Annotated in this window: 54 protein-coding genes (1 of these 54 cut by a window edge); 25 read left to right on the plus strand and 29 right to left on the minus strand. The window is 67.6% G+C overall.

Annotated features, from left to right (window positions below; translation table 11 throughout):
* Nucleotides 1–314: 314 nt before the first annotated feature.
* Nucleotides 315–3,827: an ATP-binding protein gene (locus tag AAG801_RS05820; RefSeq protein WP_341887566.1), complete on the minus strand. Its 3,513-nt coding sequence runs from the start codon at nt 3,825–3,827 to the stop codon at nt 315–317.
* Between the two features lie 79 nt (nt 3,828–3,906).
* Here AAG801_RS05820 and ureA point away from each other — a divergent pair, with 79 nt between their 5' ends.
* The 11 genes from ureA to AAG801_RS05875 all read left to right on the plus strand — a co-directional run bounded on the left by ureA (nt 3,907) and on the right by AAG801_RS05875 (nt 13,301).
* A complete protein-coding gene (gene ureA, locus AAG801_RS05825) occupies nt 3,907–4,209 on the plus strand; it encodes an urease subunit gamma (RefSeq protein ID WP_341887567.1) in 303 nt (100 codons plus the stop codon).
* Nucleotides 4,210–4,246: 37 nt separating this feature from the next.
* Entirely contained in the window at nt 4,247–4,417 is a 171-nt protein-coding gene (locus tag AAG801_RS05830; protein ID WP_341887568.1) for a hypothetical protein, read from the plus strand.
* Nucleotides 4,417–4,728 (plus strand): urease subunit beta, encoded by a 312-nt coding sequence (locus tag AAG801_RS05835; RefSeq protein WP_341887569.1) that lies wholly within the window; start codon nt 4,417–4,419, stop codon nt 4,726–4,728. Before AAG801_RS05830 ends, AAG801_RS05835 begins: the two co-directional genes overlap by 1 nt.
* Nucleotide 4,729: 1 nt before the next feature.
* A complete protein-coding gene (ureC, locus tag AAG801_RS05840; protein ID WP_341887570.1) occupies nt 4,730–6,457 on the plus strand; it encodes an urease subunit alpha in 1,728 nt (575 codons plus the stop codon).
* Between the two features lie 94 nt (nt 6,458–6,551).
* Nucleotides 6,552–7,658 (plus strand): hypothetical protein, encoded by a 1,107-nt coding sequence (locus tag AAG801_RS05845; RefSeq protein WP_341887571.1) that lies wholly within the window; start codon nt 6,552–6,554, stop codon nt 7,656–7,658.
* 17 nt (nt 7,659–7,675) lie between these two features.
* The gene (gene ureE / locus AAG801_RS05850; RefSeq protein WP_341887572.1) at nt 7,676–8,296 is read left to right on the plus strand and encodes an urease accessory protein UreE; all 621 of its coding nucleotides are present in this window, start codon (nt 7,676–7,678) and stop codon (nt 8,294–8,296) included.
* Nucleotides 8,265–8,981 (plus strand): urease accessory protein UreF, encoded by a 717-nt coding sequence (locus AAG801_RS05855; protein ID WP_341887625.1) that lies wholly within the window; start codon nt 8,265–8,267, stop codon nt 8,979–8,981. Before ureE ends, AAG801_RS05855 begins: the two co-directional genes overlap by 32 nt.
* Nucleotides 8,982–9,077: 96 nt before the next feature.
* Nucleotides 9,078–9,926 (plus strand): intradiol ring-cleavage dioxygenase, encoded by an 849-nt coding sequence (locus AAG801_RS05860; protein ID WP_341887573.1) that lies wholly within the window; start codon nt 9,078–9,080, stop codon nt 9,924–9,926.
* A 32-nt stretch (nt 9,927–9,958) separates the two neighbouring features.
* Nucleotides 9,959–10,615, plus strand: a complete 657-nt coding sequence (ureG, locus tag AAG801_RS05865) for an urease accessory protein UreG (protein WP_341887574.1) — start codon at nt 9,959–9,961, stop codon at nt 10,613–10,615.
* Nucleotides 10,612–12,816 (plus strand): prolyl oligopeptidase family serine peptidase, encoded by a 2,205-nt coding sequence (locus AAG801_RS05870; RefSeq protein ID WP_341887575.1) that lies wholly within the window; start codon nt 10,612–10,614, stop codon nt 12,814–12,816. The genes ureG and AAG801_RS05870 overlap by 4 nt, the downstream gene beginning before the upstream one ends.
* Entirely contained in the window at nt 12,813–13,301 is a 489-nt protein-coding gene (locus tag AAG801_RS05875; RefSeq protein WP_341887576.1) for a cupin domain-containing protein, read from the plus strand. The genes AAG801_RS05870 and AAG801_RS05875 overlap by 4 nt, the downstream gene beginning before the upstream one ends.
* Before the next feature lie 3 nt (nt 13,302–13,304).
* Here the strand turns inward: AAG801_RS05875 and AAG801_RS05880 are convergent, their stop codons facing one another.
* The 4 genes from AAG801_RS05880 to AAG801_RS05895 are packed head-to-tail and all read right to left on the minus strand — an operon-like array spanning nt 13,305 to nt 16,326.
* On the minus strand, nt 13,305–14,330 hold the full coding sequence (locus tag AAG801_RS05880; RefSeq protein WP_341887577.1) for a S49 family peptidase: 1,026 nt from the start codon (nt 14,328–14,330) through the stop codon (nt 13,305–13,307).
* Nucleotides 14,331–14,358: 28 nt separating this feature from the next.
* Nucleotides 14,359–14,748 (minus strand): Rieske (2Fe-2S) protein, encoded by a 390-nt coding sequence (locus AAG801_RS05885; RefSeq protein WP_341887578.1) that lies wholly within the window; start codon nt 14,746–14,748, stop codon nt 14,359–14,361.
* A complete protein-coding gene (locus tag AAG801_RS05890) occupies nt 14,741–15,403 on the minus strand; it encodes an HAD-IA family hydrolase (RefSeq protein WP_341887579.1) in 663 nt (220 codons plus the stop codon). Before AAG801_RS05890 ends, AAG801_RS05885 begins: the two co-directional genes overlap by 8 nt.
* Nucleotides 15,400–16,326, minus strand: a complete 927-nt coding sequence (locus AAG801_RS05895; protein ID WP_341887580.1) for an RluA family pseudouridine synthase — start codon at nt 16,324–16,326, stop codon at nt 15,400–15,402. Before AAG801_RS05895 ends, AAG801_RS05890 begins: the two co-directional genes overlap by 4 nt.
* A 688-nt stretch (nt 16,327–17,014) precedes the next feature.
* Here AAG801_RS05895 and AAG801_RS05900 point away from each other — a divergent pair.
* Nucleotides 17,015–20,023 carry an Rne/Rng family ribonuclease gene (locus AAG801_RS05900; RefSeq protein WP_341887581.1) on the plus strand — a complete coding sequence of 1,003 codons (3,009 nt, stop codon included), beginning with the start codon at nt 17,015–17,017 and terminating at the stop codon, nt 20,021–20,023.
* Between the two features lie 65 nt (nt 20,024–20,088).
* Here the strand turns inward: AAG801_RS05900 and nagZ are convergent, their stop codons facing one another.
* From nagZ to AAG801_RS06010, 22 genes are all read right to left on the minus strand, one after another.
* Nucleotides 20,089–21,144 carry a beta-N-acetylhexosaminidase gene (gene nagZ, locus AAG801_RS05905; protein WP_341887582.1) on the minus strand — a complete coding sequence of 352 codons (1,056 nt, stop codon included), beginning with the start codon at nt 21,142–21,144 and terminating at the stop codon, nt 20,089–20,091.
* Nucleotides 21,141–21,542, minus strand: a complete 402-nt coding sequence (acpS, locus tag AAG801_RS05910; protein WP_341887583.1) for a holo-ACP synthase — start codon at nt 21,540–21,542, stop codon at nt 21,141–21,143. Before acpS ends, nagZ begins: the two co-directional genes overlap by 4 nt.
* Nucleotides 21,543–21,642: 100 nt before the next feature.
* On the minus strand, nt 21,643–22,440 hold the full coding sequence (locus AAG801_RS05915) for a pyridoxine 5'-phosphate synthase (RefSeq protein ID WP_341887584.1): 798 nt from the start codon (nt 22,438–22,440) through the stop codon (nt 21,643–21,645).
* On the minus strand, nt 22,440–23,204 hold the full coding sequence (gene recO, locus AAG801_RS05920) for a DNA repair protein RecO (RefSeq protein ID WP_341887585.1): 765 nt from the start codon (nt 23,202–23,204) through the stop codon (nt 22,440–22,442). The genes AAG801_RS05915 and recO overlap by 1 nt, the downstream gene beginning before the upstream one ends.
* A 4-nt stretch (nt 23,205–23,208) precedes the next feature.
* Nucleotides 23,209–24,135 carry a GTPase Era gene (gene era / locus AAG801_RS05925; protein WP_341887586.1) on the minus strand — a complete coding sequence of 309 codons (927 nt, stop codon included), beginning with the start codon at nt 24,133–24,135 and terminating at the stop codon, nt 23,209–23,211.
* Nucleotides 24,132–24,836: a ribonuclease III gene (gene rnc, locus AAG801_RS05930; RefSeq protein WP_341887587.1), complete on the minus strand. Its 705-nt coding sequence runs from the start codon at nt 24,834–24,836 to the stop codon at nt 24,132–24,134. Before rnc ends, era begins: the two co-directional genes overlap by 4 nt.
* A 48-nt stretch (nt 24,837–24,884) precedes the next feature.
* Entirely contained in the window at nt 24,885–25,256 is a 372-nt protein-coding gene (locus AAG801_RS05935) for a DUF4845 domain-containing protein (protein ID WP_341887588.1), read from the minus strand.
* Nucleotides 25,257–25,295: 39 nt separating this feature from the next.
* Complete coding sequence (gene lepB, locus AAG801_RS05940; RefSeq protein ID WP_341887589.1) at nt 25,296–26,273, minus strand: signal peptidase I; 978 nt, start codon at nt 26,271–26,273, stop codon at nt 25,296–25,298.
* A complete protein-coding gene (gene lepA, locus AAG801_RS05945) occupies nt 26,273–28,081 on the minus strand; it encodes a translation elongation factor 4 (protein WP_341887590.1) in 1,809 nt (602 codons plus the stop codon). Before lepA ends, lepB begins: the two co-directional genes overlap by 1 nt.
* A gap of 565 nt (nt 28,082–28,646) precedes the next feature.
* Nucleotides 28,647–30,110 carry a DegQ family serine endoprotease gene (locus AAG801_RS05950; protein ID WP_341887591.1) on the minus strand — a complete coding sequence of 488 codons (1,464 nt, stop codon included), beginning with the start codon at nt 30,108–30,110 and terminating at the stop codon, nt 28,647–28,649.
* Between the two features lie 41 nt (nt 30,111–30,151).
* Nucleotides 30,152–31,168 carry a MucB/RseB C-terminal domain-containing protein gene (locus AAG801_RS05955; RefSeq protein WP_341887592.1) on the minus strand — a complete coding sequence of 339 codons (1,017 nt, stop codon included), beginning with the start codon at nt 31,166–31,168 and terminating at the stop codon, nt 30,152–30,154.
* A gap of 28 nt (nt 31,169–31,196) precedes the next feature.
* Nucleotides 31,197–31,817 carry a sigma-E factor negative regulatory protein gene (locus tag AAG801_RS05960; RefSeq protein WP_341887593.1) on the minus strand — a complete coding sequence of 207 codons (621 nt, stop codon included), beginning with the start codon at nt 31,815–31,817 and terminating at the stop codon, nt 31,197–31,199.
* A gap of 27 nt (nt 31,818–31,844) precedes the next feature.
* Nucleotides 31,845–32,453 carry an RNA polymerase sigma factor RpoE gene (gene rpoE, locus AAG801_RS05965; RefSeq protein ID WP_341887594.1) on the minus strand — a complete coding sequence of 203 codons (609 nt, stop codon included), beginning with the start codon at nt 32,451–32,453 and terminating at the stop codon, nt 31,845–31,847.
* Nucleotides 32,450–32,935 (minus strand): hypothetical protein, encoded by a 486-nt coding sequence (locus tag AAG801_RS05970; RefSeq protein ID WP_341887595.1) that lies wholly within the window; start codon nt 32,933–32,935, stop codon nt 32,450–32,452. The genes rpoE and AAG801_RS05970 overlap by 4 nt, the downstream gene beginning before the upstream one ends.
* Before the next feature lie 28 nt (nt 32,936–32,963).
* Nucleotides 32,964–34,208, minus strand: a complete 1,245-nt coding sequence (gene fabF / locus AAG801_RS05975; protein ID WP_341887596.1) for a beta-ketoacyl-ACP synthase II — start codon at nt 34,206–34,208, stop codon at nt 32,964–32,966.
* A gap of 40 nt (nt 34,209–34,248) precedes the next feature.
* On the minus strand, nt 34,249–34,491 hold the full coding sequence (acpP, locus tag AAG801_RS05980; RefSeq protein WP_341887597.1) for an acyl carrier protein: 243 nt from the start codon (nt 34,489–34,491) through the stop codon (nt 34,249–34,251).
* An 85-nt stretch (nt 34,492–34,576) separates the two neighbouring features.
* Entirely contained in the window at nt 34,577–35,323 is a 747-nt protein-coding gene (gene fabG / locus AAG801_RS05985; protein WP_341887598.1) for a 3-oxoacyl-ACP reductase FabG, read from the minus strand.
* On the minus strand, nt 35,320–36,258 hold the full coding sequence (gene fabD / locus AAG801_RS05990; RefSeq protein ID WP_341887599.1) for an ACP S-malonyltransferase: 939 nt from the start codon (nt 36,256–36,258) through the stop codon (nt 35,320–35,322). Before fabD ends, fabG begins: the two co-directional genes overlap by 4 nt.
* A gap of 49 nt (nt 36,259–36,307) precedes the next feature.
* Nucleotides 36,308–37,297: a beta-ketoacyl-ACP synthase III gene (locus AAG801_RS05995; protein WP_341887600.1), complete on the minus strand. Its 990-nt coding sequence runs from the start codon at nt 37,295–37,297 to the stop codon at nt 36,308–36,310.
* Nucleotides 37,294–38,391 (minus strand): phosphate acyltransferase PlsX, encoded by a 1,098-nt coding sequence (gene plsX / locus AAG801_RS06000; protein ID WP_341887601.1) that lies wholly within the window; start codon nt 38,389–38,391, stop codon nt 37,294–37,296. The genes AAG801_RS05995 and plsX overlap by 4 nt, the downstream gene beginning before the upstream one ends.
* Before the next feature lie 43 nt (nt 38,392–38,434).
* On the minus strand, nt 38,435–38,617 hold the full coding sequence (rpmF, locus tag AAG801_RS06005; protein ID WP_112190625.1) for a 50S ribosomal protein L32: 183 nt from the start codon (nt 38,615–38,617) through the stop codon (nt 38,435–38,437).
* A gap of 153 nt (nt 38,618–38,770) precedes the next feature.
* A complete protein-coding gene (locus AAG801_RS06010) occupies nt 38,771–39,322 on the minus strand; it encodes a DUF177 domain-containing protein (RefSeq protein WP_341887602.1) in 552 nt (183 codons plus the stop codon).
* Nucleotides 39,323–39,360: 38 nt separating this feature from the next.
* Here AAG801_RS06010 and AAG801_RS06015 point away from each other — a divergent pair, with 38 nt between their 5' ends.
* Nucleotides 39,361–39,954: a Maf family nucleotide pyrophosphatase gene (locus AAG801_RS06015; protein WP_341887603.1), complete on the plus strand. Its 594-nt coding sequence runs from the start codon at nt 39,361–39,363 to the stop codon at nt 39,952–39,954.
* Nucleotides 39,951–40,724, plus strand: coding sequence for an SAM-dependent methyltransferase (locus AAG801_RS06020; RefSeq protein ID WP_341887604.1), 774 nt, complete (start codon nt 39,951–39,953; stop codon nt 40,722–40,724). Before AAG801_RS06015 ends, AAG801_RS06020 begins: the two co-directional genes overlap by 4 nt.
* A 16-nt stretch (nt 40,725–40,740) precedes the next feature.
* On the opposite strand, the gene AAG801_RS06025 is transcribed toward AAG801_RS06020, so the two are convergent.
* A complete protein-coding gene (locus AAG801_RS06025) occupies nt 40,741–42,240 on the minus strand; it encodes a DEAD/DEAH box helicase (RefSeq protein WP_341887605.1) in 1,500 nt (499 codons plus the stop codon).
* 7 nt (nt 42,241–42,247) lie between these two features.
* Nucleotides 42,248–43,363 carry a glycosyltransferase gene (locus AAG801_RS06030; RefSeq protein WP_341887606.1) on the minus strand — a complete coding sequence of 372 codons (1,116 nt, stop codon included), beginning with the start codon at nt 43,361–43,363 and terminating at the stop codon, nt 42,248–42,250.
* 97 nt (nt 43,364–43,460) lie between these two features.
* Here AAG801_RS06030 and rfbB point away from each other — a divergent pair, with 97 nt between their 5' ends.
* From rfbB to AAG801_RS06085, 11 genes are all read left to right on the plus strand, one after another.
* A complete protein-coding gene (gene rfbB, locus AAG801_RS06035) occupies nt 43,461–44,522 on the plus strand; it encodes a dTDP-glucose 4,6-dehydratase (RefSeq protein ID WP_341887607.1) in 1,062 nt (353 codons plus the stop codon).
* A complete protein-coding gene (gene rfbD, locus AAG801_RS06040; RefSeq protein ID WP_341887608.1) occupies nt 44,519–45,415 on the plus strand; it encodes a dTDP-4-dehydrorhamnose reductase in 897 nt (298 codons plus the stop codon). Before rfbB ends, rfbD begins: the two co-directional genes overlap by 4 nt.
* Before the next feature lie 19 nt (nt 45,416–45,434).
* Entirely contained in the window at nt 45,435–46,316 is an 882-nt protein-coding gene (gene rfbA / locus AAG801_RS06045) for a glucose-1-phosphate thymidylyltransferase RfbA (RefSeq protein ID WP_341887609.1), read from the plus strand.
* The gene (rfbC, locus tag AAG801_RS06050) at nt 46,316–46,867 is read left to right on the plus strand and encodes a dTDP-4-dehydrorhamnose 3,5-epimerase (RefSeq protein ID WP_341887610.1); all 552 of its coding nucleotides are present in this window, start codon (nt 46,316–46,318) and stop codon (nt 46,865–46,867) included. The genes rfbA and rfbC overlap by 1 nt, the downstream gene beginning before the upstream one ends.
* 143 nt (nt 46,868–47,010) lie before the next feature.
* The gene (locus AAG801_RS06055) at nt 47,011–47,760 is read left to right on the plus strand and encodes an ABC transporter permease (protein WP_341887611.1); all 750 of its coding nucleotides are present in this window, start codon (nt 47,011–47,013) and stop codon (nt 47,758–47,760) included.
* Between the two features lie 12 nt (nt 47,761–47,772).
* Complete coding sequence (locus AAG801_RS06060; protein WP_341887612.1) at nt 47,773–48,504, plus strand: ABC transporter ATP-binding protein; 732 nt, start codon at nt 47,773–47,775, stop codon at nt 48,502–48,504.
* On the plus strand, nt 48,504–49,607 hold the full coding sequence (locus tag AAG801_RS06065; RefSeq protein ID WP_341887613.1) for a capsular biosynthesis protein: 1,104 nt from the start codon (nt 48,504–48,506) through the stop codon (nt 49,605–49,607). Before AAG801_RS06060 ends, AAG801_RS06065 begins: the two co-directional genes overlap by 1 nt.
* Nucleotides 49,608–49,611: 4 nt before the next feature.
* Nucleotides 49,612–51,345 (plus strand): polysaccharide biosynthesis/export family protein, encoded by a 1,734-nt coding sequence (locus AAG801_RS06070; protein WP_341887614.1) that lies wholly within the window; start codon nt 49,612–49,614, stop codon nt 51,343–51,345.
* A 54-nt stretch (nt 51,346–51,399) separates the two neighbouring features.
* A complete protein-coding gene (locus AAG801_RS06075) occupies nt 51,400–52,212 on the plus strand; it encodes a polysaccharide lyase (protein ID WP_341887615.1) in 813 nt (270 codons plus the stop codon).
* A 54-nt stretch (nt 52,213–52,266) separates the two neighbouring features.
* Nucleotides 52,267–55,377 carry an FkbM family methyltransferase gene (locus AAG801_RS06080; RefSeq protein WP_341887616.1) on the plus strand — a complete coding sequence of 1,037 codons (3,111 nt, stop codon included), beginning with the start codon at nt 52,267–52,269 and terminating at the stop codon, nt 55,375–55,377.
* 113 nt (nt 55,378–55,490) lie between these two features.
* On the plus strand, nt 55,491–56,251 hold the 5' portion of the coding sequence (locus tag AAG801_RS06085) for a hypothetical protein (RefSeq protein WP_341887617.1). 598 nt of this gene lie beyond the right edge of the window; only the first 761 of its 1,359 coding nucleotides appear in the window; the start codon lies at nt 55,491–55,493; the stop codon falls past the right edge of the window.

Raw genomic sequence — 56,251 nt, forward strand, 5'->3', positions numbered from 1 at the left:
AAGGCGTCAGCTTGCGTACAGATCGGCGGTCTGTTCGAGCGACACGCCCGGACGCCGCGCAGTTCCTCATCGACGCTGCGGGCGGGGTGGCAGATGTACTCAAACGGTCGGTCCTTGCCTGGCCGATGCGAAGCTCGACGTCTGTCCACCCCAGCGCCAGAAACATACAAGCGCAGCGAACGCAGTGAGCGAAGCGAGTTGGGCGCCACGCCCCCAGTCCGAGCATCGCTGCGGAGTCGGAGCGAAGCGGAGACCGCCACCGTCGGGCCGCCCAGCGCACCCCGCCTGCCGCGCCTCTCCAGGCCAGAGAGAGTTCAACCATCGAGCGCACGACTCAACACCCCATTCATCTCGTCCAAGCGGAACCCGCGCGCCATTCCCCGCATGCGCTCGACGAAGGCCGCGCAGGCCGGCGACTCGGTCTCGATCTGGTCGAGCCGCTTGACGATGCCGCGCACGTAGCCGATGTTGACCAGCTCCTGCAGCGCGCGCAGGTGCGGTTCGTCAGGCAGCACGATCGGCCCGTCGGAGGCAGGTGCCGCCGCGGGCTCCGGTGCGCTCTGCACAGCCGTCGTCCACTGCAGCGCCAGCGCCCGCCCCAGCCAGTCCAGCAGTTCGTTGACCCGCACCGGCTTGGTGATGAAGTCGCGCGCCGCGATGCCGACGTCGTTCTCCAGTCCCTTGTCGAAGGCGTTGGCCGAGACGATCGCGATCGCCGCCGGCCCGAGCGCCTCGTGTCGCATGCGGCGGATGGTCTCCCAGCCGTCGATGCCGGGCATCGCCAGGTCCATGAACACCGCGTCGGGATACCAGCCGCCCCGGCCACCGCCCGCGCGGCCTTCGCGCAGCAGCGCCAGGCACTCTTCCCCGGAAGCCGCGGTGCGCAGTTCGAAGCCCAGCGGCGCGAGCACGCTGACGAGCAGGCCGCGGTCGGCCTCCTCGTTGTCGACCACCAGGATGCGCCGGCGTGGGCCCGCATAGCCGGTGCGCTGCGCCGCCTGCGGTGCCGGCAGCGCGTCGGAATGCAGTTCGGGCAGGAACAGGCGCACGCGGAAGCTGGAGCCGCGTCCAGGGTGGCTCTCCACCGTCATCTCGCCGCCCATCAGCTCGGCCAGCATCTTGGCGATGGTCAGGCCCAGGCCGGTGCCGCCACTGCCGCCCTGCCCCGCCGCCGAGCCGCGCGCGAAGGGCTCGAACACCTTGGCCACCTCGTCCGGCGGCATGCCGGGGCCGGTGTCCTCGATCTCGAAGTGGGCGATCTCGCGCGCGTAGCGAAGGCGGAAGACAACGCGCCCTTCGCGGGTGAACTTCACCGCGTTGCCGAGCAGGTTGATGAGGATCTGGCGCAGCCGCTTCTCGTCGGCGCGAACGAGCTCGGGCGCCTGTGCGTCGATCTCGGCGACGAAGCCAATGCCCTTGGACTGCGCCTGCAGCTCGAACAGCCGCGCGATCTGCTGCAGGCTCTCGCGCAGGCGCAGCGGCGCCGGCTCCAGCGTCAGCTTGCCGCCCTCGATGCGCGCCATGTCCAGCGTGCCTTCGATCAGCGACAGCAGGTGGTCGCCACCGCGCTTGATGACACGCACCGCCTGGCGCCGCGCGTCGGGGATGGCCGGGTCGTCGTCGAGCAGCTGCGCGTAGCCGAGGATGCTGTTCAGCGGCGTGCGCAGTTCGTGGCTGATGGCCGAGATGTAGCGGCTCTTCGCCTGGTTGGCGGCATCGGCGGCCTGCTTGGCGAACTGCAAGGCCTCGTCGGTGCGGCGGTGCGACTCGATCTCCTGCACCAGCAACAACGTCTGCCGGTTCGATTCTTCCTGCGCCACCTTGGCGCTCTTGTGCTTGAGAACCAGCCACCAGGCCACCACCGCGCTGAGCACCAGCAGCGCGGCATAGACCTTCACGAAGCCCATTTGCAGCGCCGCTTCGGCGTCGGGCGACAGGCTGCCCAGCAGCCGTCGCTCGTGGCGGTAGACCGATGCCATCAGCGCGCCGAGCGCGGCCATCGACACCGCCATCAGCATCAGGTAGTGGCCGAGTTCGGTGTCGAGCTTCTCCCACAGGCCGCGTGGCAGCACGCGGCCCATCGCGTCGCGCCACTGCACCGACAGCCGCGCCTCGGGCTTGCACAGGTCATGGCAGCGCGCGTCGAGCGAGCAGCACAGCGAGCAGATCGCGCCGCCGTAGGCCGGGCAGTGCGCCATGTCGTCGTGCTCGTAGTCGCGCTCGCAGATCGTGCAGCGGGTCAGGCGCTTGTAGCTGCCCTGCTCGGGCGCGACTGGCTCCGGCTGGCGGGCAATGTAGTAGCGGCCCTTGGTCCACCAGGCGATCAACGGGGAGGTGACGAATGCAGCGACCATCGCGATCACCGCCGAGAAGGCCTGCGCCATCGGCCCGAGCAGGCCGAGGTAGGCGACGATCGACAGCAGCGAGGCCGCGCCCATCGCGCCGACGCCGACCGGGTTGACGTCGTACAGATGCGCCCGCTTGAACTCGATGCCCCTGGGCGACCAGCCCATCGGCTTGTTGATCACCAGGTCGGCCACCACCGCCATCATCCAGCTGATCGCGATATTCGAGTACAGGCCGAGCACCTTGCCGATCGCCTGGAAGACGTTCAGCTCCATCAGCATCAGCGCGATCAGCGTGTTGAAGACCATCCACACCACGCGCCCCGGGTGGCTGTGCGTCAGCCGCGCGAAGAAGTTCGACCAGGCGAGCGAGCCGGCATAGGCGTTGGTGACGTTGATCTTCAGCTGAGAGACGATCACGAACACCGCAGTGGCGGCCACCGCCAGGCCGTAGTTCGAGGTCATCGCCCCGTAGGCGACGAGGTACATCTGGGTCGGGTCGACCGCGCGCGCCACCGGCACCGCGTAGCCGATCGCGAGGTAGGCGAGCAGGCAGCCAGCCAGCATCTTCAGCACGCCGGGAATCACCCAGCCGGGGCCGCCGATGACGACGCCGGCCCACCAGGCGAAGCGGTTGCTGCGTTGCCGTTCAGGCATGAAACGCAGGTAGTCGGCCTGCTCGCCCATCTGCGTGATCAGCGCGATGCCGACCGTCATCGCCGCGCCGAACTTCATCAGGTCGAAGCCGGCCGGCTGCATCACCTCGTCGCCACCCTCGTTGGCAATGCCGCCGAAGTGCCAGATGTCGGCCAGCACCGTCGGGTGCTGCTGGAGCACGTAGATGAAAGGCACGATCAGCATCGCCAGCCACAGCGGCTGCGTCCACACCTGCAGCCGGCTGATCGTCGTCACGCCGTGGGTGACCAGCGGGATCACCACGAGAGAACACAGCAGGTATCCCCAGGCCGGCGGGATGTCGAAGGCGAGTTCGATCGCGTAGGCCATGATGGCCGCCTCGAGCGCGAAGAAGATGAAGGTGAAGCTCGCATAGATCAGCGAGGTCACCGTCGAGCCGATGTAGCCGAAGCCGGCGCCACGCGTCAGCAGGTCCATGTCGACACCATGGCGCGCGGCGTAGACGCTGATCGGCCAGCCGGCGAGGAAGATGATCAGCCCGGTGGCGAGGATGGCCCAGAAGGCATTGATGAAGCCGTAGTCAACCAGCAGCGTGCCGCCGACCGCCTCCAGCACCAGGAACGAGGCCGCGCCGAAAGCCGTGTTGGCCACGCGCATCGACGACCACTTGCGGAAGGCGCGCGGCGTGAAGCGCAGCGCGTAGTCCTCCATGGTCTCCTTGGCGACCCAGCTGTTGTAGTCGCGACGGACCTTGACCACCCGCTGCACCGCCTTGGTGCCGGATGGGGTCGCGATCGCCGGCCCCACGGGGGGATTCTCCTGGGACAGGGCCGGGTTCGCACTCATGCGCCTTCTTGGGGCAAGGCCTGTGCCAAGGCGGCCTGGCCGCGTAGCATCTGGCACGTCTCCTGCTGAACGCCACGCCATGGAACTCACGCCCCGCGAGAAGGACAAGCTGCTGATCTTCACCGCCGCGCTGCTCGCCGAGCGGCGCAAGGCACGGGGCCTGAAGCTCAACTACCCCGAGGCGGTGGCGCTGATCAGCGCCGCGATCATGGAAGGTGCACGCGACGGCAAGAGCGTCGCCGCGCTGATGAGCGAGGGCAAGACGGTGCTCACCCGCGCCGACGTGATGGACGGCGTGGCGGAGATGATCCCGGACATCCAGGTGGAAGCCTCGTTCCCCGATGGCACCAAACTGGTGACTGTGCACCAACCTATTGCATGAGCGCCCCATGAATCCCAAGACACCGAGGACGACGACCATGAACCGCACCCTGGCCGTGCTGGCCACGCTGCTCGCCAGCGGCTGGGCCGCCGCCCACGAAGGCCACGGCCCGGCCAACCCGCACTGGCACGCCAGCGACATGTTCGGCCTGCTGCTGGCCATCGGTGTGGCCGGTGCCGGCCTGATGTGGTGGCGGGGTCGCAAGTAATGGCCCTCACCCCTGGCGAACTGCTGGTCGACGCCGGCGATCTGGTGCTGAACCCGGGCCGACGCACGCTCACGCTGGTGGTCGAGAACGGATCCGACCGTCCGATCCAGGTCGGCTCGCACTACCACTTCGCCGAGACCAACGGCGCGCTCAGGTTCGACCGCGATGCCGCCCGCGGCATGCGGCTGAACATCGCCTCGGGCACCGCGGTGCGCTTCGAGCCGGGCCAGCAGCGCACGGTCGAACTGGTCGACTTCGCCGGCGACCGTGTGGTCTACGGCTTCCGCGGTCTGGTGCAAGGAAAACTCTGACATGGCCACCATCGGCAAGCGCGCCTACGCCGAGATGTTCGGCCCCACCGTCGGAGACCGCATCCGCCTGGCCGACACCGAGCTGATCGTCGAGGTGGAGAAGGACTACACCCTTGGCGCCGGCGGCTACGGTGAAGAGGTCAAGTTCGGCGGCGGCAAGGTGATCCGCGACGGCATGGGCCAGAGCCAGCGCGTCAACGGCCCGGGCGCGCAGGAGGCGGTCGACTGCGTCATCACCAATGCGCTGATCATCGACCACTGGGGCATCGTCAAGGCCGACATCGGCATCCGCGGCACGCGCATCGCCGCCATCGGCAAGGCTGGCAACCCCGACGTGCAGCCCGGCGTGGACATCGTCATCGGCCCGGGCACCGAGATCATCGCCGGCGAGGGCATGATCGTCACCGCCGGAGCGATCGACTCGCACATCCATTTCATCTGCCCGCAGCAGATCGAGGAGGCGCTGGCCTCGGGCGTCACCACCATGCTCGGAGGCGGCACGGGCCCGGCCACCGGCACCTTCGCCACCACCTGCACGCCGGGGCCGGCGAACATCGCGCGCATGCTGCAGGCGGCCGATGCCTTCCCGATGAACCTCGGCTTCCTCGGCAAGGGCAATGCCAGCCAGCCCGAGGCGCTGCGCCAGCAGGTCGAGGCCGGCGTGATCGGCCTGAAGCTGCACGAGGACTGGGGCACCACGCCGGCGGCGATCGACTGCTGCCTGAGCGTGGCCGAAGAGACCGATACGCAGGTGGCCATCCATAGCGACACGCTGAACGAATCGGGCTTCGTCGAGAACACCATCGCGGCGACGAAAGGCCGCACGCTGTGCGCCTTCCACACCGAAGGCGCCGGCGGCGGCCACGCGCCGGACATCCTGCGCGTGGTCGGCGAGGAGAACTTCCTGCCCTCCTCCACCAACCCGACCATGCCCTACACCGTCAACACGCTCGACGAACACGTCGACATGCTGATGGTCTGCCATCACCTCGACGCCGGCATCGCCGAGGACCTGGCCTTCGCCGAGAGCCGCATCCGCCGCGAGACGATCGCCGCGGAAGACGTGCTGCACGACCTCGGCGCGATCAGCATGATGAGCAGCGACAGCCAGGCGATGGGCCGTGTCGGCGAGGTGGTCATCCGCACCTGGCAGACGGCGCACAAGATGAAGGTCCAGCGCGGCGCCTTGCCCGGCGATTCGGCGAGGAACGACAACACGCGTGTCAAGCGCTACATCGCCAAGCTCACGATCAACCCGGCGCTCGCGCACGGCATGGCGCACGAGATCGGCAGCATCGAAGTCGGCAAGTGGGCCGACCTGGTGCTGTGGAAGCCGGCCTTCTTCGGTGTCAAGCCGGCGCTGATCCTCAAGGGCGGCTTCATCGCCGCGGCGGCAATGGGCGACCCGAACGCCTCGATCCCGACGCCGCAGCCGGTGCACTACCGGCCGATGTTCGGCGCCTTCGGCGGTGCGCTGCATGCGGGCTCGCTGACCTTCCTGAGCCAGGCAGCGCTGGACGGCGGCATCGCCGAGCAGCTCGGCCTGCACAAGCGTGTGGCCGCGGTGAAGAACTGCCGCGGCGTGCGCAAGCAGCACATGGTCCACAACGGCTACACGCCGACGATGGAAGTCGACGCACAGACGTACGAGGTGCGCGCCGACGGCCAGCTGCTGACCTGCGAGCCGGCGAAAGTGCTGCCGATGGCGCAGCGCTACTTCCTGTTCTGAGCCTCGCGGCCGCGCGGTAACTCCTTGTTCAGAAGGCGTGCGCGCGACACGCCGCCGATATGCTGCCGCCAGAACAGCAAGACAGGGAGCTGGCATGCATCACCGTGCCTGGATGGTCTGGCTGGCCGCAGCACTGCCGCTGGCCGGCGTGGCCGCGGACGAGGCCTTGCTGAAGGCCGCGCTGATCGTGCGCACCTTCGACCACTACGCCGCGACCTGCCAGCAGCGCGGCGGCTTCAAGGCCGCCGATGCCACGGCGGTGAAGGCCTGGGAGCGCGAGCACGGCGTCGCGCAGATCCGCGCCCGCATCCCGGCGCTGGAGCGCGACGCGGCGCAGAAGCAGCAGCTCGATCGCGGCGTGGACACCATCGTGCGGCAGATCGATGCCAAGGACATCGATGCCTGCACCGCCGCCGTGACGGCCAGCCGCACGCGCGACGCCCAGTTCGCCACGGTGGCGCCGCACCTGCTCTCGGCTCCGGCGTCCGTCGACACGACGCCGGCGACCGCCAGGACGCCACCAGCGCCACGCCCGCCTGCGGCCCTGCCATCAGCAGCGCCGGTGCGCCCCGACGCCGCACTGCTGGCCCAGATCGACTCCTTCGGCTTCGACAGCCGCCCCACGATGGGCATCGGCGGCTTCATCACCACCGAGATCTACCCGGTGGTGCTGTTCCGCGATGGCCGACTGCTGACCGATGCGGAAGGCCTGATGTTCGCCGGCGGCCCGGCCGCGCACCAGGCGGCGCACCCGAAGGACTGGACACGCTGGCGGCGCCAGGGCGGCGAACTGCAGATCGCCGGCGAGAAGGGCTGGGAGAAGCTGCCGTTCCAGTCGACATTCAGGCAACTCCCTGCCGGCATGCGCCTGGACGGCCTGTACCGCCGCCTCGGCGGGACCGGCAACATCGCGGTGGGAGGAACGGCCACGGTAGCGGCCTGGAACGAGTACCGCTTCACGCCCGACGGCCGCGTGACCCGCGGCGGCGGTGCCGGTGCGCGCACGGAGGCCGGCGGCGGCTCGGTGGTCACGCGCAGCCAGGCCGCCGGCCAGCAAGGCAGCTACCGCATCGAGGGCGTGATGCTGACCATCCGCTACGACGACGGCAGCGAGGAGGTGCGGCTGATCGTCACCCACCCGAAGGACCCGCGCGGCGCGATCTGGCTCGATGGCCAGGGCTATGCGCAGCGGCGGCGCTGAGCGGCACAATCCCACCCATGCTGACCCTCAACAAGCTCATCCCCGGCGGACGCGGCCTCGCCGGCGTGCTGCTCAAGCGCGCACCGACCGTCGAACTCGACTGGGACGTGCGCCAGAAGAGCCGCTTCGACGCCACCGATTCGCAGGGCCGCGCGCTCGGTGTGTTCCTGCCGCGCGGCACGGTGGTGCGTGGCGGCGACGTGCTGGTGGCCGAAGACGGCTCGCTGCTGCGCGTGCTGGCCGCGCCGCAGCCGGTGCTGCGCGTGACCCACTGCGGCGAGCACGGCACGCCCTTCGACCTGCTGCGCGCCGCCTACCACCTGGGCAACCGCCATGTGCAGCTCGAGCTGAAGCCGGACCACCTGAAGCTCGAGCCCGACCATGTGCTGGCCGAGCTGCTGCGCCAGATGCACCTGATCGTCAGTGAAGTGACCGAAGCCTTCGAACCGGAGTCGGGCGCCTATGCGGCGTCCGCAAGCCACGACCATGGTCATGCGCACGGGCATTCGCACGCCCCTGGCCACGCGCCCCATCCCGCGCCGGTCGAGATCAAGGTGCACGACCATGGCCACGGTCACGTGCATGGCCCCGGCTGCGGGCACGACCATGGCGGGCACCACCATCCCCACGAGCACTGAGACCGTCGCGCCGGCGGCGCTGCTGCAGCTGATGTGGCTGGCCTCGCCGGCCTTGCCGGTGGGTGGCTTCAGCTACTCGGAGGCGCTGGAGACGGCGGTCGACTCCGGCCGCGTCACCGGCGAGGCGCAGGCCGCACAGTGGCTGCGCGACCAGCTGCAGCTCGCGCTCGGCCGCAGCGACCTTGCGGCCGCCGCCCAGGCCTTCGTCGCCTGGCAGCGCGGCGACGCCGATCGCATCCGCGTGCTCAACGACTGGGTGCTCAGCACCCGCGAGTCGCGCGAGCTGCGCGGGCAGACCGAGCAGATGGGCCGTTCGCTGGTCGAGTGGCTGAAGAACCGCGCCGGCGTCGACCCGCGGCTCGCGCAGCTGGCGGCACTGCCGCCGGCGCCGAGCTGGCCGGTGGCGTTCGCGCTGGCTGCCGTGCAGACCGGCGCGCCGCTGCGCGAGGCGCTGCTCAGCTTCGCCTTCGGCTGGGCGGAGAACATGGTGCAGGCCGCACTGAAGGCGGTGCCGCTCGGCCAGAGCGCAGGCCAGCGCATCCTCGCCGCGCTGGTCGAGGCGATTCCGCCGGCGGTGGACCACGCCATGACGCTGGCCGATCACGAGCGCCAGGCCTTCGCGCCGATGCTGGCCATCCTGTCGTCGCAGCACGAGACGCAGTACTCGCGGCTGTTCCGCTCCTGACACGCCGACACGACTGTGTCGCCGCCGACATGGGGCGTCCGCGATCCGGAAACGCAGCACCATCACGCTGTCCACCTTCGACAACCGGAGGGACGGATGCACGACCACGATCAAGGGCTGGCCATCGACATCGAGACCATGATGCGGCGCCGCGCGTTGCGCTGGCTGGCGGTAGCCGGCGCAGCGCCAGTGGCGCTGCTGGGCTGCGGCGGCGGTGGCGACAACGCCGGCAGCACGACGAGCGGCACCGGCAGTTCGGGTGGATCGTCTGGCTCCGGTTCGTCGAGCGGCAGCTGCACGGTGATCCCCGGCGAGACGGCCGGCCCCTACCCGGGCGATGGCACGAACACCAACAGCGGCGGCGTCGTCAACGCACTGACCTTGTCGGGCATCGTTCGCAGCGACATCCGCACGAGCGTCGCCGGGGCCAACGGCACGGCCGAGGGCGTGCCGCTGACGGTGACGCTGAAGCTGGTGAACGCCGGCGCGTCCTGCGCTGGCCTGGAAGGCTATGCCATCTACTTGTGGCACTGCACGCGCGAGGGCGGCTATTCGCTGTACTCGAACGGCGTGACGGAGCAGAACTTCCTGCGCGGCGTGCAGGTGACCGATGCGGACGGCGAGGTCCGCTTCACGACCATCTTCCCCGGCTGCTACAGCGGGCGCTGGCCGCATATGCACTTCGAGATCTACCCCAGCCTGGCCAGCGCGACCAGCGGCAACAACGACGTCAAGACCTCGCAGCTCGCGCTGCCGGCCGCGGCCTGCAGCGAGGTCTACGGCACGGCCAGCGGCTACTCGGCCAGCGTGTCCAGCTTCGCGGCGGTCTCGCTGGCCAGCGACAACGTGTTCAGCGACGACGGCGCAGCGACGCAGCTCGCGACGGTAAGCGGCGACGTGACGAGCGGCTTCGAGGCCAGTCTGACGGTGGGCATCTCGGCCTGACGCAGCGCCATGGCGCCGACATAATCGGCGCCATGAGCACACTGCACCACATCCCCGGCCGCACCAGGAAGCTTCCTCCCCTGCGCGTCGGCGTCGGCGGGCCGGTCGGCTCGGGCAAGACCACCCTGGTCGAGATGCTGTGCAAGGCGATGCGCGAGAAGTGGGATCTGGTCGTCGTCACCAACGACATCTACACCAAGGAAGACCAGCGGCTGCTGACCGTCGCCGGGGCGCTGGAGCCCGAGCGCATCGTCGGCGTCGAGACCGGCGGCTGCCCGCACACCGCGATCCGCGAAGACGCCTCGATCAACCTCGAGGCGGTCGACCGCATGCTGGAGAAGTTCCCGAACGCCGACATCGTCTTCATCGAGTCGGGCGGCGACAACCTCGCCGCCACCTTCAGCCCCGAACTCTCCGACCTGACGATCTACGTGATCGACGTTGCCGCCGGCGAGAAGATCCCGCGCAAGGGCGGCCCCGGCATCACCAAGAGCGACCTGTTCGTCATCAACAAGACCGACCTCGCGCCCTACGTCGGTGCCGACCTCGCAGTGATGGAAGCCGACACGAAGCGCATGCGGCCCGACCACCAGGGCGCGCGGCCTTTCGTGATGACCAACCTGAAGACGAAGGCCGGCCTGCAGCAGGTGATCGACTTCATCGAGACACGGGGAATGCTCAAGTCATGACACTACGCCACCTCGTCGCCGCCCTGCCGCTGGCCGCGGCACTGTGCAGCGCGCTCGCGCAGCCGGCCTCGCCCACCGTGGCGCCGCCCGCCAAGGACGTGCCCGAGACCTTCTTCGGTACCACGGTGCACGACCCCTACCGCTGGCTCGAGGACGTGACGTCACCCGAGGCGACGGCCTGGATGAAGACCAGCAACGAGCGCAGCCGCGCAGCGCTGGCCGCGATCCCCGGCCGGCAGCAACTGCTGGCGTCGATGGAGAAGGTCGACGGCTCGGTGTCGGCGCGTGTGGTCAGCGTGGTGCGCGAGCGAGGTGACCGCTGGTTCTTCGAGCGCCGCGGCGCCACCGAGAACCAGTTCAAGCTGCTGATGCGCGACGGCCTGGCCGGCCGTGACCGCGTGCTGGTCGATCCCGAGGCGATCGAGAAGAAAACCGGCAAGCCGCACGCGATCAACTACTACAGCGTCGCGCCCGGCGGCACGCACGTGGCCTACGGCCTGTCGGCGCAGGGCTCGGAAGCCGCGCTGCTGCACGTGATGGACACGAAGAGCGGCCGCGCAGTGGGCCGCCCGATCAGCCGCGCCGACTTCGGCAGCCCGTCGTTCTCGGCGGACGGCCGCCAGCTGCTGTTCGCGCGGCTGCAGGAACTCAAGCCCGGCATGCCGGCGACCGAGAAGTACCAGCGCGGCCAGGTGTTCCTGATGCGCCTGGGCGCCGACGCCGACAAGGCCCGGCCCGTGTTCGGCCTCGGCGTGCCCGGCGTGGACCTCACGCCGGCGGAGATCCCGATCGCCGCCTTCACCCCCGACGGCCGCTGGATCATCGGCTACGTCTTCAACGGCACGCAGCGCGAGATCACGCTCTACGCCACGCCGGCCGCGCCGGTGCAGGCCGGCAAGCCGCCGCGCTGGACGAAGCTGGTCGGCGCGGCAGACGAGGTCAGCAGCGCGGCCTACTTCGCCGATGCGCTGTACCTCGTGTCGCACAAGGGCGCGCCGCGTTCGCAGGTGCTGCGCCTGCCGCTGAAGTCGCCGGACATCGCTCGCGCCGAACGGGTCGTGCCGCAGGGCGAGCAGGTGGTGACGGGCATCGCCTCCGCGGCCGATGCGCTGTACGTCGAACGTCGTGACGGCAACATCAAGCGACTGTTCAAGCGCGCCCATGCCGGCACCACGCCGCTGCAGGAGATCACGCTGCCGGTGGCGGGCTCGTTCCGCCTCAACGACAACGAGAGCCTGGCCAGCGCCGCCGACCCGCGCCTACCCGGCCTGGTGCTCGAGCTGCAGAGCTGGAACCGGGCGCGGCAAGTCTGGATCGTCGAGGCCGACGGCACGGTGCGCAACTCTGGCCTGCAGCCGCAGGGGCCCTACGACGCGCCGGAGGACATCGTCAGCACCGAGGTCAAGGTGAAGAGCCACGACGGCGCGCTGGTGCCGCTGTCGATCATCCACCGCAAGGGCGCCGTGCTCGACGGCCGCAACCCGACCATCCTCTACGGCTACGCCAGCTACGGCATCACCGAGGCGCCCATGTTCAACCCCGGGCGTCTGGCCTGGCTGGACGCCGGCGGCGTGCTCGCGGTGGCCAACCCGCGCGGCAGCTCGGTCTACGGGCAGGACTGGTACAAGGCCGGCTGGCAGGCGACCAAGCCCAACACCTGGAAGGACTTCATCGCCTGCGCCGAGTGGCTGATCGCGCAGAAGTGGAGCACGCCGCAGCGGCTGGGCATCCTCGGCGGCAGCGCCGGCGGCATCCTGGTTGGCCGGGCGATGACCGAACGGCCCGACCTGTTCGCCGCGGTCGTGCCGGCGGTCGGCGCGCTGGACATGGTGCGCGCCGAGGTCACGCCCAACGGCGTGCCCAACATCCCCGAGTTCGGCACCCGCACCAGCGAAGCGGGCTTTCGCGCGCTGCTGGCGATGAGCACCTACCACCAGATCGTCGACGGCACGAAGTACCCGGCGGTGATGCTCACGCATGGCGTCAACGACCCGCGTGTCGAGGTCTGGCACAGCACGAAGACGGCGGCACGGCTGGCCGCCGCCTCGACCAGCGGCAAGCCCATCCTGCTGCGCCTGGACTACGACGCCGGCCACGGCATCGGCAACACGCGCACGCAGCAGATGCAGGAACGGGCCGACGTCTACGCCTTCTTCCTCTGGCAGATGGGCGTCGATGGCTATCAGCCCAAGGCGCCATGAGCGAACGCGCCGATCAACTCCGCCGCACCCTGGTGCGCAACCTCGACGAGGTGGCGCTGGAGCGCCAGCAGCGCGAGCCGCTGTACGACACGCTGTGCGGCGGCGTCTCCGACGGCACCGCGGCGAGCAAGCTCGGCGCCGGCTACGACGTTCTCGCGCCGGGCAAACGAAGCTGCCCCTACCACCTGCACCACGCGCAGGAAGAGATGTTCGTGATCCTCGAGGGCCACGGCACCCTTCGCGTGGCCGGCGAGATGGTGCCGGTGCGCGCCGGCGACGTGGTCTTCATCCCGCCGGGGCCGGACTACCCGCACCAGTTCATCAACACCTCCGACGCGCCGATGCGCTACCTCAGCATCAGCACGCAGGAGCGGCCGGAGCTGTGCGAGTACCCGGACTCGGGCAAGGTAGCCGGCTACGTTCGCGGACTGCGCATCATCCAGCGGCCGGCCGATTCACTGGACTACTGGGCCGGCGAGCCCTAGCGCTCAGCGCAGCTGAAGCCCCATCTCGCGCATCGCCTTCACCGCGCCGGCACCGGCGCCGGCACCGAAGCGCTTGGCCAGCCGCTCGGCGACGTTCTCGTGCGGCGTGTAGTCGATGATCTCCTCGGCCTTGACCACCTCGCGGGCGACGAAGTCGAGGTTGCCGGTCTTGTCGGCCAGACCGAGCTTGATCGCCTCCTCGCCGTTCCAGAACAGGCCGGAGAAGGTCTCCGGCGTCTCCTTCAGGCGCTTGCCGCGGCCCTGCTTGACCACCGCGATGAACTGCTGGTGGATCTGGTCGATCATCGACTTGGCGAAGGCGCGGTGCTGCTCGTTCTGCGGCGAGAACGGATCGAGCATGCCCTTGTTCTCGCCGGCGGTGAGCAGGCGGCGCTCGACGCCGAGCTTCTCCATCGTGCCGGTGAAGCCGAAGCCGTCCATCAGCACGCCGATGCTGCCGACGAGGCTCGCCTTGTCGACGTAGATCTCGTCGGCCGCCACGGCGATGTAGTACGCGCCCGAGGCGCACATCTCCTCGACCACCGCATAGACCGGCTTCTTGTGCAGCGCCTTGAGGCGGCGGATCTCGTCGTTGACGATGCCCGCCTGCACCGGGCTGCCGCCGGGGGAGTTGATGCGCAGCACCACGGCCTGCGCGCCGACGTCCTCGAAGGCCGACTTCAGCGCGGCGACCAGGTTCTCGGCGCTCGCCTCGCTGTCTGCCGCGATCTCGCCGCGCACCTCGACCAGCGCGGTGTGCGGGGTGCTCGGCGCGGAGGGGCCGACCCGCGACGAGAACAGCAGCGTCAGCACGGTCAGGATCAGCACGACCCAGACCAGGCGGAAGAAGATGCGCCAGCGCCGGTCGCTGCGGCGCTCGCGCAGCATGTCGCGCGCGAGTTGCTCGAGGCCGGTCTCCCAGCCAGCGGCCTTCGCGGCAGCCGGTGTGGCCGCCGCGGCGGGCGCGGGTGGAGGTGCGGCAGCGCGGCCGAACGCGGGTTCCAGGCGGGGTTCGTCGGGTGTGCTCATCGGGCGTCTTTCGGCCCCGCACGACGTCTCAGTCGGCGAAGGCGGGTTGGGTGTCGCGGGAAGGATACCAATACACCTGCCCGTCACGCTCCTCGACCTCGATCGTGGCCAGCCGGCCGCGGCCGCACGGCCCGCCGACGCAGCGGCCGCTGGCCGGTTCGTAGGCCGCGCCGTGGATCGAGCAGAGGATGAACTGGCGGTCGCTGTCGAGGAACTGGCCGGGCATCCAGTCCATCTCCGCCGGCACGTGGGCACAGCGGTTCAGGTAGGCGACCACGCGCCCGTCGATGCGCAGCGCGAAGGCGCGGGCCGGCTGGCTGTACTGCAGCACGTCGAACACCACCGCGTCGCCGCGCTCGGCGAGTTCGGCAGAGGCGCACAGGGGCTGGGCCGGGCCGCGTTCACCCACCTCAGGCATGGCGCATCAGCCAGTCGTGCAGTTCGGCGGTGGAATGCGCGACGAAGCGGGTGTCGAAGTCCTCGAAGGCCTCGTGCGCATGGGCGCCGTAGCTGACGCCGATCGACGCCGTGCCGGCATTGGCAGCGAGCTGCAGGTCGTGCGTGGTATCGCCGATCATCAGGGTGCGCTCCGGTGCGACGCCGAACTCGGCCATCAGCTCGAGCAGCATCTGCGGGTGGGGCTTGGAGCTGGTCTCGTCGGCGGTGCGCGTGGCGTCGAACATGCCTTGCAGCTCGACCGTGCGCAGCGCTTCGTCCAGTCCGCGGCGCGACTTGCCGGTGGCCACACCCAGCCAGTGGTGGCGCGACTTCAGCGCCTGCAGCATCGGCAGCGTGCCGTCGAACATCACGATCTCATGCTGCTTCGCGAAGTAGTGGTGACGGTAGCGGTCGGCGAGCTCCTTGTAGCGCTCGCGCGGCAGGTCGGGCGCCGCGTGGGTCAGCGCCTCGACCAGGCCCATGCCGATCACGTAGCTGGCATCGCGATCATTCGGCACGGCCACGCCGACGTCGCCGCAGGCGGCCTGGATGCAGCGCGCGATCAGCGCGGTCGAATCGAACAGGGTGCCGTCCCAATCGAAGACGATCAGGTCGAACTGGCGCGGTCGGGTCATGCGGTCAAGGTCTGGAGGAAGGCCCGGCATTCTGCCGGCAGCGGCGCTTCGAGCTCGATCACCTCGCCGCTGGCGGGGTGCTGGAAGCGCAGCCGGCGGGCGTGCAGGAACATGCGCTCGAAATGCGCCGCGCCGCGCGCCAGCGACTTGTTCAGCGCGAAGTCACCGTACTTGGCGTCGCCGACGATCGGGTGGCCCTCGTGCGTCAGGTGCACACGGATCTGGTGGGTGCGGCCGGTCTTGATCGTCACGTCCAGCAGCGTGAAGTCGGCGAAGCGCTGAGCCACCTTGACCAGCGTGATCGAGCGCTTGGCCTCCTCGTGGCCGGGCTCGACGGCGCGCACGCGACGCTCGCCCTCGCCGGTGAGGAACTTGTGCAGCGGCACGTCGATGACCTTCTTGCTCGCCGGCCAGGCACCGATGACCAGCGCGGCGTAGGTTTTCCCGGTCTCGCGCTCGCGCAACTGGTCCTGCAGCGCAGTCAGCGCCGAGCGCTTCTTGGCGATCAGCAGCAGCCCCGAGGTCTCCTTGTCGAGCCGGTGCACGAGCTCGAGGAACTTCGCGGTCGGCCGCGCCTGGCGCAACTGCTCGATGACACCGAAGCTGACGCCGCTGCCGCCGTGCACTGCCACGCCAGCCGGCTTGTCGACGGCGATCAGGTGCTCGTCCTCGTAGACGATCGGGAACTCGCGCGCCGGCGCGGGCGCCTCGGCGCTGCGGTCGGCCACGCGCACCGGCGGCACACGCACCACGTCACCGATCTCCAGGCGGGTATCGGCCGAGGCGCGGCCCTTGTTGACGCGCACTTCGCCGGAGCGGATGACCCGGTAGACATGCGTCTTGGGCACGCCCTTGAGCAGGCGGATCAGGAAGTTGTCCAGCCGCTGGCCCTGCGCCCCCTCGTCGACCGTGAGGCGCAGCACGCTCGGCGTGTTGTTCCCGGCCGCAGCGGGCTTCGCTTTGGCCCCTATAATCGGCGCGTCCACATGATGCTCTAAGTGCTTGATTCTTCGGAGTTTAGCCTTCAGGCCTCAGGTGGCGGCCCGCTCAGGAGAGCGGTCCATCCGGTGATGCAACGCAGCGTGGCCCGGTCGGGTGGCGTCCCCAAGTGACGTCGCGGTCCGGGGCCTGCTGTGGAAGAGCAAACGAAGAACGAACCACCCAACAAGGTATTCCGGGCAGGAGACAGCCGGACGCCGAGGGCAAGTGCCCCGCGACTGCCAGCGTCTTCCGCCCGCGTCCAGTGACCCAGCGGATGTTGTTCACTTTCCCCCACCTCCCGTGCCGCGAGCAGGCGCCTGCCAGGATCCGTTCCTGCGCCGCGCTGTCGCCCAGGGGCTCCCGGTGGTTCAGGATGCCGAACCTCCACGCAGCGCGAAACCGGCCCACGAGGCCTGGCCGCGCGCTGATTGCCGCCTCCCCCACTGCCACGCACGCGCCAACGCTGCCCCTGCGGCCGCCGATCTGCTGATCGGCGTCGCAACGGGCAGTCCAGGGCGATTCCTTCCGGTTCCCATCCGTTTCTCGTGCATCGAAGCGTCGCCACCTGCATCTGCGGGCGGTGACTGACGACAGCGCGCCGCAGCACAAGGCGGCGCAGGAGGAGTGCACATGAAACGCATGCTGATCAATGCGACGCAGCAGGAAGAGCGTCGCCTGGCGATCGTCGACGGGCAGAAGCTGCTCGACTTCGAGACCGAGATCGAAGGGCGCGAGCAGCGCAAGGGCAACATCTACAAGGCCGTCGTGACGCGCGTCGAGCCCTCGCTCGAAGCCTGCTTCGTCGACTACGGCGAAGACCGCCACGGCTTCCTGCCCTTCAAGGAAATCGCCAAGGAGTACTTCAAGGCCGGTGCCAGCGTCCGCGACGCGAAGATCCAGGACGTCATCTCCAACGGCCAGGAACTGCTGGTCCAGGTCGAGAAGGAAGAGCGCGGCAACAAGGGCGCGGCACTGACCACCTTCGTCTCGCTGGCCGGCCGCTACCTGGTGCTGATGCCCAACAACCCGCGCGGCGGCGGCGTCAGCCGGCGCATCGAGGGCGAGGACCGCGAAGAGCTGAAGGAGAACCTCGAGTCGCTCGATTACCCGAAGGGCATGAGCCTGATCGCCCGCACCGCCGGCATCGGCCGCTCCGCCGCCGAGCTGCAGTGGGACCTGAACTACATGCTCAAGCTGTGGGACGCGATCGACGGCGCGTCCAAGGGCGGCAAGGGCGCGTTCCTGATCTACCAGGAGTCGAGCCTGGTGATCCGCGCGATCCGCGACTACTTCACCGCCGACATCGGCGAGATCCTGATCGACACCGACGACATCTTCGATCAGGCGCAGCAGTTCATGAACCACGTGATGCCGGAGACGGCGCACAAGGTCAAGCGCTACCGTGACGACGCGCCGCTGTTCAGCCGCTTCCAGATCGAGCACCAGATCGAGACGGCCTTCAGCCGCACGGTCAACCTGCCCTCGGGCGGCGCGATCGTGATCGACCACACCGAGGCGCTGGTCTCGGTGGACGTGAACTCGGCGCGCAGCACGCGCGGCAGCGACATCGAGGAAACCGCGACGCGCACCAACCTCGAGGCGGCCGACGAGATCGCCCGCCAGATGCGCCTGCGCGACCTCGGCGGCCTGATCGTCGTCGACTTCATCGACATGGAGGAGAGCAAGAACCGCCGCGAAGTGGAAACCCGGCTGCGCGATGCGCTGCGCCAGGACCGCGCGCGTGTGCAGTTCAGCTCGATCAGCAAGTTCGGCCTGCTCGAACTCTCCCGCCAGCGCCTGCGCCCGGCGCTCAGCGAAGGCAGCCACATCACCTGCCCGCGCTGCAACGGCACCGGCCACATCCGCGACACCGAGAGCTCGGCGCTGCAGATCCTGCGCATGGTGCAGGAGGAGTCGATGAAGGAGAACACCGCCGCCGTGCACGTGCAGGTGCCGGTAGAAGTGACCAGCTTCCTGCTCAACGAGAAGCGCACCGAGATCACCAAGATCGAGCTGAAGCAGCGCGTCACCGTGCTGCTGGTGCCGAACAAGAACCTCGACACGCCGAACTACCGGCTCGAGCGCCTGCGCCACGACGATCCGCGCCTGGAGAACCTGCAGGCGAGCTACACGATGATCGACGACGTCGAGGACGAAGTCGGCATCACGCGCCGCGAGAAGGTCAAGGCCAAGCAGGAGCCGGTGATCAAGGGCATCCTGCCCGACGCGCCGGCACCGCAGCCGGAGCCGAAGCCCGAACCCGTTGCAGCCACACCGGTCGCTGCACCGGCGCCCGCACCGGCCGCAGCGCCTGCCGCGACGGCAGCGGGCAGCGGCTTCTTCGGCTGGGTCAAGCGCCTGTTCGGTGGCGGCGACACGGTGGCGCCCGCAGCGGCACCTGCCGCAGCGGCTCCCGCACCGGCTGCCGAGCCGCGCAAGGAAGGCCGTGGCGAACGCGGAGGCCGTGGCGGTCGTGACGGCCGCCGGGGTGAGCGCGGTGAGCGCGGTGAGCGTGGGGAGCGTGGCGAGGCCCGCGCCGATGGTCGTGGTGGTCGTGAAGGCCGCGAAGGTCGAGACGGCGGCCGTGGCCGCCGCAATGAACGCGCCGAGCGCCCCGAGGGCGAAGAGGCTCAACAGCAACCGCGTGCCGAAGGCGCGCCGCAGGAGGCCCGCGGCGAAGGCCGTCGTGGTGGCCGTGGCGAACGCGGCGAACGTGCCGAACGCGGTGATCGCGCCGAGCGTGGCGACCGCGGCGAGCGTGGCGAGCGTGGCGAGCGCCCGGAACGTCAGGAGCGCCGTCCGGCGCCCGAGACAGCGAGCGCCGAAGCCGTGCCGGCCCAGGCCTTCGTCGACACCATTCCGGTCGCCGACGGCGCGAGCGATGGCGGCGAAACCCAGGGCGAACGCAGCCGCCGCCGCCGCCGTGGCCGCGGTGGCCGCGATCGCGACGAGTCGCGAGCCGGCGAGGTGGGCAACGAGGTCGTGAACGGCGACGTGCCGGTCGCTGCCGAAGGCGAAGCGCCGGTCGAACCGGTTGCGGCCGCCGACGGTATCGAGGCCGCGCCGGCCGGCGCCGAAGGCGAGGAGCGCGACAGCAGCCGCCGACGCGGCCGCGGGCGTGATCGCCAGCGCCGCGAGCGCCGTGAAGAAGGCGCCCCGGTGGATGCTTCCGGCGTGACGGGTGAAGCACCGGCGCAGGCCGATGCCGAGCCGGCCGCCGCGTTCGAAGCGGCGGCGCAGGCCGAGTCAGCACCGCTGGCACCCGCCGTGGTGCCTGAAGCAGCGCCGGTCGTCGAGCCGGTCGCCGTGGTCGCCCCAGCCCCGGCTGTGGTCGCCACGCCGGTCGTCGCCGCAGCCCCGGTTGCCGCGAAGGTCGAGGCTTTCGTGCTGCCTGCCGATCAGCTGGCCGCGGTGGCCGAGCAGGCCGGTCTGCAGTGGGTGAACTCCGACGCGGAGAAGATCCGCGCCGTGCAGGAGGCGATGGCCCGCGAGCCGAAGCCGGTGCATGTGCCGCGCGAGCGCAAGCCGCTCGAGCGCATCGACGAAGGCCCGCTGGTGCTGGTGGAGACGCGCAAGGATCTGTCGCAGATCACGCTGCCGTTCGACACTGCTGCCGCGGAGCAGCGCGCGCCGCAGTAAGCGCCCTGCGCTTCGGCACAACGCCGCCGTGGCTCAGGCCCGGCGGCGTTTTTCTTTCTGCGCGGCTACGGCAGGCGTTCCAGCGAACGCTGGTAGACCGGGTCGTGCATCAGTTCGTCCCAGGACAGCGGCTGGCTGCGCGGCAGCAGCCGCTGGCGTCGCGCCTCGCTGTCGGGATCGAGTTGCCAGTGCCCGTCGGCCAGGCCCTGCGCCATGCCGTCGAGCAGCGCGTCGACGGCGGCACCGCCGTCGACCGACTGGTTGCACAGCAGCACCAGGTCGCAGCCGGCGGACAGGGCGATCGCCGCCGCCTCGGCATAGCTCACCTCGACACCGCCGACACGTCGCGCGCCCTCCATGCTGAGGTCGTCGCTGAACACCGCACCGGTGAAGCCGAGCTGCTGGCGCAGGATCTCCTTCAGCCAGCGCGGCGAGAAGCCAGCCGGATGGGCATCGACCTTCGGATAGATCACGTGCGCCGGCATGACGCTGGCGAGACTTGTCGACAGCCATTCGTAGGGCCGTGCGTCGTCGGTAAGGATGGCCTTGAGGCTGCGCTTGTCGATCGGCACTTCGGTGTGGCTGTCCGCCTTCACGTAGCCATGGCCGGGGAAATGCTTGCCGCAGTTGGCCATGCCGGCGAGCAGCAGCCCGTGCATCAGGCTCTTGGCCAGCAGCGTGGCGACGCGGGCGTCGCGGTGGAAGGCCCGATCGCCGATCACGCCGCTGCCGCCGTGGTCGAGGTCGAGCACCGGCGTGAAGCTGAGGTCGACGCCGCAGGCGCGCAGCTCGGCGCCGAGCACATGGCCGGCGGCGGTGGCGGCGTCGGTGGCGGTGAGCGGGTCGCTCATCCACAGCTCGCCGAGCACGCGCATCGCCGGCAGGTGGGTGAAGCCATCGGTGCGGAAGCGCTGCACGCGGCCGCCTTCGTGGTCGATGCAGACCAGCAGGTCGGAGCGGATCGCCTTGATCTCGGCCGTGAGCTCGACGAGCTGGCGCCGATCGACCCAGTTGCGCGCGAACAGGATCATGCCGCCGACCAGCGGGTGCACGAGGCGGCGGCGATCGTCGGCGGTCAGCGCGGTGCCGGCGATGTCGAGGATGACGGGGGCGTGGTTCATGGAAGATCCTGTATCTCGACCACGACGAAGCTCGCCGCGTAGTCGGTTTCGTCGGTGACGCTGACGTGGGCGCGAAGCCCGCGCTCGGCGAACCATTCGGCCAGCGCGCCGTGCAGGCGGATCTCGGGCTTGCCGCTTCGGGCCTTGACGATCTCGCAGTCGCGCCAGGTCATCGGCATGCGCATGCCCATGCCGATCGCCTTGGAGAACGCTTCCTTGGCCGAGAAGCGCGTCGCCAGGTAGCTGATGCCGCGCGACTCGACCCGCCCGAGCCGCTCACGGAACACCTCGATCTCGTGCGGGCCGAGCACCTTCTGCGCGAAACGCTCGCCGCGGCGCGCGTAGGTCTCGTGCAGGCGGCGGATGTCGCAGATGTCGGTGCCGACGCCAAAGATCATGACGACCCCTCGGCCGTCGGGTACGCCGGCCGATCCCCCGAGGGGATGCGGGCCGGCTTGGGAGCGGCCCGGCGCTCGGCCCGCTTCGGTCTCGCGACTCTCATGCGTAGGCGCGGTGGATGCAACGCAGATAGTCGCGCACCGTCTCGCCCATGCCGAGTTCGAGCGCGTCGGCGATCAGCGCGTGGCCGATCGACACCTCCTGCACGCCAGGTACGGCACGCAGGAAGTCGGTGAGGTTATCGCGGTTCAGGTCGTGGCCGGCATTCAGCCCGAGGCCTTCGGCCAGCGCCGCCTGCGCCGCGGCCGTGAAGCCGGCCAGCACCACGGCCTGCTGCGGCGTGCCGTGGGCGCGGGCGTAGGTCTCGGTGTAGAGCTCGACACGGTCGGCGCCGGCCTCGCGCGCACCGCGCATCTGCGCCGGCTCCGGGTCCATGAACAGGCTGACGCGCAGGCCCATCGCCTTGCACTCGGCGACCAGCGGTGCGAGCCGTGCATGGTCGTCGGGGAAGCGCCAGCCGTGGTCGGAGGTCGGCTGGTCGACGCTGTCCGGCACGAAGGTCACCTGGTGCACCTGCAGGCCCTGCCTGACGAGGCTGCGCACTTCGTCCATCAGGTTGTGGAACGGGTTGCCCTCGATGTTGTACTCGGCCTGCGGCCAGGCCTTGAGCAGCTCACCGAGGTCGGCCACGTCCTGCGGGCGGATGTGCCGCTGATCCGGCCGCGGGTGCACGGTGATGCCGTGGCAGCCTGCCTCCAGCGCCAGCGTCGCGGCGCGGGTCACGCTCGGGATGCCGAGCGCGCGCGTGTTGCGCAGCAGCGCGACCTTGTTGAGGTTGACCGACAGCGCGGTCATGCCGCGATGCGGGTCGAGTCCGGTGGTGAGCAGTGGGTTCATCAGAGGCCCTGGACGTCGCGCATCACCTCGCGGGTGCGCAGTGCCGTGGAGCCCAGATGATAGTGAAGCAGCGTGCGCAGTTGCAGCTTCATCGCCGGCAGCGCCAGCGCGCAGGTCTGCTGCAGCGCCTCGAGGCTGCCGTTCGTCAGCGCGGCCTGGGCACCGACGAGCAGCGCACCGGGCAGGCCTGCTTCGTCGTTGCGTGCCTCGGTCACACCCGCCTCGGGGCGCAGCGCGTACAGGGTCTGGGCCTGCAATGGCTGCTGCGTGAGAGTCGCCAGCCCCAGGTCGGGCAGCAGGCCGATCTCCTTGAGCAACGTCAGCTCGAAGGCACGCAGCGCCGCCTGCGTGCGCTCATCCTCGCCGGCGCCGAGGCCCGGCAACGTCTGCGCGTAGGCGTCGAACAGCGCCGGGTGAGGGTCGTGGCGCGCGAGCAGCTTCATCAGCAGCTCGTTGAGGTAGAAGCCGCTGAACAGCGCCGCGCCGGTGAGCATCGCCGCTCCGCCGGCCCATTCGGCCTGGCGCAGCGTCTGGATGTCGCCGGCGCCCTCGCCTTCGGGCAGTCGCCCGAGCGAAACGTTGATCCGCTGGAAGGGCAGCAACACCGCGCGCAGGTTGGAGTGCGGCTTCTTCGCACCCTTGGCGACGACTGCGACGCGGCCCACGGTGCGCGTGAACAGGTCGAGGATCAGGCTGGACTCGCTCCAGTCGTAGCGGTGCAGCACGTAGGCCGCCAGCGGCGCCGCGCCGCGCGCCGTCGCCATGGCGCTATTCGTAGCCGTAGCTGCGCAGATGATCCTCGTCGGCCGCCCAGCCGGAGCGCACCTTGACGAACAGCTCGAGGAAGACCTTGGCATCCATCAAGGTCTCGAGTTCCTGGCGCGCCTCGGAGCCGATGCGCTTGAGCCGCTCGCCGCCGGCGCCGATGATCATGCCCTTGTGGGCGTCGCGCTCGACGACGATCGAGGCGGCGATGCGGCGCAGGTGGCCCTCTTCCTCGTACTTGTCGATGACGACGGTCGAGGTGTAGGGCAGTTCGTCGCCGGTCAGGCGGAACAGCTTCTCGCGAATGATCTCGCTGGCCAGGAACCGGTCGCTGCGATCGGTCAGTGCGTCTTCCTCGTAGAACCAGCCCTGTTCGGGCAGGTACGGCTTGACGATCTGCAGCAGGCGCTCGACATCGGCCGCCTTCTTGGCCGACAGCGGCACGAACTCGGCGAAGGCGTGGCGGTCCTGCATGCCCTTCAGCCAGGGCGCCAGCTCGGCACGGCGGTGCACGGCGTCGAGCTTGTTGGCGATCAGGAACACCGGCTTGCTGACCAGGCCATCACCCTGGATCAGCGACAGCACCTTGGCATCGTCCAGCCCGAAGCGGCCCGCCTCGACGACGAACAGCACCACGTCGACGTCGGCCAGCACGCCCTGCACGGTGCGGTTCAGTGTGCGGTTCAGCGCAGCGCCGTGGCGGGTCTGGAAGCCGGGCGTGTCGACGAAGACGAACTGCGTGTCGCCGACCGTGCGGATGCCAGTGATGCGATGCCGCGTGGTCTGCGCCTTGGCCGAGGTGATGCTGATCTTCTGCCCGACCAGCGCGTTGAGCAGCGTCGACTTGCCGACGTTGGGCCTGCCGACGATGGCGATCAGGCCGCAGCGCTGCGCCGCGGGCAGTTCGTCCACCGGGGTGGTGTCGGTCATGAGCGAAGAGGTCCGCCGGGGCGGTCGCTCGCCTTCAGCACGTCGAGCATCCTGCGCGCGGCTTCCTGCTCGGCCTGGCGGCGCGAACGCCCCTCGCCGGCCTGCGTGAGGCCGAGCGCCGGCACCTCGCACTCGACCTCGAAGGTCTGCGCATGGGCCTGGCCGCGCGTCGCGGCGATGCGGTAGGTCGGCACCGGCAGGCGGCGCGCCTGCAGCCACTCCTGCAGTTCGGTCTTGGCGTCCTTGGCCCAGCTGCCGATCTCGGTGCCGGCAATCACGTCGCCGAACAGTCGCTGCACCAGCGCACGGGCCGCATCGAACCCGGCGTCGAGGAAGACGGCGCCGATCACGGCTTCGAGGGCATCGGCCAGGATGGAGGCGCGCTGCGCGCCGCCGCCGCGAGCCTCGCCTTCGGACAGGCGCACCACATCCGGCAACTCGAGCTGCAGGGCCATGCGATGCAGGCTGTCTTCGCGCACGAGGTGGGCGCGAACGCGCGTGAGATCGCCCTCGTCGGAGCCGGCGAAACGGTCGAACAGCAGGCTGGACACGGCCAGGCTCAGCACGGCGTCGCCGAGGAATTCGAGGCGCTCGTTGTGATCGGCACCGAAGCTGCGGTGCGTCAGCGCACGCTCCAGCAACGCCGTCTGCCGGAAGCGGTGGCCGATTCGGGCCTGGAGATCGTCGATTGATTCGTCCATCGGGTAGGTTGTCATCGGGCCGCGAAGCCCGGGATTGCCCCCGCTGCGCTACTTCTTCGAGCGCCCCTCGTACTTGATGAGCAGGTAGACCGGCGCGACGAGCTCGATCTCCTTGTCGTAGGCAAAACTCACCACGACCTGCTCGTTCTCCTTGGTGATCTGCAGATCCTTGCTATCGATCGAGGTGATCGAGTACTCGATCTGCTTCTGCTTCTCGAACGCGCTGCGGATCTCCGGCACGGTGCTGCCGCCTTCCTTGGCAATCTTCTCCACGGCGCGCTGGATCGTGTAGAACTCGTTGACCGTCGGCAGCACCCGCATCACCACCAGGGCGGTCATGCCGATCAGGATGGCCCAGAACATCAGCCCGAACAGGGTAACGCCGCGCTGCCGGCGGCTCGATGCATACTTTCCGGTCATTCGTTCATGCTCCCGTCTTAGGCCCCGCGCACCGGCACGTCAGTGGAACGAGCCGATGCGCTTCGGGTTGCCGAAGTTCATCCATACGAAGAAGGCCTTGCCGACGATGTTCTCGTCCGGCACGAAGCCCCAGTAGCGCGAGTCTTCCGAGTTGTCGCGGTTGTCGCCCATCATGAAGTAGTGCCCCTCGGGCACCTTGCAGCTGACGCCCTCGGCACTGTAGCGGCAGTTGTCGCGAAATGGGAAGGCATAGGCGCCGTCCGCACCGAAGGGCCTTTGCGCCTGCAGGTTGACCAGGATGCGATGCTCCACGTCACCCAGCTTCTCCTTGAACTCGGGGAAGTAGCGCAGCGAGTCTTCGTCATAGAAGCCCGGCGGCGGCAGCGCCTCGAGCGGCACCTCCTTGCCGTTGACCGACAGCCTCTGGTTGCGGAAGGTGATCTCGTCGCCGGGCAGGCCGACGACGCGCTTGATGTAGTCGATGCTGGTGTCACGCGGGAAGCGGAACACCATCACGTCGCCCCGCTTGGGGTCGTTGTTGGCGATGATCTTCTTGTTGATGACCGGCAAGCGCACGCCGTAGTGGTATTTGTTCACCAGGATCAGGTCACCGACCAGCAGCGTCGGGATCATCGAGCCGGACGGGATCTTGAACGGCTCGAACAGGAAGGAGCGCAGCAGGAACACGGCCAGGATCACCGGGAACAGACCCGCCGTCCAGTCCAGCCACCAGGGCTGCATCAGCAGTTTCTCTCGCGCCGGCGCCAGGTCGGTGTCGACCTTGGTGATGCCCTGCGCCGCCAGCTGTGCACGCCGAGCCGCGTCCTGCTCCTCGAGCGAGCCGGCAGCGGCCGCACGACGCGGCGCGAAGTGGAAGCGCTCAGCCAGCCAGTAGGCCAGCGTCACGACGCTGAGGATGAACAGCAGCAGCGAGAAGTTTCCCGTCCACTTGCCGAGGTACCAGCCGCCCAGGTAGATGGCGAGCGCACCATAGAGCACACCGGTCAGATAACCCATCAGTCGTCCACCTGGAGGATGGCCAGAAACGCCTCCTGCGGCACCTCGACGGAGCCGATCTGCTTCATGCGTTTCTTGCCCGCCTTCTGTTTTTCGAGCAGCTTGCGCTTGCGGGTGATGTCACCACCGTAGCACTTGGCCAGCACGTTCTTGCGAAGCGCCTTGATTGTCTCACGCGCGATGATGTTGGCGCCGATGGCGGCCTGCACGGCCACGTCGTACATCTGCCGCGAGATCAGTTCGCGCATCTTGGTCACCACCGCGCGGCTGCGGTACACGCTCTGCGCACGGTGCACGATGATCGACAGCGCGTCGACCTTGTCGCCGTTGAGCAGGATGTCGACCTTGACGACGTCGGAGGCGCGGTACTCCTTGAACTCGTAGTCCATCGACGCGTAGCCGCGCGACACGCTCTTGAGCTTGTCGAAGAAGTCCAGCACGATCTCCGCCAGCGGCATCTCGTAGGTCAGCATGACCTGGCGGCCGTGGTAAGCCATGTTGATCTGGTTGCCGCGCTTGAGGTTGGCCAGCGTCATCACCGGGCCGACGTAGTCCTGCGGCATGTACAGGTGCACCGTCACGATCGGCTCGCGGATCTCCTTGATGCGGCCCTGGTCGGGCATCTTCGACGGGTTCTCGACCTGCATCACCGTGCCATCGTTGAGCTCGACCTCGTAGACCACGCTCGGCGCGGTGGTGATCAGGTCCTGGTCGAACTCGCGCTCGAGCCGTTCCTGCACGATCTCCATGTGCAGCAGGCCGAGAAAGCCGCAGCGGAAGCCGAAGCCGAGCGCCTGGCTGACCTCGGGCTCGTAGCGCAGCGAGGAGTCGTTCAGCTTGAGCTTCTCCAGCGCGTCGCGCAGCTGGTCGTACTCGCTCGCCTCGGTCGGGTACAGCCCGGCGAAGACCTGCGGCTTGATCTCCTTGAAGCCCGGCAGGGGTTCGCTGGCCACGCCCAGGTTGTTGGGCAGCTTCTTCTCCAGCGTGATGGTGTCGCCGACCTTGGCCGCCTGCAGTTCCTTGATGCCGGCAATGATGAAGCCGACCTCACCGGCCCGGAGCGACTCGCGCGGCAGCGACTTCGGCGTGAACACACCGAGCTGCTCCACGCCATACACCGCGTCGCTGGCCATCAGGCGGATGCGCTCCCCGCGGGTCAGCGAGCCGTCGACCACGCGCACCAGCATGACGACGCCGACATAGTTGTCGAACCAGCTGTCGATGATCATCGCGCGCAGGGGCGCAGCGGTTTTGCCGCGCGGCGCCGGCATGCGCTGGATCACCGCCTCGAGGATGTCGTCGATGCCTTCGCCGGTCTTCGCGCTGCACGGGATCGCGTCGTCGGCGTCGATGCCGATCACGTCCTCGATCTCCTCCTTGGCGCGCTCCGGGTCCGCCTGCGGCAGATCCATCTTGTTGAGCACAGGGACGACTTCGACGCCGAGCTCGATGGCGGTGTAGCAGTTGGCCACCGTCTGCGCCTCGACCCCCTGGCTCGCATCGACCACCAGCAACGCCCCCTCGCAGGCCGACAGCGAGCGGCTGACCTCGTAGCTGAAGTCGACGTGCCCCGGCGTGTCGATCAGGTTCAGGTTGTAGATCTGGCCGTCGCGCGCCTTGTACTGCAGCGCCGCGGTCTGCGCCTTGATCGTGATGCCGCGCTCGCGCTCGATGTCCATCGAGTCGAGCACCTGCGCCTCCATCTCGCGGTCGGACAGCCCGCCACATCGCTGGATCAGACGGTCTGCCAGCGTGCTCTTGCCGTGGTCGATGTGGGCAATGATGGAGAAGTTGCGGATGTGGTCCATGAACTGCGATTCGACTTCGGTGCGAACGCCGGGCAAACAACGGCGTAGCCGTTGCGTCGGACGCTAACTTCGCGCAGCGAAGTTAAGCGTGGCGTGAGCCACGCGGCGGGAGACAAAAAAAAGGCACGTCGAACGAGTGACGCGCCTTCCAACAAAACGTATGGCAACTGCTTGTTGGGCCTTCATTGTAGCCAAAAGCACCCCGCGCAAGACCGCGCCAATCCTCGATTTCTGCTCGTTGCGACGTCCCAACAGCAGATTTCATCAACAGCTTATCCACAAAGCCTTGTGGATCTCCTGGGGATAGCTTGAACGCCCCTTCTTTGTTGATCGGATCAGCGAAAGAAGGGTCGAACAAGGCCAGATTCTAGCCGCCAGCATCGGCAATCGCCGCCATGCCAGATTGTCAGCGGTCACTGACTTTCTCACGATCCGGGAAGCGGTTGTTCCGGCAGACAGCAGCCACCCCATCACAACCGATCACTTGCCGTATGGCGGAAAGACCCCCTCTGGCAGTCGGTCGATCTGGTCGCTCGGCCGACTGCGCTTGGTCGCCCAAGGCCACTCAGCGGGCAGGCCGGATGATCAGGAAGTTGACCGTGTCGCCTCGCCGAACCAGGGCAGTCACGGCGCGCGCCTTGTCGAGCTTGGTGACCACGGACTCGAACTGCTTCGCGCTGGTGATTTCCGTGTTGTCCAGAGACAGGATCACGTCGCCTTCGCGCAGTCCGGCACGGGCCGCGGCACCTTCGGCCACCTCGACACGCACGCCGTTCTTGATCTTGAGCTCGCGCTTCTGCGCCTCGCTCAGATCGGACACGCCGATCCCGAGCGTGGCCGCGGTCGCCTGCGGCCTGGTTTCTGCCTCCGCCGTGCGACGCGCACGATCCGGTTCGACCTCCGCCACGACGACACCGAGATCCTTGTACGCACCGCGACGGAACACCTGCACGGTCGCCTTGCTGCCCGGCTTGACGCCACCGACGATGCGCGGCAGGTCGCCGGACTTCTCCACCGTCTTGCCGTCGAATCGGGTGATGATGTCTCCCGCCTCGACGCCAGCCTTCTCGGCAGGGCCGCCCGCCTCGACGCTGCGCACCAGCGCGCCGGTCGGTTTGCCGAGCCCGATCGATTCGGCGACTTCCTTGGTCACCTGGTCGATGCTGACGCCGATGCGGCCGCGGCTGACGCGGCCGGTCGTCTTCAACTGGTCCGCCACCCGCGTCGCCTCGTCGATCGGGATCGCGAACGAGATGCCCATGTAGCCGCCGGAGCGGCTGTAGATCTGCGAGTTGATGCCGACCACCTCGCCGCGCATGTTGATCAGCGGGCCGCCCGAGTTGCCGGGATTGATCGCGACGTCGGTCTGGATCAGCGGCAGGAACTCGCCGGTGTCGCGCGCCTTGGCGCTGACGATGCCGGCCGTGACGGTGTTCTCGAGGCCAAAGGGCGAACCGATGGCGATGACCCACTCGCCCACGCGCAGGCGGTTCACGTCGCCGATGCGCACGGTCGGCAGCCCCGTCGCCTCGACCTTTACCAGGGCGACGTCGGAGCGTCGATCCGCACCGATGACGCGAGCCTTGAACTCGCGCTTGTCAGCCAGCGTGACGAAGACCTCGTCCGCGCCGTCGATCACGTGGGCGTTGGTCATCACGTACCCGTCGGCACCGAAGATGAAGCCGGATCCGACGCCGCGCTGCTGCGGCTCGCCGTCGGGCTGCTGCGACCTCGGGCCGCGCGGCGAGGGCTGGTTCGGGATCGGCAGGCCGAAGCGCCGGAAGAACTCCAGCATGTCTTCGTCCATCTCGGGCGAGCCATCGCTGCGCGCGGCACGTCGCTCGGTCGTGCGGATGTTGACCACGGCCGGGCCGACACGCTCGGCCAGGTCGGCGAACTCGGGCAGTGCCTGCGCGTGCGCGGCCGGCACGACCAGCGTGCCGGCCAGTGCGATGGCGAGGCTGGCGACAGCAAAAACGAAGCTGCGGCGCGCCGCCGCGGTGACAGAGTCAGGCAAGTGCTTGGTCATGGATCGAGAGCCTCAGTACGAAAACCTGGCCAGATGGCGCTTCACTTCTTGCGTTCAAGCCCATTGGCGAACATCAGCAGCGTGGCGGGAGGCACATCGCCGACGACGGTGACCCACCAGTCGCCGTGGCGACGCATCAAGGTCTGCGTCGCGCCAACGGCAGTGCGTATCGAGCGCTGGTGGCGCTGCGCATCGAAGCGCTCGATAAAGACCGACACATAGGCCAGCCCATCCGAATAGATGGTCTGCAGTACCGGTTCGGCGGATGCTTCCTGCGGGTTGGACGTGGGCGACTCCATCGGGCGCCGCACGCAACTGACTTCGCGGAAGCCCGGGACCAGCTGGCGCATGCCCCAGCCCTCGGACTCCATCCGGGTCGGCGTCAGCGACGGCCGGACGATGCGGTAGCCGTCGAGCTTGCGCATCGGCCCGATGACGCTGTCGACCTGCGGCTTGACGCCGATCGTGACCTCGGAGAATGCCGAAGTCTCGAGCACCTCGTTGCGGTCGTTGATCACGTCGGAGCGCAGCAGCAGGCCGGAGGCCTTGTCCGACCAAAGCCGATAGCCGAAGCGATGCGCGTCGCGCGGCTGCACCATCAGCACATGTGCTTCGCGCCCGGCGACTCGCTCGCTGCCCTGCGGATTGACTTCATAGATCTCGGCCAGCCGGTCGACGCCGCCTTGCAGAAGCGCCGGGAAGCTGGTCATCGTCTGCGCCTGCTCGAGCAGCGCCACACGGCTGGCCGGCCACAGCGTCTGCACCACGTCGTTGTGGCGAAACACGTGGCGCGCCTGGCCGTCGAGTGACTCGATGCGCTCGTACTGGTTGCTGCCTTCGCAGTAGTGCGCGATGCGCGCGCTCGACACTGCGCCGCCGCCGCTGACCACGAAGATGCCCTGGAAGTTCTGCCTCGCGGCAGCCTCGTGGATGCGCGACAGCCAGGCGCGGACCTCGCGCGAGTCGGTGGCTGCCGACGCCGCCGGCGCACCGGCCGCAGACACGAAACCGCAGAACGCGCCGAGCAGGGTCAGCGCAATGATCGGGCGAAGCAGCATGAGATGGAGCGATTCCGTTCGCGCAGGCTCAGCGCATGGATGCGTCGGTGGTGGCGCTGCGCAGGAAGGCCGAAGGCACCCCCAGCGCCGACGCACCCGCGAAGTTCTGGTGCGCAGCGAGGTAGCGGTCGAGGCGCGCGTCGCGGATCACCTTGCCGTCGGTCACGAGGGCGGCCGGCTCGACACCGGCATCGGCGTTCACCGCCACTGGCACGACCGGCGCAGGCGCCGCTGCCAGGGCGCCTGGGCCCGCCTGCGGCGCGGGGCCGCGCGTGACCACCAGCACGCCGGCGACGGCAACGAAACCGGCGGCGACCGCCGCACCGGCGTGCCAGCGGCGCAGGCGGCGGCCCGTCGCCATGGGGGCCGCGGCGGCCGGCGCCACCTGCGGTGCGAGCACCACCGGCTCGTCGGCCAGCCGCTCACGCAATCGCCGCAGGAAGGCCTCATCACGCGACGGTGACGAGGCGAGATCGTCCGAACGAAGCACGTCACCGATCAACTGGTACGCATGCCAGGTCTGCCGGGCATTGCCATCGCTTCGCCAAGCGGCGCAGGCGCGGCGTACGCCCTCGGACGCCAACTCGCCGTCGGCCAGCGCCGACAGGTCTTCGGCACCATTCGAACCCATGGACTGTTCACTGGACATCATCGACTCCAAACCACTCCCCGCCCCTCACCACCGTTCGCCTTCGCGCGTATCGAGCAGCGGCCTCAGCCGCAGCGCGATCGCCTCGCGCGCCCGGAAGATGCGCGAGCGCACCGTCCCGATCGGGCAGTTCATCAACTCGGCGATCTCCTCGTAGCTCAAGCCTTCGATCTCGCGCAGAGTAATCGCCTGGCGCAGATCCTCGGACAGTGCTTCGATCGCGGAGTTCACCGCGGCTGCAATTTCCTTGCTGGCCAGCACGGCGTCGGGAGTCTCGCCGTCGCTTAGTTCGTTTTCGACGCGCGAAGTTTCGTCGTCGTCGTCGCGCGAGGCGAGTGCGGATTCCGTCACGATCGGATCACGCTTGAGGTCGACCAGGGCCTTCTTGGCCGTGTTCACGGCGATGCGGTACAGCCAGGTGTAGAAGGCGCTGTCACCGCGGAACTGGCCGATCGCGCGGTAGGCGCGGATGAAGGTCTCCTGGGCGATGTCCGGCACGAGGTCGACGTCGCGCACCATGCGACCGATCAGTCGCTCGATGCGGCGCTGGTACTTCACCACCAGCATCTCGAACGCCCGCACGTCGCCCTGCTTGACTCGTTCGATCAGCGGTGCGTCGGCGTCGTTGGCGTTCATGCGTAGAGAGGGTCGGGGGCCTGCGCCGAGGGGGCCGCCGGTTCGGGGCGCGGCGAATATACCGCACGGCGCAGGGCATTCCAGTCGCCCGCACCGGCGTCCCGGCCGAGCACCAGCCAGACGTGGCGCGCCCCGTGCCGGTGAAGGCCACCGTGGCGAAACCGCAGCAGCATCCAGTTGCCCGTGTCGGCGGTCAACAGCAGTGAGCCTTCGCACTCCGGCGTGGCCAGCGTCGACGGCCCGGCCAGCCACCATGTCTGCCCATCCCAGCGCAACCGGCCCGCCGCGAGCGGCCTCCAGCCGACCGCCGGCAACCAGGCCAGGCAAGCCAGCAGCACCCAGCCCAGCGCGGCCCAGGCCTCGCGCGCGAACAGGCCCACCGCCCAGGCGATCACGACCAGCGCCACCAAGCCGTGCAGAGCGGACAGCGCCCAGCGAGCCCGCGACGGCAGAGCGACCGCGAAGGTCGTCGAAGTGGTCACGCGCGTTGCCCCGCAGCGCGCGCCGCGATCAGGCTCGGCGGAACACCAGCGTCCCGTTGGTGCCGCCGAAGCCGAAGTTGTTCTTGACGGCGTAGTCGATCTTCATCGGCCGCGCCTCGTTGGCGCAGTAGTCCAGGTCGCACTCGGGATCCTGGTTGAAGATGTTGATCGTCGGCGGCGAGATCTGGTGGTGCAACGCAAGCACGGTGAACACCGACTCGATGCCGCCGGCGCCGCCGAGCAGGTGGCCGGTCATCGACTTGGTCGAGTTGACCACCAGCTTCTTTGCGTGGTCGCCGAAGGCCAGCTTGATCGCGTTGGTCTCGTTGACGTCGCCCAGCGGCGTGGAGGTGCCGTGCGCGTTCAGGTACTGCACCTGATCGGCGTTGACGCTGGCATTGCGCAGCGCGGCACGCATGGAACGCTTCGGGCCATCGACGTTCGGCGCCGTCATGTGGTACGCATCGGCACCCATGCCGAAGCCGGACAGCTCGGCGTAGATCTTCGCGCCGCGGCGCCTGGCGTGTTCGTACTCCTCGAGCACCAGCACGCCGGCGCCCTCACCGAGCACGAAGCCGTCGCGGTCCTTGTCCCACGGGCGCGAAGCCGTCGCCGGGTCGTCGTTGCGCGTGGACAGCGCACGGGCTGCCGCAAAGCCGCCGATGCCCAGCGGCGACACGGTGGACTCCGCGCCGCCGGCGATCATCACGTCCGCGTCTCCGTACTCGATCAGACGGCCCGCTTCGCCGATGCAATGCAGGCCCGTGGTGCAGGCCGTGACGATGGCGAGGTTCGGCCCCTGGAAGCCGAAGTGGATCGACACATGCCCGGAGATCATGTTGATGATCGAGGCCGGCACGAAGAACGGCGAGATGCGGCGCGGCCCGCGGGCGGTGTACTCGCCGTGGGTCTCCTCGATCATCGGCAAGCCGCCGATGCCCGATCCGACGATGCAGCCGATCCGTTCCGCCGCTTCCTCGCTCAACGCATCGTTGATGGGCAGGCCCGCATCACGCACCGCCTGAATGGACGCCGCCATCCCGTAGTGGATGAAGGTGTCCATGTGGCGCGCTTCCTTGCCGGGAATGTAGTCCTCGATCTGGAAGCCCTTCACCTCGCCGGCGAACTTGCACGCGAACGCCGACGCGTCGAAGCGCGTGATGTTCGCGATGCCGGAGCGCCCGGCGATCAGATTCGCCCAGCCTTCGGCCACCGTGTTGCCCACGGGGCTGATCAGGCCGAGTCCGGTGACGACGACGCGACGGCGGCTCATGCGCAATGCGGATGCATGGACAAGGGGATCGGGCCGGCCTTCAGGCGGCCTTCTGGTGCTTGACGGCGTAATCGATCGCCAGCTGCACGGTCGTGATCTTCTCGGCTTCTTCGTCCGGGATCTCGATGCCGAACTCGTCCTCGAGGGCCATCACCAGTTCCACCGTGTCCAGCGAATCGGCGCCGAGATCGGCCACGAATGCTTTCTCGCTGGACACATCGGCCTCGGGCACACCCAACTGTTCGGCGATGATCTTCTTGACTCGTGCTTCGATGTCGCTCATGACTCCTCCGGGAGTGTTTACAGAAAACAGGGCGGGATTCTAAGGCTTGGCCGCTCGGCGCCGCGGATGCCCCGCGGCGACGCGGTCAGGCCATGTACATGCCGCCGTTGACGTGCAGTTCGGTGCCGGTGATGTAGCCGGCACCGGGCGAGGCGAGAAACGCCACCGCGTTGGCGATCTCGTCGGCCTGGCCGAGGCGGCCGAGCGGGATCTGCGCCAGCAGTGACGCCTTCTGCGCCTCGGGCAGCGAATGCGTCATGTCGGTATCGATGAAGCCCGGTGCGACGCAGTTGACAGTGATGCCGCGGCTGCCGAGTTCGCGCGCCAGCGAACGCGTCATGCCCGCCACGCCGGCCTTGGCCGCCGCATAGTTGGCCTGACCCGGGTTGCCGCTGGCTCCGACGACCGAGGTGATGTTGACGATGCGGCCGTAGCGCTGCTTCATCATCGGCTTGATCGCCGCGCGGCTGGCTCGGAACACCGCCTTCAGGTTGGTGTCGATCACCGCGTCCCAGTCGTCGTCCTTCATGCGCATCGACAGCGTGTCGCGCGTGATGCCGGCGTTGTTGACCAGCACATGCAGGCCACCATGCTGCTTGACGATGCCGTCGATCGCCGCGTCCAGCGCCGCAGCCTCGGTGACGTCGAGCCTCAGGCCGCTGCCGCCTTGCGGTGCGAGCGCCTCGCCGATCGCGGCGGCGCCGGCATCGGTCGTCGCCGTGCCGACCACCTTCATGCCCTGGGCGGCGAGCGCCAGCGCGATGGCCCGGCCGATGCCGCGCGAGGCGCCGGTGACGAGTGCGACCTGGCCGTTCATCGAGACGTCGCTCATGCCAGCCCCCCCTTGGCCTCGGCCAGGGTGGCCGGGTCGAGCACGTTGCCGACGATCAGTTCAGCATCGATGCGCCTGGCCAGGCCGGCCAGCACCTTGCCGGGGCCGCACTCGAACAGATGCGTCGCGCCGCGGGCGCGGATCGCCTGCACGATCTCGACCCAGCGCACCGGGCCGAAGGCCTGCCGGTACAGCGCCTCGCGAATCGCGTCCGGCGCGGTCTGCTCGACCACGTCGATGTTGTTGATCAGCGGAATCTGCGGCGCGCGCAGCGTCACCGCCGCCAAGCGTTCTCTCAGCCTGTCCGCGGCCGGCTTCATCAGGCTGCAGTGGAACGGTGCGGACACCGCCAGCGGCAGCGCGCGCTTGGCGCCGCGCCCCTTGAGCGCCTCGCAGGCCTGGTCGACGGCCCCCTTGGTGCCGGCGATCACCGTCTGCTTCGGATCGTTGTAGTTCGCTGCGGAGACCGGCTCGCCCACGGCCGCGGCAACTTCGGCGCAGGTGGCACGCACGATCTCGGCATCGAGGCCGAGGATGGCCGCCATCGCCCCGACGCCTACGGGAACGGCCTCCTGCATCGCCTGCGCACGGAAGCGAACCAGCGGCAGCGCGTCGGCCAGCGTCAGTGAGCCTGCGGCCACCAGCGCGCTGTACTCGCCCAGCGAGTGGCCGGCGACGACCGACGGGGCACGGCCGGTCTCGGCCATCCAGGCGCGATAGCAGGCCACGGCAGCGGCCAGCATCACCGGCTGCGTATTGGTGGTCAGGTCGAGCTGTTCCTTCGGGCCCTCGTGGATCAGCCGGCCGATGTCCTCGCCGAGCGCCGCGGAGGCCTCGGCCAGCGTGTCGCGCACGGCGGGGTGGTCGCCCCACGCGTCGAGCATGCCCACGGTCTGCGACCCCTGGCCGGGGAACACGAATGCGAAGCTTGTCATCGCCCTTGTCTCTCTCTTGTCGTCTTGTCGGCCCGCAGCGGGCACAGCCTCAGAAGTCGAGCAGCACCGCGCCCCAGGTGAAGCCGCCGCCCACACCTTCGAGCATCACGGTGTCACCCGGCTTGACCTGGCCCTTGCGCACCGCGACGTCCAGCGCCAGCGGAATCGACGCGGCAGAGGTGTTGCCGTGCTCGTCGACGGTAACGACGACCTTGTCCATCGAGAGCTTCAGCTTGCGCGCGGTGCCCTGCATGATGCGGATGTTGGCCTGGTGCGGAATCAGCCAGTCGATGTCGGCGTCGCTGCGGCCGGCCTTGTGCAGCACGGCGCGGGCAGCGCTCTCGAGCACGCCGACGGCGAGCTTGAAGACCGCCTGGCCATCCATCTTCAGCAGCGGGTCGCCGACCACCTTGCCACCGGACACCGTACCCGGCACGCAGAGGATCTCGACGTGGCGGCCATCGGCATGCAGATCGCTGGCCAGGATGCCCGGCGAGTCGCTGGCCTCCAGCACCACGGCGCCGGCGCCGTCGCCGAACAGCACGCAGGTCGTGCGGTCCTTGAAGTCGAGGATGCGCGAGAAGACCTCGGAGCCGATCACCAGCGCGCGCGTCGCCAGGCCGCCGCGGATCATCGAGTCGGCCACGGCCAGGCCGTACACGAAGCCGGAGCAGACGGCCTGCACATCGAACGCGGCGCCGCCGAAGGCCCCGAGCTTGCGCTGCACGATGCAGGCGGTCGACGGGAAGACCATGTCCGGCGTCGAGGTCGCGACGATGATCAGGTCGATCTCTTCCGGCTTGCGACCGGCCGCCTCGAGCGCATGGCGCGCGGCGTGCACGGCGAGGTCGCTGCCGGCCACGTCGGGGGCGGCGAAGTGGCGCGCGCGGATGCCGGTGCGCTCGACGATCCACTCGTCGGAAGTCTCGATGCCGTCACGCGCGAGCCGCGCCGCGAGCGCCTCGTTGGTCACCCGGTCGGGGGGCAGGTAGCTGCCGGTGCCGGTGATGCGGGAGAAACGAGGGGTGGGATTGCTCATCGTGAAGCGGCCAGCGCCGGCGGTTCGGTCTGAGGCTCCGCGCTCGGCGCCGGCATCGCGGCCAGCGTCTCGAGAATGCGGTCGTGCACGCGGTCTAGCAGTCGGTTGCGCGCCGCATCATAAGCCCGGTTCAGAGCCGTCTGGAAAGCGAAGGCATCGGCCGAGCCGTGGCTCTTGAACACCAGGCCACGCAGGCCGAGCAGCGCCGCGCCGTTGTAGCGGCGATGGTCGACGCGCGCCTTGAAATGGTTGAGCACCGGCAGCGCGACCAGAGCGGCGAGCTTGGTGAAGACGTTGCGCGTGAACTCCTGCTTGATGAAGTTCGACAGCATCGAGGCCAGGCCCTCGGCCGTCTTCAGCGCGACGTTGCCGACGAAACCGTCGCAGACGACGATGTCGGTGGTGCCCTTGAAGATGTCGTTGCCCTCCACGTTGCCGTGGAAGTTCAGGTGGCCGCTGGCGGCGGCGGCACGCAGCAGTTCGCCGGCCTGCTTGATGGTCTCGCTGCCCTTGATCGCCTCTTCGCCGATGTTGAGCAGGCCGACGCTGGGGTTGTCCTTGCCTTCGACGGCGGCGACCAGCGCGCTGCCCATCACCGCGAACTGCAGCAGGTGATCGGCACTGCAATCGACGTTGGCGCCGAGGTCGAGCACGGTGGTGTAGCCGTCGCGCTCGTTGGGCATCACCGAGGCGATCGCCGGGCGGTCGATGCCTTCGAGCGTCTTCAGCACGTAGCGCGAGACGGCCATCAGCGCGCCAGTGTTGCCGGCGGAGACGCAGGCCTGCGCAGCAGCGCGGCCGTTCTCGCCGACCTTGACCTGGGAGACGGCCACGCGCAGCGAGGAATCCTTCTTCCTGCGCAGGGCGACCTCGACCGGATCGTCCATCTCGACGACTTCGGTGGCGGCAACGACGGTGCAGCGTGGCCAGCCCGCAGCCGATGCCAGCACCTCCGCCTTGCCGACGAGAATCAGGTGCGCTTCGGGGTGCGCTTCGAGGAAGGCACGGCAGGCCGGCAGGGTGACCGACGGCCCGTGGTCGCCGCCCATGCAGTCGACGGCCAGCGTCACCCGCTCCAATACGGCGGTACTCATGTCAGACCGGGGAGCGGCCAAGCCGCGCCGCAGCCACGACGCGTCAGGCGTCGGCCTTGGTCTTCAGGACCTTGCGGCCGCGGTAGAAGCCGGTCGGGCTGATGTGGTGGCGCAGGTGCGTCTCGCCGGTGGTCGGCTCGATCGCCGTGCCGGGCGCCGCCACGGCATTGTGCGAGCGGTGCATGCCGCGCTTGGACGGCGACTTCTTGTTCTGCTGAACGGCCATGGAATTCTCCTGTGTGGCGGGACCGGTCAAACCCGCCCCGGCGGGAGCGAATCCCGCACGACACCCGCCGTGACCGCCATGGCGACACTGGAAGGCGTCCGATGAAAAGCCCGCGATTCTAGCATGTGCCGCCGACTCGCCCGTGGGGTGACCTCAGTGCCGCGACTTGCCCTTGAGGGCTGCCAGCGCCGCGAACGGGTTCGGGCGCTCCTGCAGCGGCTCGTCGGCGGACGCCGGCACGGCCAGGGGTCGCGGGCACTCGTCGTGTCGCGGCACCAGCGGCAGCGCCAGGATCAGTTCGTCCTCGATCAATCCGCAGAGATCGAGCGCGCGAGTGAGCACCAACACATCGTCTTCACTGTCAGCGTCGATCTCGGCGGCCGTGGCCTCGTCCTGAACGAAGCGGAAGCTGCGCTGCGCGGCCAGCGGAACCTCGACTGGCTGCAGGCAGCGCTGGCACTCGAGGTTCAGCCGCGCGCGCGCCGCGACGTGCAGCCACACCTGCGGCCGGTCTCCACGCACCGGTCGAAGTTCCCCATGAGCCTCCCAGGACACCCGATCGCCGTCGCCCGGCTGCGCCTCGGCATGGGCCGACCCGCACAGCCGTTCCATCCCGGTCAAGGGCCATTCGCCGGCCAGTTCGTCGCCGTCCTTCGCGAAGGCCTCGACGTCCAGCCGCAGGGGATCGCGGTTGCGCGCTTTCATGGCATCGAGTGTACGGGTCGCGATGGGACAATCCGGGCATGACCCCGCGCCCCCCGCTGATCCTTGCATCGACCTCGCGCTACCGTCGCGAACTGCTCGAGCGCCTGCGCCTGCCCTTCGACGTCTTGTCGCCGCAGGTGGACGAGACGCCGCGCCCGGGCGAAGCACCCGCGCGCCTCGCAGCACGATTGGCCGATGCCAAGGCCGCAGCGGTCGCGGCACTGCACCCGGACGCGGTCGTGATCGGCTCGGACCAGGTCGCCGACCTCGATGGCGAGCCCGTCGGCAAGCCCGGCACGCACGAGCGCGCCGTGCAGCAGTTGCGTGCCATGCGCGGGCGCAGCGTGGTGTTCCAGACCGCCGTGGCCGTACACCGCGCCGCGTCGGGCTACGTCGGCGCGGCGCTCGCCCCGGTGACGGTGCGCTTCCGCCAGTTGTCCGATGCCGAGATCGAACACTACCTGCGCACCGAGCAGCCGTACGACTGCGCCGGCAGCGCGAAATGCGAGACGCTGGGCATCGCGCTGCTCGACGCGATCGAGTCCGACGACCCGACGGCGCTGGTCGGCCTGCCGCTGATCCGCACCAGCGCCCTGCTGCGCGCGGCCGGCATCGACCCGCTGCTGCCATGAGCACGCCGGGCGGATCGCTCTACCTGGTGCCGAACTCGCTGGACTTCGGCATCGACGGTGCAGATGCCGCGGTGCCGATCGAAGACGTGTTGCCGCTGGGCGTGCTGTGCATCGCCGCCCGCCTCGAGCACTGGGTGGCCGAGAGCGCGCGCAGCACGCGAGCGTTCCTGAAGCGTGTCGATCGGGTCGTGCCGCTGGCGCGGCCACTGCAACAGATCGCCATCGTGGAATTGCCGCGGCCCTCCAAGGGCGCCAAAGCGCCGGCTGCGCCCGACCTGAAGCCCCTGCTCGCCCCGCTGCGCGCCGGCGTCGATCTCGGGCTGATCTCCGAGGCCGGCCTGCCGGCAGTGGCCGATCCGGGCGCGGCGCTCGTCCAGGCGGCCCATGCCGAGCACATTGCCGTCGTGGCGCTGCCCGGCCCGAGTTCGCTGCTGCTGGCACTGGCGGCCAGCGGCCTGAACGGGCAGAGCTTCGCCTTCGTCGGTTACCTGCCGGTCGAAGCCGGCGCACGCGCGGCACGCCTGCGCGAGCTGGAGGCGCTGTCGCGCCGGGCGCAGCAGACGCAGATCCTCATCGAAACCCCCTACCGCAACGCCGCGATGCTCGATGCGCTGCTGGCGCATCTTCAACCGGGTACGCGGGTCTCGTTGAGCTGCGGCCTGACGGCGCCGGGCGCATTCACGCGGACCGACAGCGTTGGCGCCTGGCGCGCCTCGGCAGCTTCGCTGCCGGCGGACCGCCCCGTGGTGTTCGCCTTCCTGGCCGGCTGAGCGCCAGCCTGTCCGTTCAGGACGAGGGCACCTCGTCAGCGGCCGGCTTCTTCGCGCCGAACAGCGCCGCGACCTTCTTCTTCGGCTTGATGTACGCCGACAGACCACCCCGCGGCGCGGGCACGGCGGCCTTCTTGTCCCAGGCCGGCTCGGCCTCGGGATTGCTCGGCTCGTAGGGCTGGTCGAACAGCGGATCGGCCGGCTTCGCCAGCGGCGCCGGGCTGCGCTGCACCGCGGCGCGCGGCGGCCGTTCGTCGCCACCGCCGTCGTCGCGCCGGCTGCGCTCGCGGACGAAGTCGCGCCGCGGCGCCTCGTCGTCGAGCTCGAAGGGTTCGATCTCGATCTTCTTCGTGATCAGCTTCTCGATGTCGCCGACCATGCGCATGTCGTCGCGCGCGACCAGCGTGAACGCCAGGCCCGAGGCGCCGGCGCGGCCGGTGCGGCCGATGCGGTGCACGTAGTCCTCGGCATTGAACGGCACGTCGAAGTTGAATACCGCCGGCAGGTCGGCGATGTCCAGCCCGCGCGCCGCCACATCGGTGGCCACCAGCACGTCGACCTCGCCGCGCTTGAAGGCGTCGAGCGCCTTCAGCCGCTCGTCCTGGCTCTTGTCGCCATGCAGCGCATTGGTGCGCAGGCCGTCGCGTTCAAAGGAGCGCGCCAGCCGGGCACAGCCGAGCTTGGAGTTGACGAAGACGATCGCCTGCGTGATCGAGCGCTCCTTGAGCAGCTTGAGCACGGCGCGGCGCTTGTCGTCCGGGGCGACGCTGAAGAAGCGCTGCTCGACGTTGGTGGCGGTCGCGTTCGGCCGCGCCACCTCGACGAGGATCGGATCCTGCAGATAGCTCTCGGCCAGCCGCTTGATCTCGTTCGAGAAGGTGGCCGAGAACAGCAGTGTCTGGCGCTGCTTGGGCAGGTAGCTGAGGATGCGCTGCAGGTCGGGCAGGAAGCCGATGTCCAGCATGCGGTCGGCCTCGTCGAGCACCACGTACTCGACCTGGTTCAGCACGCAGTTCTTCGCCTCGATGTGGTCGAGCAGCCGGCCCGGCGTGGCGATCAGCACCTCGACGCCGGCCTTCAGTTCGGCCGTCTGTGGCTTCATGTCGATGCCGCCGAACACCACCGTCGCACGCAGCTTGGTGAACTTGGAGTACTGCTTGACGTTGTTGGCGACCTGGTCGGCCAGCTCGCGCGTCGGCGCCAGCACCAGCGCGCGCACCGGGTGACGTGCCGGCGACATGCTCGGGTTCTCGTGCTTGAGCATCTTCTGCAGCAGCGGGATCGAGAACGCGGCGGTCTTGCCGGTGCCGGTCTGCGCCGCGCCCATCACGTCGCGCCCGGCCAGCACGATCGGAATCGCCTTGGCCTGGATCGGCGTCATCGTCTGGTAGCCGGAGTCGGCGACGGCGCGAAGCAGCTTCTCGTCCAGCGGCAGGGTGTCGAAACGGGCCGGCGGCGGTGCCGCGACCTCGGGGCTGGCGTCGCTCGTGGCGGTGCCGGGGGTGGGGTCCATCATCCCGCCATTATCGGCGAGGCGGCTGCTTGCCCTTCATCAGCAGCCAGCGGGGCGACTTGAAGCGGATGATCAGCGAGTACAGCGACACATAGATCAGCGCAAATGCCACGATGAAAAGGCCGAGGATGCGCGAGTCGTTCCAGAACAGCACGCTGGGCACCACGGCCGTCATGCACAGCATCCACAGGTAGGGCGCGGTCATCGCGTTGCGCTTGGTCATCGCGGCGGCGTCGCGGTTGCCCACCGCCCAGCGCAGCAGCCGGCGATAGACCAGGCTGTGCAGGTGCACGCCGTCGGGCATGGCGATCGCCCGGCCCCGCACGACGCGCCGCCGGTACATCGAGAACAGCGTCTCGAACACCGGGTACACCGCCGCCAGCAGCGGGAACAGCGGCGAGACGTCGTCATTGCGAACGACCAGCAGCAACGCCACCTCGGCGGTGTAGAAGCCGAGGAAGTAGGCCCCGCCGTCGCCGAGGAAGATCAACCCGTGCGGGTAGTTCCAGATGAAGAAGCCCAGCGTGGCGCCGGCGCCGATCAACGCCAGCGCCAGCACCAGCGGATCGCCGGTCTGCCCGGCGACGTAGGCCACCGCCAGCAGGATCATGACGACGCACATCGAGGCCAGGCCGTTGAAGCCGTCGATGATGTTGACCGCGTTGGCCATGCCGGCCACGGCGATCATCGCCAACAGCGTGGCGCCACCCTCGAACGCGGCGATCCAGTCCAGGCCCCAGATGTCGGTGCGGCGGATCGCCGTGTTGAGCAGGTACACCGCCAGCAGCGCGGAGACGGCTGCGGCCACCAGCCGCGGGAACGGCGGCACGCGCTTGGTCAGATCCTCGGCCAAGCCGGCGGCGAAGGCCGGAAAGCCGCAGATCACCAGCAGCGCCAGATGCAGGGCCAGCTGCCGCTGCCAACCGAGCACGGCCGCGGCGACGGCGACGAGCATCAGCGCCGCGAACACGCTCAGCCCGCCGACGCGGGCCACGGGCTGCGAATGGACCTTCTGCGGGCCGGAGAGATCGTGGTCCTTGGTCGCGGCACCGTGGTGCCGGAGGATCCGCACGACCAGCAGGGTCAGTGCCGCGGACAGCACGAACGCGGCAAGGAACTGGATCATGGCCGCAAGTGTAGTGAGGCCTTGCAGACCCGCCTCTCCAGCGGTAACGCTCCGGCCTTGGAAGATAATCCGCCCTCTCCCGTTCCCCACGCACCCCATGATCCTGGTCACCGGCGGCGCCGGCTTCATCGGCAGCAACTTCGTACTCGACTGGCTCGCATGCAGCGACGAGCCGGTGCTGAACCTCGACGCGCTGACCTACGCCGGCAACCTGCGCAACCTCGCCTCGCTGGACGGCAATCCGAAGCACCTGTTCGTGCACGGAGACATCGGCGACCGGACCGTGGTCGCCGAGTTGCTCGCCCGCCACCGCCCGCGCGCGGTGCTGAACTTCGCCGCCGAGAGCCACGTCGACCGCTCGATCTCCGGCCCCGAGGCCTTCCTGCGCACCAACGTGATGGGCACGCTGAACCTGCTCGAGTCGGTGCGCCAGCACTGGAGCGCCCTGCCCGAGGCCGAGCGCGCTGCGTTCCGCTTCCTTCAGGTCAGCACCGACGAGGTCTACGGCTCGCTCGCGCCCGACGCACCGGCCTTCACCGAACTGCACCGCTACGAGCCGAACAGCCCCTACGCGGCCAGCAAGGCCAGCGCCGACCACCTCGTGCGCGCCTGGCACCACACCTACCGGCTGCCGGTGCTGACGACCAACTGCTCCAACAATTACGGCCCGTTCCATTTCCCCGAGAAGCTGATCCCGCTGATGATCGTCAACGCGCTGGCCGGCAAGCCGCTGCCGGTCTACGGCGACGGCATGCAGGTGCGCGACTGGCTCTACGTCGGCGACCACTGCCGCGCCATCCGTACCGTGCTCGAGCGCGGCGTGCCTGGCGAGCACTACAACGTCGGCGGCTGGAACGAGCAGGCCAACATCGACATCGTCAGGCAGGTCTGCGCGCTGCTCGACGAGATGCAGCCCGACCCGGCCGGGCCGCGCTCGCGCCTGATCACCCACGTCACCGACCGCCCCGGCCACGACCGCCGCTACGCGATCGACGCCCGCCGCATCGAGCGTGAACTCGGCTGGCGCCCGCAGGAGACCTTCGCCAGCGGCCTGCGCCGCACGGTGCGCTGGTACCTCGACCATGCCGACTGGGTGCGCGACGTGCAGAGCGGCGCCTACCGTGAATGGGTGGCGCAGCAGTACGGCGCCCGCGCATGAGGATCGTGCTGTTCGGCAGCCGCGGGCAGCTGGGCTGGGAGCTGCAGCGCGCCCTGGCCCCACTGGGCCAGCTCACTGCGCTGAGCACCGACAGCCGCGACTGGCCGGCCGACTTCCGGCAACCGGAGTCGCTCGCGCAGACCGTGCGCGGGCTGCGGCCGGACGTGGTGGTCAATGCCGCGGCCTACACCGCCGTCGACCGCGCGGAGAGCGAGGCCGATCTGGCCTACACGATCAACGCCACCGCGCCCGGCGTGCTGGCCCGCGAGGCCGCCGCGCTCGGCGCCACCCTGCTGCACTACAGCACCGACTACGTGTTCGACGGCAGCGGTGATGCGCCGCGCGGCGAGGACGCGCCGGTCGCGCCGATCAATGCCTACGGCCGCAGCAAGCTGGCCGGCGAAGAGGCCGTGCGCGCGAGCGGCTGCCGCCACCTGATCCTGCGCACCAGCTGGGTCTTTGCAGCGCGGGGCGGCAACTTCGCCAAGACGATGCTGCGCCTGGCCGCCGAGCGTGACAGCCTGCGCGTGGTCGCTGACCAGATCGGCGCACCGACCGGTGCCGAGCTGCTCGCCGACGTCAGCGCCCATGCGCTGCGCACGCTCGAGCGCGAGCCGGGCCTGGCTGGCACCTACCATGTCGCGGCAGCGGGCGAGACGAGCTGGCATGCCTACGCCTGCCGCGTCATCGACGGCGCAGCGGCGCGCGGCTGGCCGCTGAAGCTCGCATCGCGCGACATCCAGGCGATCGCGACACGCGACTACCCGACCCCGGCGGCGCGGCCACTGAACTCGCGGCTGGACACCACGCGCTTTCGCCGCGCCTTCGGCCTGACCCTGCCGCCCTGGCAACAGGGTGTGGACCGCATGCTCGCCGAGTTGCTCGACGACTGACCCCTGGGAGGCATTCACGATGGCACGCAAGGGCATCATCCTCGCCGGCGGCTCCGGCACGCGGCTGCACCCGGCCACGCAGGTGGTCAGCAAGCAGCTGATGCCGGTGTACGACAAGCCGATGGTCTACTACCCGCTGTCGACGCTGATGCTCGCCGGCATCCGCGAAATCCTCGTCATCAGCACACCGCAGGACCTGCCGCGCTACGAGGCGCTGCTCGGCGACGGCGCGCGCTGGGGCCTGGACCTGCACTACTGCGTGCAGCCCAGCCCCGACGGCCTGGCGCAGGCCTTCCTGCTCGGCCGCGACTTCATCGCCGGCGAATGCAGCACGCTGGTGCTGGGCGACAACATCTTCTACGGCCACGACCTGCAGCCGCTGCTTCACAAGGCGGCGGCGCAGCGCAGCGGCGCCAGCGTGTTCGCCTATCACGTGCACGACCCGGAGCGCTACGGCGTGGTCGAGTTCGATGCTGCGCAGCGCGCCATCAGCATCGAGGAGAAGCCGAAGCAGCCGCGCAGCGCCTACGCCGTCACTGGCCTGTACTTCTACGACCAGCAGGTCTGCGACATCGCCGCCGACATCCGCCCGAGCGCCCGCGGCGAACTCGAGATCACCGACGTCAACGCGCGCTATCTCGCGCAAGGCCAGCTCAACGTCGAGATCATGGGCCGCGGCTACGCGTGGCTGGACACGGGCACGCACGACAGCCTGCTCGAGGCCGGCCAGTTCATCGCCACCATCGAGCGCCGCCAGGGGCTGAAGGTGGCCTGCCCGGAGGAGATCGCCTTCCGCTCCGGCTGGATCAGCGCCGCGCAGCTCGAGGCGCTGGCCGCGCCGCTGGCCAAGAGCAGCTACGGCCAGTACCTGTCGCGGCTGCTCAAGGACAAGGCGTTCTGATGAAGGTGACGCCCACCGATCTGCCCGAGGTGCTGCTGATCGAGCCGGCCGTGCACGGCGATGCACGCGGCTTCTTCATGGAGAGCTTCAACCAGCGCGCCTTCGATGCCGCGGTCGGCACACATGTCGAGTTCGTGCAGGACAACCATTCGCGTTCGGCGCGCGGCGTGCTGCGCGGGCTGCACTATCAATTGCCGCCGCACGCGCAGGGCAAGCTGGTGCGCGTGACCCGCGGCACGGTGTTCGACGTCGCCGTCGACATGCGGCGCAGCAGCCCGCGCTTCGGCCGCTGGGCCGGCGCCGAACTCAGCGGCGACAATCACCGGCAGCTGTGGATCCCGCCGGGCTTCGCGCACGGGTTTCTGGTGCTGAGCGATGCGGCGGACTTCTTGTACAAGACGACCGAGTACTACGCGCCTCACGCCGAGGGGGCGGTCCGCTGGGACGACCCCTCCGTAAACATCGACTGGCCGGACGCCGGGATACAGCCGTTGGTGTCGGCGAAGGATGCCGTAGCGCCTCTGATCGAGCATGCGACACGGTACGAGTAAACGGTAGCGGCACCTTGCGGCGAGTCGGATCCCTGGCGCTACCGGGGGGCAGGCTAAAGGAGAATACGCGGTTTACCCCCATGCACACACAGAACCTCCCTCCCACCCGCCCCAGGCGCGACGCGTTGAGGATTCAGCGAGCCGTGCTATTCGCCTTGGTCATCCGGGAACTGCGTGCCCGTGTACAGGGTCGCTGGCTGGGGCTGATGTGGATGCTCTTTGAGCCGCTCGCTCACGTGCTGCTCATACTGACAATCTTTGGCTTCCGGCAACATGCCGTCAGCCTAAACATCGAACTGCCAGTCTTCCTCGTCACTGGACTGTTGCCGTTCTTCATATTCCGCAATCTTGCGCGCCGGCTGTCCAACTCGATCACATCCAATCGCAATCTGTTCTCCTACAGGCAGGTGCTTCCCATCGATGCGCTCGTTGCGCGGGCGGCGGTGGAGATCGGGCTCTACAGTGCCGTGTATGTCGCCGCGCTTACGCTGCTAGGCTGGTTGGGCTATCACTGGGTTCCCCGAGCACCGCTTGAACTGATCGCCGTCAGTGTCGTACTCCTGTTGCTCGGCATAGGCCTCGGCTTGGTGTTCTCCGTACTTGTTCACCGGCGCCCCCGAGTGGGGACCGTAGTCAACCTGCTTTTCTACCCGCTGTATCTGCTTTCCGGAGTGATCTTCCCTGTGCATGGCTTGCCGCTTGCCGTGAGGGAATGGCTGCTCTGGAATCCAGTCCTACATTTGATTGAGTTGTCTCGCTTCTTTTTCATTCCACACTACGCAGTTTTACCCGGCACCAGTTTCGTCTACCCGGCAGCATTTGCATTGGTCGTCGCAGCTCTGGCGATGAGCATGTACCGTGTCTACAGATTCCAGTTTGTCACCGTTGGCTGACCGCCTGTTCATATGCTCGAACTGCAAAACATGACAAAGTGGTATCGCACGCCGCATGGACGGCGATACGTGTTCCGAGACTTGAACTTTTCGTTCCCCAGCGGCGCGAGCATTGGACTCATCGGGCGTAACGGGGCCGGGAAGTCGACTTTGCTGCGCATCATCGGCGGCATTGACACCCCTAACGCTGGCCGGGTTGTCACTGACGCTCGCATTTCGTGGCCGGTGGGATTGTCCGGAGGGTTCCAGACCTCGCTGACGGCGCGAGAGAATGCGCAGTTTGTCTGCCGAGTACACGGGGCAACCGGTGCGGCGATGCGCCGCATCATCGATTTTGTGGCCGACTTTGCCGAGATTGGAGACTATTTCGACCTCCCAATGTCGTCCTACTCGTCAGGGATGCGGTCTCGGGTCGCGTTCGGACTGAGCATGGCATTCGATTTCGATTACTACCTAATTGACGAGGTCCTCGCGGTTGGCGACCCTCAATTCAAGAGTAAGAGCCAAGCCGTGCTGCGCGAGCGTCTCAGTCGATCCAAGGTGATCATGGTCTCGCACAGTACGCCTGAGATCACGCGCTACTGCGATGTCGTCGTGCATGTCGAGGATGGACGCGCTGTACTCTACGAGGACGTCCGGAAGGGTATCGCCGCGTACATGAAGCCTCCAACACCTATAACGGTTAAGACCCCTGGCGCCCTGGAGGCGCCTCCCTCCGCAGTCGGCCAAGTCGCCCAGTCATGATGGATCTGAAGACCTTGACCCCACGGCGGTTGAAGCTTGCCCTGGTTGCTCTGCCAGTGGTGGTTGCAGCGATCTACTTCGCGCTAGTCGCGGCCGACCGCTACGTCAGCGAATCGACAGTGGCGCTGCAGCGGGCTGGCTCGGAGGCAGCCGCCGTACCAGGCGCCGCCATGCTTCTTGCGGGGCTAAACCCGCCGTCGCGCGAGGAGACGCTGTACCTCCGCCAGTATGTGCACTCGCTCGGTTTACTCCGAGCGCTCGATGCGAAGCTCGGCGTGCGGAAGCACTACTCCGCACAGCGGCTGGACCTAGCTACACGTCTCCGGGAGGACGCTTCGCAGGAGGACTTTCTCAGCTACTACAGGAGCCGAGTAGAAGTATCGATGGACGAGCTGTCGTCCACGCTGACCATTCGCGTTCAGGGATTCGATCCCGAGTTCGCACGCCGGCTGAACCAAGAGATCCTTTCGGCAAGCGAAAACTTCGTCAACGAGATGTCCCACAAGTTAGCGCGCGAGCAATTGACGTTTGCCGAGGGTGAACTTGCGCGCGCAAGCGAGCACCTGCAAGGCGCCAAGACCGAGGTACTTGCATTCCAGGGAAAGAACAAGCTGCTCGACCCGACCGTGCAGGCGCAAGCGAGTGGAACGGTCGTTGCGGAGATGCAGGCGTCGGTCACCCGTGCAGAGGCCGAGTTGCGAGGCCTGCTCACGTTCCTGAACGATGACTCTTATCAAGTCAAGGCGCTGCGCGCGCAGATCGCGGCGACCCAGGCGCAACTGGAAGTTGAACGCTCTCGAGCCACGGGGAGCGGCAAGAAGAGCGACCGACTGGGTGCGCTCGCCATCGAATTTGAAAGCTTGAAGATGAAGTCGGAGTTCGCGCTCGATGCCTATAAGCTCGCCCTCGCCGCAGTGGAGAATGCTCGAATAGATACGACTAGAAAGCTGAAGAGCTTGGTCGTGATCGAGCCCGCAACGCTGGCGGAGACCGCTGAGTATCCTCGCAGGCTCTACAACCTCGCAACCCTCCTCGTTGGCTGTCTGCTTCTCTACGGTGTCGTGCGCCTCGTGATCGCCACCATTCGTGAACACCAGGACTGATGCCATGAATCGCTTCCCTTGTCTCACGAGTCAACGTTGCCTTCAGCTCGGGGCGATCCTTGTGCTCGGGCTCGCGGCAACATGCGCCACAGCGCAGTCGAATGACCCGTTGAACACCAGCCCCCGCGGACTGACGGACCTACCAGCGCGACGCCCTCCACTGGTCGCTGCTCCTTCGACTTCCGGGCCTGCTCCAGTTGCACCAGTTCCCGCTGCCGCACCGCTGGCACTCCCGCCCGATCCGGCGACGGCCGCAAAGCCAATCGTCTTTGGATCACAGGCTTTCACAGGCAGGTTTGGAAGTGAGACCTTTGCTGGCTTCAATCCCGACTATCAGATCGCCGTGGGTGACCGCATTAGCGTGCGCATCTGGGGTGCATACACCTTCGAGGCGGTGCAGCCGGTAGACGTGAAAGGCAACATATTTGTGCCCAACGTGGGCCCGCTAAGGGTTCTGGGCGTCCGCAATGGTGATCTGAATGCTCAGTTGGAATCGCAGCTCAAGCGCACCTTCCGCAGCAACGTCGGGATATATGCCACGCTTGAAGCGGCGCAGCCGGTGAAGATATTCGTCACCGGATTCGTTCGGGCGCCTGGTCTCTACGGCGGACTATCTTCCGACTCGGTACTTCACTATCTCGACCGGGCCGGCGGAATCGACCCGGATCGCGGTAGCTATCTACAGGTGGATGTACTCCGCGCGGGCAATCTGCGCGCCCGCGTCAACCTATATGCCTTCTTGCTCGAGGGGCGGATTGATCAATTGCAGTTGCAGGATGGCGACACCCTTGTCGTTCAACCCCGCCGCCACGCCGTCCAGATCGGTGGTGAGGTGATGAACCCCTACATCTTCGAGTTGGATAGACCGAGCATTACGGGTGCCGAGTTGCTCAATTTGGCGCGCCCTCGCCCTAGTGCCACACACTTGAGTGTCGTCCGCATGCTTGGGAGCGAACGACGGAGCGAGTATTACGCACTGGCTGACGCCGCACAGATCTCCATCAGAGACGGCGATGAAGTACTTGTGACATCGGACAAGCACCCCGGCACCATTCTCGTCCGCATCGACGGCGCACACCTCGGCGAGCGCACGCTAGTGCTGCCATACGGTTCGCAACTGAAGGACGCGGTGACGCGCATCAAGCCTGCGCCACAGGCACGAATCGAAGCGCTGCAACTGTTCAGGAAATCCGTTGCTGAGCGGCAGAAGGAACTCATTGAGACATCATTGCGCAGTCTCGAAACATATGCCCTGACCGCTCGTTCGGCCACCAGCGAGGAGGCCGCGTTGCGCGGCAGGGAGGCGCAGCAGATCCTCGAGTTCATTGACCGTGCGCGCCAAGTGCAGCCGCGCGGCCAAGTAATTCTTGGCGACCAGATCGAGGCCGGGAACACGCTGCTTGCTGACGGCGACCTGATCCGAGTACCTGAGCAGAGCAACTTGGTACTCGTCAGCGGAGAGGTGCTGTTCCCGAACGCTCTCGTTTTCGATTCGACTGCCAACTCGAATACATATGTGATGCGAGCCGGAGGCTACACCCAAGGTGCGGATCGCGCAAAGCTCATCGTACTGAGGCAGGACGGCAGTGTTGCCGACGGCAACAACGTCCAAGTGCGACCTGGCGACGAGATCATGGCGCTGCCGAAGATTGAGACCAAGAGCATCGAAATCACTCGCGGCATTACGCAGATCATTTACCAGATTGCGGTGGCAGCAAAGGTGTTGTTCGACCTCTGAGTTGATTCATTCATACATTCAAAGCATGCAGGCCCGTTGGCCGGAGGAGCACTAATGCGGCAATTCAGCTTGACACTGCGCCTGGGACTCGGCTCCGTGGCGACATTGCTCGCCGTACCCGTCTTTTCGCAGATGGTCGTACGAGAGGACTTCGACTCCGGGGTGACGCAGCGATCGGCACCGAGTTGCCTGCGTGGCAACCTCGAGAAGAAGCAGTCTGCGCAGTTTGGCCCGTACGGCAGGGACGGCAGCGCAGGCGTTCGTATCCGCTACCAGGGTTTCGAACTCGGCAGCGAGCGCACCGTATTCTCCTGCCCCCTGCCCCGAAGGGGCTTGGAGTACACGCTTTCCTACGACGTGAGATTCGAGCCCGACTTCCAGTTTGTGAAGGGCGGGAAGCTGCACGGTCTTGGGCCTCAAAAGATCATGTCTGGTGGTGATGGCACGGCACCCGACGGCTGGAGCGCCAGAGTCGCCTTCCGGCCCGACGGTGGAGTGGAGACCTACGTCTACCACCAAGACCAAAAGGGCGCATTCGGACAGATCGACCGGGCGAAGGAGTTCAGGTTCGAGAAGGGCGTTATGTACCGAGTGTCGCTGTACGTGAAGTTGAACGCGGGGCCAACGGCAAAGGACGGTGTCGTGAGGCTCTATGTCGACAACAAGTTGCTCGTCGAGCGGACTGACTTGCGCTATCGCGCTGTCGGCGGAGAAGCCGCTTTGATCTCCCGCGTAATTTTCAGCACCTTCCACGGCGGAGGATCGCCGGAATGGGCACCCAAGGACGGTCAGGGTAACTACACCGCTGTGTATGCAGACTTCGACAACATTGAGGTATCTGAAGGCTCGGCTGTTTCGGCCCGCTGAAAGGTCTTCTCGCGCCCCCTTCTTCAATCGACGTCTCAGAGGAAATCAGCAACCATGGCATCAGCGAAAGGAAGTGTTGAAGACTTCCTGGACGACATCGAGCCCTTCTTTTACGGCCGCCGCCTCACGTTCGTGGACGTCGGGGCATATAGGGGAGAAGTGTTCAAGAAGCTCAAGAGTTCGCGCCTCAAGGTTCGAGAGGCGCATCTGGTAGAGCCAAACCCTGAGTCGGTCACCCGCCTGAGAAGTGAGTTGAGCGGGCTTCTCACCGAGCGTAACGTGCACATTCACGCGGTCGCGATGGGCGCCACCAGTGGCCGGGTTCGACTGCGTGGCGCGCAAGACATGACCAAGGTGGTCGCTGCCGCAGCCGATGCGGTTGAGGATCCCGATGCGCAGGGCAATCTGTTCGAAGTCCAGTGCGTGACGCTTGACGAACTCAGTCAGCGTCTGACCGAGCCCCACATCTCTTTGCTGAAGATCGACGTCGAAGGATTTGAGACCGAGGTACTCAAAGGAGCGCCTCGCCTGCTCGAGAACCAATCCATTGACATGCTGTACATCGAGGCCGGCATGAACCCGGGTGGCACCCAGCAGGCCTATTTCAGGGACATCGACGACATCCTTCTGCGGTACGGCTACAGGATGTTCCGGATCTACGAGCAGACCACAGAGTGGATCGTGGATTCCCCACTGCTGCGACGGGTCAACATCGCCTACATGAGCAGCCGGTTTGCCCAGAACAATCCCTACCGCCTGACGCAGGAACTGTTCCAGGCACGTCGCCAGCTCGAGGAGGCCGGCCACCAGGCAAAGGAACTCAAGGAAGCCAGCGCGACGTTAGAGCGTCGTATCGCCGGCATCGAAGCACAAAACAGGCAGGCACAACTCGATGCAACTGCGCAGCAGCGCGCGTTGAGCCAACGCTGTGAAGAACTGCGCATCCAGTTGCTGGAAGCGCAGAGCCGACGCCATGAGATCGACGTCGCGGAGTACGAAGCGCTCAAGCGCCACACGGACGCACTCGAAGCAGAACTTCGCGCACGGGACGAGCGACTGGCAACTTCCGACAGTCAGATTCGCGAACTCGAACAGCACGTTCAGAGTACGACAAAGCTCCTCGGAGACGCGCGCGTTGCCGAAAACGCTCTGATCGCCAAGCTGGGAGAGGCGAACCAGAGCGAACTCGCTCTGCGCACCAAGCTTGATCAGGCCGAACGCGCCTGTCAGGTTTGCGAAGAGATGAGCCGGGACCTGCTTCAGGGGTTCGACGAACTTCGCCTAAGCGAGCGCCGCGCCCAGGCAGACGCTCGAATGGCTCACCTGCGCGAGGAACGCACTCGCCGACGACTGGCAAATCGACTCGGCACGGTGATTCTGGAGAACGCGCGTAGGCCGTGGGCATGGTGGAAGATGCCAGCGGCCCTGATACGCATGTACTCAGAATACCGCCGAGACAAGGCGCAGGGACTGCTCGCGCCGCCAGTTCCGCCTTCCGACCAGTTGCAGCTTCGCAAGGGCCGGCTCGCCTCCGTGCCCAAGTCGCATTGGCAGACAGTCGCCCTGCCCGAATCGAGTGTACCTAGTGAGCTTTGGCTCACCCCTCTGTGCGTTAGCGCGCGCGGCACAACGACGATTGAGTTCAGCTCGGAATCGCCGGCGACATGTGCTCAGTTCATTCGTTCTGGTAGTGTCGACCCAGCAACTGCATCACGCGACCCCACTTCGACCGTTGCGCTGACCCTGGTGCCCGGCCGAAGTGTCATGCTGTTGTCCACTTTCGCCTCCGCTGGATCGATCCAGTTCCGCAAGATTCGCGGGCTTGCCTGCGTGCTGAAGTTCGACATGCGAGCGGGTCGCGTCGAACAGATGGCCGCGGAAGCCGCGTCTTCGTCTGCGGAGCGCCCAATGCCCGAGGAGCAACCTCTTTCTCGGAGCGCTGCCGGTTTGCGTGCGCCAGAGCCTATGGTGCCAGGCACCGTCGCGGTCGACGAGCCCAAGCGAATGAAGAGCGCGATCCTCTGGCAGGCGTTCCAGATGGTCACAGAAGGGCAGGTAGATCGTGGCATTGCGTTTGCCGAACGGCACGCTCGGGACTTCGTTCGTCCAGCCATCAGCCTACTGAAGGCCAATCGCGAGATCGGCAACGACGCGCAGTGGCTAAGGCACGTCAATGACTACTTGAGGCAGTTCGACATCGAGCCCATTACGCTTGAACCCTCTGGCGGCACACTGTTCTCGCGCCTGTCCACGCGGCCGATTCACCGGATCGAGAACGGTCCACTAATCAGCGTAATCATGCCAGCGTTCGAGGCCGAGCGAACTCTCTGGAGCGCTGCCCGCTCGATCCTCAACCAATCCTGGAGTTCTCTCGAACTCATCATCGTTGACGACTGTAGTAGCGACCACACTTGGGAGATTATTGAGAAGCTCAAGCGAAGCGACCCGCGTGTCAAGGCACTGCGCAATCGTGCCAACGTCGGTCCCTATGTATCGAAGAACCTGGCACTTTCCATTGCCACCGGCGAGTTCATTACAGGTCATGACGCCGACGATTGGGCGCACCCCCAGCGGCTGGCCTTGCAGGTCCAGGAAATGCTCAAGTCCGGGGGCAAAATCAAGGCCTCAATGACCAGAATGGTCCGACTGAACGATTCCGGCTACTTCGGACACTTCGCCAAGGAGGGCAAGACTTCCGACGATGGCGCGCTTCGCGACGCAGCGATCTCCTGCATGTTCGAGGCGACGTATATGCGCAGGCATCTCGGCTACTGGGACTCGGTGCGCTTCGGTGCAGACAGCGAGTTGATTTCACGGGCAGAGTACGTTCTCGGCAATGGTTTCGCCAAGTTTCGTCAACTTGCCATGCTCTGCCTTGATGTCGAAGGTAGCCTGACGAACGATCCAGTACATGGTGTGTCCAAGCTACATGGAATCTCACCGACGCGGCGCTTTTACCGAGAACAATGGACCGAGTGGCACCAGACCATCGATCTTGAGAGTGCGTACCTTCCATTCCCTCACCAACCCCGGCGCTTCGTGGTACCCGAAGCTGCGGCAGTGAGCGACGGTTCGTTGACTTCCGTGCTGCAGGACCTCGCAGCCGAGCGCATCGGGAGTCTTGACCCGACTCCGCAGTTCCGGACCGCGACCCTGAGCCAGTAGTCAGCCCCCACCGTGTCCGTCAACGGCCGCGATGAGCCCCCGGCCAACTCTTAGGACATCCCTTGCGAGTTGGCCGCACCAGACCCGCCACCTGCACTAGCCCGCCAAACACCATGAAGCACTTCATCATCACCCGGAACCTGTACAAGGATGAGTACCCGAACAAGCAGGAACGGCTGGAACTGATCCGGCGCATCACGATTCCCTCCCTGAGGCGCCAGACGAACAAGGACTTCGTCTGGATCCTGACCGGTGCAGAAGGGCTGGCATCGGCCGACTTCGAGGGTATCCAGCATGTGGTCGACCCCAAGTTCGAGAAGTACATCATCAGCGTCACCGAGGCCGGCGAGAAGATCATCACGACTCGCCTGGACAACGATGACTACCTCCTGCCCACGTTCGTCGACGACGTCCAGCGCGTAGCAGCGGACCTGGAAGAAGGCTTGATCGATGCCGGTGGCTACCGCGTAGACATGCGCTACAAGGCCGTCTACCAAGACACCTTCTATCGCAGTGTGCCATCGCCTTTCCTCAGCGTCGTGGAGATCAAAAAGTGCAAGCGATGCCGTGTTCGGACAGCGTACTACGACGACCACACGCTGATGCACCATCACTTCCCGCTGACACGCACTAAACGCAGCGGCTGGGTCCAGGTCATCCATGGACTCAACAAGATCATGAGCCGCCCGGAGGAGGACGTGCGCAAGCGGGGCAAACTGCTGGAGACGTCCTATGACGACTTCTTGCGCGAGATGTGCCTCGATCTGCCGCACCAATTGCTGGCGGGAGCGCCGCCACAGCCTGACACCCGTCCTTCCGGCTTGCCTGGTGCCACGCGCTCCCTCGCCGATCTGGCGCTAGAGTTCGGCACCGA

Source organism: Variovorax sp. YR752, assembly GCF_943372545.1.

Excerpts from the sequence above, each read along its gene's own strand:
- AAG801_RS05830 (WP_341887568.1), top strand. The coding sequence starts at position 4,247 with ATGAACCGCACCCTGGCCGTGCTGGCCACGCTGCTCGCCAGCGGCTGG.
- AAG801_RS05890 (WP_341887579.1), bottom strand. The coding sequence starts at position 15,403 with ATGACCCGACCGCGCCAGTTCGACCTGATCGTCTTCGATTGGGACGGC.
- rpoE (WP_341887594.1), bottom strand. The coding sequence starts at position 32,453 with ATGAACGCCAACGACGCCGACGCACCGCTGATCGAACGAGTCAAGCAG.
- AAG801_RS06075 (WP_341887615.1), top strand. The coding sequence starts at position 51,400 with ATGCGGCAATTCAGCTTGACACTGCGCCTGGGACTCGGCTCCGTGGCG.
- AAG801_RS05960 (WP_341887593.1), bottom strand. The coding sequence starts at position 31,817 with ATGTCCAGTGAACAGTCCATGGGTTCGAATGGTGCCGAAGACCTGTCG.
- rfbB (WP_341887607.1), top strand. The coding sequence starts at position 43,461 with ATGATCCTGGTCACCGGCGGCGCCGGCTTCATCGGCAGCAACTTCGTA.
- AAG801_RS05900 (WP_341887581.1), top strand. The coding sequence starts at position 17,015 with ATGAAACGCATGCTGATCAATGCGACGCAGCAGGAAGAGCGTCGCCTG.
- AAG801_RS05955 (WP_341887592.1), bottom strand. The coding sequence starts at position 31,168 with ATGCTGCTTCGCCCGATCATTGCGCTGACCCTGCTCGGCGCGTTCTGC.
- lepA (WP_341887590.1), bottom strand. The coding sequence starts at position 28,081 with ATGGACCACATCCGCAACTTCTCCATCATTGCCCACATCGACCACGGC.
- acpP (WP_341887597.1), bottom strand. The coding sequence starts at position 34,491 with ATGAGCGACATCGAAGCACGAGTCAAGAAGATCATCGCCGAACAGTTG.
- AAG801_RS05870 (WP_341887575.1), top strand. The coding sequence starts at position 10,612 with ATGACACTACGCCACCTCGTCGCCGCCCTGCCGCTGGCCGCGGCACTG.
- ureA (WP_341887567.1), top strand. The coding sequence starts at position 3,907 with ATGGAACTCACGCCCCGCGAGAAGGACAAGCTGCTGATCTTCACCGCC.
- AAG801_RS06070 (WP_341887614.1), top strand. The coding sequence starts at position 49,612 with ATGAATCGCTTCCCTTGTCTCACGAGTCAACGTTGCCTTCAGCTCGGG.
- ureC (WP_341887570.1), top strand. The coding sequence starts at position 4,730 with ATGGCCACCATCGGCAAGCGCGCCTACGCCGAGATGTTCGGCCCCACC.
- AAG801_RS06025 (WP_341887605.1), bottom strand. The coding sequence starts at position 42,240 with ATGATGGACCCCACCCCCGGCACCGCCACGAGCGACGCCAGCCCCGAG.
- AAG801_RS05820 (WP_341887566.1), bottom strand. The coding sequence starts at position 3,827 with ATGAGTGCGAACCCGGCCCTGTCCCAGGAGAATCCCCCCGTGGGGCCG.
- rpmF (WP_112190625.1), bottom strand. The coding sequence starts at position 38,617 with ATGGCCGTTCAGCAGAACAAGAAGTCGCCGTCCAAGCGCGGCATGCAC.
- AAG801_RS05835 (WP_341887569.1), top strand. The coding sequence starts at position 4,417 with ATGGCCCTCACCCCTGGCGAACTGCTGGTCGACGCCGGCGATCTGGTG.
- fabD (WP_341887599.1), bottom strand. The coding sequence starts at position 36,258 with ATGACAAGCTTCGCATTCGTGTTCCCCGGCCAGGGGTCGCAGACCGTG.
- AAG801_RS05950 (WP_341887591.1), bottom strand. The coding sequence starts at position 30,110 with ATGACCAAGCACTTGCCTGACTCTGTCACCGCGGCGGCGCGCCGCAGC.
- recO (WP_341887585.1), bottom strand. The coding sequence starts at position 23,204 with ATGGCGACGGCGCGCGGCGCGGCGCCGCTGGCGGCCTACGTGCTGCAC.
- AAG801_RS05875 (WP_341887576.1), top strand. The coding sequence starts at position 12,813 with ATGAGCGAACGCGCCGATCAACTCCGCCGCACCCTGGTGCGCAACCTC.
- acpS (WP_341887583.1), bottom strand. The coding sequence starts at position 21,542 with ATGATCTTTGGCGTCGGCACCGACATCTGCGACATCCGCCGCCTGCAC.
- rfbC (WP_341887610.1), top strand. The coding sequence starts at position 46,316 with ATGAAGGTGACGCCCACCGATCTGCCCGAGGTGCTGCTGATCGAGCCG.
- rfbD (WP_341887608.1), top strand. The coding sequence starts at position 44,519 with ATGAGGATCGTGCTGTTCGGCAGCCGCGGGCAGCTGGGCTGGGAGCTG.
- AAG801_RS06065 (WP_341887613.1), top strand. The coding sequence starts at position 48,504 with ATGGATCTGAAGACCTTGACCCCACGGCGGTTGAAGCTTGCCCTGGTT.
- era (WP_341887586.1), bottom strand. The coding sequence starts at position 24,135 with ATGACCGACACCACCCCGGTGGACGAACTGCCCGCGGCGCAGCGCTGC.
- ureG (WP_341887574.1), top strand. The coding sequence starts at position 9,959 with ATGAGCACACTGCACCACATCCCCGGCCGCACCAGGAAGCTTCCTCCC.
- rfbA (WP_341887609.1), top strand. The coding sequence starts at position 45,435 with ATGGCACGCAAGGGCATCATCCTCGCCGGCGGCTCCGGCACGCGGCTG.
- rnc (WP_341887587.1), bottom strand. The coding sequence starts at position 24,836 with ATGGACGAATCAATCGACGATCTCCAGGCCCGAATCGGCCACCGCTTC.
- nagZ (WP_341887582.1), bottom strand. The coding sequence starts at position 21,144 with ATGAACCACGCCCCCGTCATCCTCGACATCGCCGGCACCGCGCTGACC.
- AAG801_RS05885 (WP_341887578.1), bottom strand. The coding sequence starts at position 14,748 with ATGCCTGAGGTGGGTGAACGCGGCCCGGCCCAGCCCCTGTGCGCCTCT.
- AAG801_RS05880 (WP_341887577.1), bottom strand. The coding sequence starts at position 14,330 with ATGAGCACACCCGACGAACCCCGCCTGGAACCCGCGTTCGGCCGCGCT.
- fabG (WP_341887598.1), bottom strand. The coding sequence starts at position 35,323 with ATGAGCGACGTCTCGATGAACGGCCAGGTCGCACTCGTCACCGGCGCC.
- AAG801_RS05995 (WP_341887600.1), bottom strand. The coding sequence starts at position 37,297 with ATGAGCAATCCCACCCCTCGTTTCTCCCGCATCACCGGCACCGGCAGC.
- AAG801_RS06010 (WP_341887602.1), bottom strand. The coding sequence starts at position 39,322 with ATGAAAGCGCGCAACCGCGATCCCCTGCGGCTGGACGTCGAGGCCTTC.
- ureE (WP_341887572.1), top strand. The coding sequence starts at position 7,676 with ATGCTGACCCTCAACAAGCTCATCCCCGGCGGACGCGGCCTCGCCGGC.
- plsX (WP_341887601.1), bottom strand. The coding sequence starts at position 38,391 with ATGAGTACCGCCGTATTGGAGCGGGTGACGCTGGCCGTCGACTGCATG.
- AAG801_RS05845 (WP_341887571.1), top strand. The coding sequence starts at position 6,552 with ATGCATCACCGTGCCTGGATGGTCTGGCTGGCCGCAGCACTGCCGCTG.
- AAG801_RS06080 (WP_341887616.1), top strand. The coding sequence starts at position 52,267 with ATGGCATCAGCGAAAGGAAGTGTTGAAGACTTCCTGGACGACATCGAG.
- AAG801_RS05860 (WP_341887573.1), top strand. The coding sequence starts at position 9,078 with ATGCACGACCACGATCAAGGGCTGGCCATCGACATCGAGACCATGATG.
- AAG801_RS05855 (WP_341887625.1), top strand. The coding sequence starts at position 8,265 with ATGGCGGGCACCACCATCCCCACGAGCACTGAGACCGTCGCGCCGGCG.
- AAG801_RS05915 (WP_341887584.1), bottom strand. The coding sequence starts at position 22,440 with ATGAACCCACTGCTCACCACCGGACTCGACCCGCATCGCGGCATGACC.
- AAG801_RS06030 (WP_341887606.1), bottom strand. The coding sequence starts at position 43,363 with ATGATCCAGTTCCTTGCCGCGTTCGTGCTGTCCGCGGCACTGACCCTG.
- AAG801_RS05935 (WP_341887588.1), bottom strand. The coding sequence starts at position 25,256 with ATGACCGGAAAGTATGCATCGAGCCGCCGGCAGCGCGGCGTTACCCTG.
- AAG801_RS06060 (WP_341887612.1), top strand. The coding sequence starts at position 47,773 with ATGCTCGAACTGCAAAACATGACAAAGTGGTATCGCACGCCGCATGGA.
- lepB (WP_341887589.1), bottom strand. The coding sequence starts at position 26,273 with ATGGGTTATCTGACCGGTGTGCTCTATGGTGCGCTCGCCATCTACCTG.
- AAG801_RS06020 (WP_341887604.1), top strand. The coding sequence starts at position 39,951 with ATGAGCACGCCGGGCGGATCGCTCTACCTGGTGCCGAACTCGCTGGAC.
- fabF (WP_341887596.1), bottom strand. The coding sequence starts at position 34,208 with ATGAGCCGCCGTCGCGTCGTCGTCACCGGACTCGGCCTGATCAGCCCC.
- AAG801_RS06015 (WP_341887603.1), top strand. The coding sequence starts at position 39,361 with ATGACCCCGCGCCCCCCGCTGATCCTTGCATCGACCTCGCGCTACCGT.